Raw genomic sequence first — 56869 nt, forward strand, 5'->3', positions numbered from 1 at the left:
CGAGTGGTTTCAGGAAGACGGCCGCGAGATCGAGCCGCATCCCCTCGAGGATGGCAAGGATTTCGCCGAATCCTGCCGGCGTTTGCCGATCATCGAGAGCCGCTCCGTCTTCGCCTCGCTCGACACCGGCGCTCCGATGAAACCCTGGGGCGTGCAGGTCGCCGGCAATCCCAGCCAGTCGATCGCCATGGCAGCCTTCCGGCGCGTGCAGGCCGCCTATCCCTCCGTCATCGGCGACACCAAGCCGCTGGTCCTGCGCGAGCGGGCTCCCGGCATCGGGCGGATCTACGCCGTGCGCATCGGGGCCGATACCAGAGGCGAGGCGAACCAGCTCTGCGTCAAGCTGAAGCGCGCCGGCGGCTCCTGCATCGTGATGAAGAACCGCTGAGGTCTCGTGAGGTAGTCGGACGCGCAGCGACGATGCTCACGGACCAGGCGCATAGAGCGCCGTGCGTCCGAATGGACGCACAAAGGCCGCTCGAAGTGATCGAATCACCGCATCGGGCTTTCCGAAAATCGATTCCGATTTTCGGGTCGATGCCGTGGGCGGCGGGATCGCCTCTCACTGGGAGAGGCCGCGAAGTGGCTCCCTCTCAGTTCGGCAGGATCTGACGGATCCGTGAGGGCTCGGCGTCGGATTTCACCGAAGCTGGTCCCGGCGCGGTCCTTATCCGTCTTTCGGGATCGTCCGACCCGCGGGCGTCCCGCCCGGAAAGCACGTCGCGATAGATGCCGATGAGTTCCTCGGCCTGCTCCGACGCACGGCGCAGCGTGGCGGTCGGCGCCGGCGACTTCAGGTAGCGTTCGGGGTTGCGGTCGATCTCCTTCAGCGCCTGGAGCAGACCCTCGGAGCTGGACACGTCGACCTTGAAACCGTTGACGCCGTCGATCACGTCCTCGCCGACGGCGCCGCGATCGGACGCGACGACCCAGCAGCCGCACAAGAGCGCCTCGCGGGTGACGAGGCCGTAAGCCTCCGGCCAGACCGACGGCGCGACGAGCACGTCGAGTTCGGCGTAAAGTTCTGCGACCTTGCTCTGCTGCACCTTCGGGCGGATGTCGAGTTCGGTCGTCCCGAGCGTGTCGCGCCGATGCGTGCCGGCCGCCATGGCGTGGTCGATCAGGACGAAGCGCAGGTTCTCGAACTCGCCGTTGATAAGCGCCTGCGGGATCAGGTGGTAACCCTTGTGCCGCGCCAGCCCACCGATGAAGCCGAGGCGCACCTTGCCGTCGGGAGACGGCACCCGCGGCAGCGGCTGCATCTCCGAACCGCCGTTCGGAACCGCAATGACGTTCGGAACGCCGACATCGCGGTGGATCTTCGCGAAGGATTCCGACACCGCCATTACCTTTTCCGCACCGAACAGGCACTCGCGCAGCTGCATTCGCGCAGCGAACTGCTCGGCCGGGACGCGGCCGAGCTGCGACGCCGGATTGGCATGGTCATAGAGGACGATCTTGCCATCCTTGCCGAGCAGGAACTGCTCGTCGGAAATCCACCAGCCGTCATGAACGGTGAGCACATAGGGAATTCTGCGCCGCCGAGCCTCGAGCACCACCGCTGCCGTCAGCCTCTGGACGCAGTGGAAGTGGATGATGTCCGGCTTCACGACATCGAGATAGTCGGCAAAGACCTTACCCATCTTCTCATCGTGGACGATCTGGTCGAGGTCCGGCTGGTGCGGCGTCGTCACGCCGACAACGCGGACACTATCGGCCGCATGGGCCGACGTCTTGTAGGGCTCGCTGCCGCCCTCGATCGAGCAGAACACCTCGAAGCTGAACTCGTCCCGGTGATGGGCGGCATAGTGCCTGACATTGTCGTGGACGACGCGGGTCGCGCCGCCGATCGCCTGCGGTGGATAGAAGACGTTGACGATCAGGACGCGCTTGCGGGTGTCCGGTACCGGCCGACTGGCCGAGCGGATGATGCTGGTGATATTCTCCGCCATGGCGGGAACGCTGTAATTGCGCAGCGCCTTTTCCCGCGCGCTGGAGCCGATCCGTCGGCGCAGTTCCGCGTCGCCGATCAGCCGGTCGAGCGCATCGGTCCATTCGTCAGGGCTGCGCGCCAGAATGCCGTCGACGCCATCCTCGATCAGGTCGGCGTAAAGCGCCGTCTCGCTGATCACCGATGGAATGCCGAGCATCGCCGCCTCGAGCCACTTGATCTCGCTCTTGACGTCGGTCGCCGGCGAGGGATGCAGCACGGCAAGGTTGATGTCGGCGGCAGCAAGCGTCGACCAGTATTCGTGGACGTCCCAGACCGGCGGCAGCATGACCAACCGATCCTCGAACTGACGCAGCACCGGGCCGGGCGTCATGTAACCGGCGAGCACGATGGAGATGCGGTCGCCGTATTTGTCGGCCATCGCCGCCAGCGCCGGCTCGACGAGCTCCTGGAAGTCCTGCTTGTGGGCCTTGGTGCCGGAACCGTAGAAGATCGTCACCCGATCCTTGTCACCTTTAGACGGCTCGGTGCCGAAGTGCTTTTCGTGCGGGCTGTGCAGGGCATTGGCGTGGACGAAGGTCGGCTTGCCAGGATCGAGACGCTTAACGTGCTCCACCAGCGGCCTGGTCGAGACAAGGGCATTTTCGCTGTATTTCAGGGCCGAACGGAACAGCGGTACACCAAGCGCGAGGCCATCGTGCTCCTTCGCCGTGATCTGGCCGCCATAGGTCTCGAGCGGTGGCGGGAAGAAATCGCCGTCGAAAATCAGATCGTCGATTTCGTAAAAAGTGGCGCAGCCGGTTTCCCGCGCCTTGTCGATCGCCCGAACGACTTCGTAATAAGCCGGCACGCGAAAGAAGATCGCCGCGTCGAAGCAATGAACCTTGAGAAGGTAGGTGTCGATGTCCTTCTTGAAGTCGAAGGTCTCGACGACGAAGCCTGCTGCTTCGAGCTGCTCGATCTTCTGATCGATACGATAGAACCGGCACTGCGGCAGATCGAAATTCCCGACCAGCGCGACGGCCCGTACGAAGCGCTTTTCTGCCGCCGTGCGGGCATGCATCAGCTCGAACACGAGATCGCAGTCGTTCTGGATGCGCTGAATGGCATCTGCCAGCCTGCCTTCGGAGGCTTCGGCCCTGGCGAGAAGCCAAGACGAGGTGAGGAAACGCGGGGCGAGATCGTTGAAGCGCCTGCGGATGCCGAGATCGGCCGGGAACCTGTCGATACCCTGCTTCAGCCAGTGCAACGCGGCAGGTTGATCGCCCGTCTGGTCCGCACATTGCGCGAGATTGATGTAGGTCCAGATATTGGCGTCACCGGCGGCGACGAGCCTCTCGTAGATCGCGGCGGCCTCGCGGAAGCATTTGCGGCGAACCAGGGCGTCGGCGTAGTGGCGCTGCGCCTGGGCGAAGTCGGGCGCGACCCGGAGCACCTTCTGGTAGACGATCACCGCCGGTGCGTCCTTGCCTTCGAGGACCAGCCGGTCCGCGATCATCGTCATCAGGCGCACATGCTGCGGTTCGATGACGACTGGCGTCACATTCTTCGATGCCAGTTCGGTCATCAGCAGCATGAAGCGATCGGTGAAGCTTTCCTGGCTTTCCGCGCCGGCGAAGACCGGCAGGTCGAGCGTCGCCAGGCTACGCACACCATGGCCGAGCAGGCTTTCCAGCCAGATGCGTCGGTTGGGCCACTGGTGACTGTCGATGCCGGTGCGCAGGTAGTGGCGATAGGCGTCAACGGGGCTGGAGGATTCGAGATCCCGCCCGTAGGTATCAACGTAGAAGTCCGCGTCGAATTCGTAGCCGGCGCGGATCGGAGCAAGCTCCTCGATCCCCGTCGACACGAAGTGCCGGAACGCAGCCTCCCGGTCGAAGGTCGGCTGCTGCGAACGCAGCGATCTGGTTGAGAAATAATAGTATTCGGCGTCGAATTTTTCCGCGAGACTCAGGCTGATGCCCTGCTCGGAGAGAAATCTCTCGAGAGCGTTGCCCGGAAGGCGTTTTTCCGCCGACGAGAGGGCAGTCATCGCCCGCGCATCGATGTCGGGATTGTCGTCGTAGAAATCCGCAATCTCGGTCTCGGTCGGCACCGGTGCAGCCATGCCCTTGAGCTCGGTGACGGCATGGGACAACGTCGGATCGAGAATATAGGCCCGGCGATACGCAGTGATCGCGTCGCTGCGCTTGCCCTGCAACTTCAGGGCGTGGCCGAGCTGGAGATGGGTGTCGGCGATGTCGCCACGCAGCTTGATCGCTTGGCGGTAGGCATCTTCGGCGCGGCCGGTGAAGCCCTGCTCCTTGAGCGCGTGGCCGTATTGCACCCAAACGGTGGCGAGCTTCGGGCTGCGACGCAGCGCCTCAGAATAGGCATCCTGCGCGTCGTTCCAGCGCCGCTCGGCATTGGCCTTGTCACCCGCCTTGATGAGCGAGCGCGTGCCGTTGAGGAGGGCCGTCGTGCGTGAGAAGGCCTTTGCCAAAGTATCCTTGCCCTCCTCGCGGTCCCGAAACGAACGGAACAGACGCTCGATCGACGATGACGAGATCTTAGACATCGGGAGGATACTCGCATGATACTGTCGTCTCACCGGCCCGCCGGACGCGTCCGATCGTCGCGCTACAGTGCAAGAATTGAACGCCGCGCTCCGGAGAGGGGAAAGAGATCAAACGAAACGGCAGCGTCGCGTCGACCCATAGCGGGCTGAGCGTGAAATCGCGGGAGAACAGCGCACGGCCCCAACGAGTTTCGATGACACGCCGTTCGGCCCTGCTTCGGGCCGCCCTTTCCGCGTCGAGGTGGTCGAGACCGCGCGACTTCGACTCATGGTGATGAAGGGCGATGTCGGGCGTGAACAGGATTGCCCGGCCGGCTTCGCGAAGCTTCAGGCAGAAATCGACATCGCTGTAGCCGATCGGCAATTGCGCTGCGTCGAAACCGCCGAGCGCCGCGAAATCCTGCCTGCGGATCGCCAGGAACGCGCCGGTCACCGCGCTCACCTGCCGGGTCTTCTGCCAGCGATCCGATGGTCCGCCAGCATCCGCCGGCTCATAGAGCCCGTCATGGATGACCGAGCCCTTCCACCCGAACAGGATGCCGGCATGCTGGACGGTGTCGTCAGGGTAAAGAAGCTTCGCACCGACCGCCCCGACATGGTCGCGCGCCAGAAGACCGCGCAGGGTCTCGTCCCAGCCGGCAGTCAGCATCGCCATGTCGTCATTGGCAAAGACGAGGATCGCAGCGTCGCTCGCGCGCGCTCCGGCATTGTTGATATGCGACCAGTTGAAGGGCCCGTCGTCGCGCTTCACCCGCACGCGCGGCCGGGCCGCCAGCGCCTCGAGGCGATCGAGATCCGGTTGTGAACGCGTGCCGTTGTCGATGATCAGGCAATCAACAGTTTCCGGCCGCGAGGCCTTCTCGAACAGGCTTTCGACGAAGGCCTGACAGTCACCGGCATTATCCCTGGTCGGCACGATTACGGTGATCGATCGACCGGTACTATCCGGCAGCCACCGCAGCCGCAGCCGCTCCTCAAGCGTGCCGCCCGAGAGTTCGACACGCTCCGTCAGCCCCAGCTCGCGAAGATGCCGCTCGACCGCCCGTCGGTGACCGGACCGTGCGGCCCGACCTTTGTCGTCGCGGGTGGCGTCGTCCGCTTCGAAGGAAACGAGCGGAAACGGCACATGGCCGAGCGAAAGCTGCGCACGAGTGGCCGTCAGCAGCAGGTCCGAGATGGCGAAGGAGCCATCGGCGAGAGCGGGGTCGGTGCGATTGCTCGAAGACGTTGTGCCGCCGTCCGCGAGATCGAGGGACGCGAGCGCCGATCCCCGGATTGCGACGGTGTCTCCCCAGACATTACCCTGAAGAAGCATCTCGGGGTCGTGGCAGCCGCGGGCATCGAAGCCGGTGGGATCACGCTCGCCGGCCTGCCGCCATTCCTCGTCGCAGGTGAGGATCGCCGCTTCGCTGGCGGCAAAACCGGCCGCAAACCAAGCAAGACAATGCGGATGCAGCCGGGCTCCGGGCGCTGGCAGCACGGCGAAATCCGCCGCTGCCTCACGCGCCAGCCTGATTGCTGCGCCCCCCCCGCCGGCTGCGGACGAAGCGAGCTGGAGCCGCGGATCGGCGCGCGCGACCCTCTCGACGGCAATGGCGAGACCTGCGTCGACGCCGATGACGATGGCGCGCCAGTTCTTGAACGACTGCCCGAGGATAGACGAGAGAAGCCCGTGCAGGCCCTCGGCATCCAGACCGGACGCATCGGCGACGATGAGCATCGGACGCCCGTCTACGATGGAGTCCGCAGGCGGCGGAGGCACGTCGTAGATCTGCCGGAACAAGGAGTAGGCCGCCTTCGGGAACGCGGTGAAACTCGCGACGTCGGGCAGTTCCGCGGCGATCTCGGCAAGCTTGCGGCGCATCGCCTCGACTTCCGCCGCCATGGTCAGCATGGTTTCAAGCCCATGGCCCGCGGCCTGGGCGACGATGCCCCGGGCCTGCTCGTCCGCTTCGCCGGCCTGGATCATCTCCCAGCTGGCGTGACGATTGGTCGGGTCGATGGCGAGCACCCGGCGATAGGCCGCAAGCGCTCCGGTCCGACGCCCTGCGAGCTTCAGCGCATGACCCTTCTGGAGATGGATTTCCGCGTCCTCCGGCCGATCGGCGATCGCCGCCTCGTACCATTTCAGCGCGTCGTCGATGCGGCCGATATCTTTCAGCATGTTGCCACACTGGACCTTCAGCCCGGCATGCCAGGGCGCAACGCGCAAGGCCTGCTCGTAGGCGTCGGCAGCTTCCCGGTGGCGGCCGGCATCGCGCAGCGCGTCGGCACGGGAGATCATCGGCCGCAGGCGCAGCCCCACCTTGAGCCAGCGGATGGCCTGCGCGGAATCGAGCTTGCGGCGTCGCAGGACGCGGTCGAACATCAACGGCAGAACCCCACGCAACCCGGCTTACGGATCGAGACTTGCACACCCCTCCCGGTGATCGTGGTTGGCCGACAAACGTGTCGGAATAGCGATGGCGGCGCCGTGATCATTCCGAGGGTACGGGGCCTGCCGGCACATGGGACGTCAGGGCCCTCGCCCCGGCCCGACCTGTCAGCCCCGACAGCTATGCGCAAGGACGCGCTGTGGGGCAGGGCGTTGGGCTTTTCGGCATGGGACATGAGGTCTCGCTGATGGAAGGAGCGCCACTTCCCCGGCTAGCCGACGAGGCGACCGTCCGCAAGTCGGCCATTCCCGACGCAGCGATTTTACGCCGCCGGCCGGCTACGGCATCGGCCTGACAATCGAAATTGATTTTGTGACGAGCACGATGCGTTGTTTCAATAAGTTATAGCGTCCTTTGTGCGTCCCTTCGGACGCACGGCGCTCTCAGAGAACGCTCAGGCCGTCTGTGCGTCGAGGGCGTCAAGGCAACGCGCGATGCCGCTCTGCCACTCCGGCAAACGATAACCGAAGGTCATCGCAAAGCGGCTGGCATCGAGCCTGGAATTTGCCGGCCGTGCTGCCGGCGTCGGATAGTCGGCCGTGGTGATCGCCTCGACAGTCGCGCCCGGCCCGCCCCGTCTCGACGATGCGGCAAAGATCGCCTCGGCAAAGCCGGCCCAACTCGTCTCGCCACCGGCGACCATGTGGTAGATGCCGGGCCAGTCGCCATCCGGCTCGGCCTCCATCCGCTCGCAGACGGCGACAATACCGGCCGCGATGTCGGGGGCGTAGGTCGGCGTGCCGTGCTGGTCGGCGACGACCCTCAGGACATCGCGATCCCTGGCGACACGCAGCATGGTCTTCAGGAAATTGTTGCCATAGGGGCTGTAGACCCAGGCGGTGCGCAGAATGACCGCCTTCGGATTGGCGGCGGCGACGCGCCGTTCGCCTTCGAGCTTGCTGGCGCCGTAGACCCCCGTCGGTCCTGTCTCGTCGGTCTCGAGATACGGGCCGTTCTTCAAGCCGGAGAAGACGTAGTCGGTCGAAACCTGGATCACCGGAACGCCTGCCGCCGCGGCGGCCGCCGCGACCGTCTCAGCGCCTTGCGCATTCACCGCAAAGGCGGCGTCAGGCTCGCTCTCGGCCTTGTCAACGGCCGTATAGGCGGCCGGATTGACCACCACGTCGGGCCTGACGTCGGCGATCGCCGCCTTGACCGTGGTCGGATCGGTCAGATCGAGCTGAGGGCGCCCCAGGGCGACGATCTCGCGACCTTCGAGGGAAAGATCTGCGAGGCAGCGCGCCACCTGGCCGTCACGGCCCGTCACGAGGATCCGCATCAAGGTTTCTCCTTCGCTGCGCGTCAGGATCTGCCGAGGCGCTCGCCGGAATAGCGCTCGCGCAAGGGGCGCCACCAGTCCTCATTGTCGAGGAACCAGGCGACGGTCTTTTGAAGGCCGGTCGCGAAGGTCTCCTCGGCCTTCCAGCCGAGTTCGTCCTCCAGCCGCGTCGCATCGATGGCATAGCGCAGATCGTGGCCCGGCCGGTCGGTGACGAAGGCGATCTGCTCGCGCCGGCTCTTGCCGTCCTTACGCGGAGCGAGCTTGTCGAGCGCGTCGCAGATGGTGTGGACGACGTCGAGATTGGAGCGCTCGTTGCGCCCGCCGACATTGTAGGAGCGACCCGGCTCGCCGGCAGTCGCGATCATTTCCAGCGCCCGCGCATGATCCTCGACATAGAGCCAGTCGCGGACATTCTCGCCCTTGCCATAGACCGGCAGCGGCTTGCCCTCGAGGCCGTTGAGGATCATCAGCGGGATCAGCTTCTCCGGAAAATGATACGGCCCGTAATTGTTCGAACAGTTGGAAAGCACCACCGGCAGGCCGTAGGTGTGGTGCCAGGCCATGGCGAGATGGTCGGAGGCGGCCTTCGAAGCCGAATAAGGCGAGGACGGCGCATAGGGCGTCGCCTCGGTGAACAGCCCCCCATCCAGCGGCAGATCGCCATAGACCTCGTCGGTCGAGACGTGATGGAAACGGAAGCCGTCGCGACGCTCGCCCGAAAGTTCCGACCAGTAGCTGCGGACGGTCTCGAGCAAATCGAAGGTGCCGACGACATTTGTCTGGATGAATTCGCCCGGGCCGTCGATCGAGCGATCGACATGGCTCTCGGCCGCCAGATGCATGACGACGTCGATCTCGTTCTCGCGCAAGAGCCGGCCGATCGCCTCGCGATCACGGATGTCGACCTTGGCGAACTGGTAGCGCGGATCGTTCGAGATCGGCTCCAGCGAGGCGCGATTGGCCGCGTAGGTCAGCTTGTCGACATTGACGACGCTGTGCGGCGTGTTGCGGATGAGATGGCGACACACTGCCGAACCGATGAAGCCGGCTCCGCCCGTCACGAGAAACTTCATGGCAGGTGCCCCTCAGGCGTCGAAGGTGAAGATGACCGGCGTGTCGGCAAGGCTCGACGCTACCTTGTCCTTGTCGGACAGGACCGGCGCCTCGCCGCCGAGCGGCCAGTCGACGCCGATCTCGCCGTCGTTCCAGGCAATGCCGCGGTCATGCTCGCCGGAATAGGGCGCTGAAACCTTGTAGAAGACTTCGGTGTCCGGCTCGAGGGTCAGGAAGCCGTGGGCAAAGCCCTTCGGCACGAGGATCTGGTTGAAGGCCCTGGCCGAAACCTCGAGCGCCACCCACTGTCCGAAGCTCGGCGAGCCGTGCCGGATATCGACTGCGACATCGAGAATGGCGCCCTTCAGGACCCGGACGAGCTTGTCCTGGGCAAAGGGCGGCGCCTGGAAATGCAGGCCGCGCAGTGTGAACTTCGCCGCCGAGAAGGACTGGTTGTCCTGCACCCAGGGCATCGACACGCCGGCTTCCGCGAAACGCTGGGCGTTGAAGGTCTCGCTGAAGAAACCGCGATCGTCGCCGAACTTTCGTGGCCTGATTTCGAGAACATCGGGGATGGCAAGAGGAATGACTTCCAGCATGTCGATCCTTCTACAGGTCGGCTTGAAGCGTCTGCCCGGTGCCCCGGGTCAGATCGGACGCGACGTCACCATGGCGCCCGACGCCCGGATATAATAAGCGGACGCTATCGGCAATCGCGAATGGAGACCATCGTGAAAGGCATCATTCTGGCAGGAGGCAGCGGAACGCGGCTCCACCCCATGACGCTCACCGCCTCGAAGCAGCTGCTTCCGGTCTACGACAAGCCGATGATCTACTATCCCCTTTCCACCCTGATGCTGGCGGGCATCCGCGAAATCCTGCTGATCTCGACGCCGCACGACCTGCCGCGCTTCAAGGCGCTGCTCGGCGACGGCAGCCGCATCGGCCTGAAGCTCGAATATGCCGAGCAGCCGAGCCCGGACGGCCTCGCCCAGGCCTATCTGATCGGCGAGGAATTCGTGGAGCGGCAGCCCTCCGCCCTGATCCTCGGCGACAATCTCTTCTACGGCCACGGCATGCCGACGCTGATGCAGAGGAGCATCAAGCGGGAGGACGGGGCGACGGTCTTCGCCTATCACGTCCAGGATCCCGAGCGTTACGGCGTCGTCTCCTTCGATGGCGAGTTCCGCGCGACGTCGATCGAGGAGAAGCCGCAGGATCCCCGGTCGAACTGGGCGGTGACCGGGCTCTATTTCTACGACGGCCGGGCGAGCGAGTTCGCCAACCGGCTGAAGCCCTCGCCTCGCGGCGAGCTGGAGATTACCGATCTCAACCGGATCTATCTCGAGGAAGGCACGCTGGAAGTTTCGCGGATGGGGCGGGGCTATGCCTGGCTCGACACCGGCACGCCGGACTCTCTGCTCGAGGCCGCCGAATTCGTCCGCACGCTGGAGCATCGCCAGGGCTTCAAGATCGCCTGTATCGAGGAGATCGCCTACGAGATGGGCCTGATCGACGGCGACCATCTGATGAGCCTCGGCAAGGAGCTCGGCAAGAGCAATTACGGTAAATATATCCAGCGGATCGCGCAGGGCAGGCTGCCTGCCAACTGAGGCCTGCGCAAGAGATCCCGCACGGTCGGCAATGTCTCGGCGTTGCCGCACCGTTCACAGCATCGGCCCGAAAATCGGAATCGATTTGCTGAAACGCGCGATGCGGTGATTCAACGACTTGGAGCGCCCCCGGCGCGTCCAATCGGACGCGCGGCGCTCAAGCGGCTTGCGACTCACACCGCCTCGCATCACATCTCGGTCATCTCAACCGTTTTTGCACGGCAATGGCGGCAGGCGGCCCTGCGGCCGTTATATGGGATTGACCTCGCTGGCATTTCGCCGCGGACGATACTCGACACTCTCCTTTCACGGCAAGGCCACGCGCATGGACGCACCGAATACCGATCTCCACAACGGCAGGAACACCCAGGAGCGACGCCATTCCAACGATGTCACCGAGAGGCGCATCGAGGAGGAAGGCTCGACCCTGACGGACACCGAGCTGCGCGAGATCGAACGCCGGCTGAGCCTCAGGCCGCTGGCGATCTACGAGCTGGTGCGCCAGGAAGGCGAGGACGAGCTGACGCGGCCGGTGTCGAGCCTCTGGTGGTCGGGCCTTGCGGCGGGCCTCTCCATCGGCTTTTCGGTCTTCACCCAGGCAGCCTTGCGCGCCTATCTGCCGGACATGCCGTGGCGCCCGCTGCTCGAAAGCTGGGGCTATTCGGTGGGCTTCCTGATCGTCATTCTCGGTCGCCAGCAGCTCTTCACCGAAATTACCCTCACCGCGGTCCTGCCGGTGCTGGCGCGGCCGAAATGGGCGGGAGTGAGGGCGATCGCCAGGCTGTGGGGAGTCGTCTTCATCGCCAACATGATCGGCACGGCCATCTACGGCGCCGGCATCGCCTATGACGTCCTCGGCACACCGGAAATCACCTACGCGGCGCTCGCCGTCTCGCGCGAGGCGATGGAGCCGGGCCCCTGGTCGACGCTGCTTCGCGGCATCGTCGCCGGCTGGCTGATCGCCACGGTGGTGTGGCTGCTGCCCTCGGCGCAGAATGCCGGCTTCTTCGTCATCGCGCTTCTGACGTTCCTGATCTCGCTGTTCCACCTGTCGCATATCGTCGCCGGCTCGGTGGAGGCGATGACGCTGATGTTCTCGGGCGAGCTTCTGCCCCACCACGCGATCTGGAGCTTCTATCTGCCGGCCCTGGTGGGCAACATCCTCGGCGGCTCGACGCTGTTCGCGCTGATCAGCTACGGCCAGGTGGCGCCGGAACTCGACCCGAAGGGCAATTGACGCCGGCCGCAGCAGAAAATCCTGCATCGTATCCAACGCCCTCACCCTGAGGTGCCGCCACAGGCGGCCTCGAAGGGCGAGGGTGTCGTTCGACCGGGTCCGGCAGCATCATGGCGCGCCTGCCCGCAAGGGCCCCTCGCCCTTCGAGGCTCGCTCCGCGAGCACCTCAGGATGAGGGGCGCTACGGCTGACCCGCGGTTGCAAGGTTTGCGGCGCTCGCAATCCACCTTGCGCCCGGGCGCGAAACGCCTCGCGCGCCGGCGCCTGGACCGCCGTGCGTCCGAGCGGACACACAAAGGACGCTCCAAGTTATTGAATCACCGCATCGTGCTTTTTAGAAAATCGATTCCGGTTTTCGGGCCGATGCGGCAGGCGCGATGAGACTTGCGCCATTACCCCCGGAGGATCGAACGGCCCGCGAACACCGCCTGGTCCCCGAGCTCTTCCTCGATGCGCAGCAGCTGGTTGTACTTCGCCAGCCGGTCGGAGCGGGCGAGCGAGCCGGTCTTGATCTGCCCGCAATTGGTCGCGACGGCGAGGTCGGCGATGGTCGAATCCTCGGTCTCGCCCGATCGGTGCGACATCACCGCCGTGTAGCCGGCCCTATGCGCGACCGAGACGGCGTCGAGGGTCTCCGACAGGGTGCCGATCTGGTTGACCTTGACGAGGATCGAATTGGCGACGCCCTTCGAAATGCCCTCGCGCAGGCGCTCAGAATTGGTGACGAAGAGGTCGTCGCCGACGAGCTGCACCTTTGCGCCGATCTGGTCGGTCAGCGCCTTCCAGCCGTCCCAGTCGTCCTCGGCCATGCCGTCCTCGATCGAGATGATCGGATAGGCGGCGGCAAGCTCACCGTAATAGGCGGCCATGTCGGCGGGCGAGAGCTTCCGCCCCTCGCCTTCGAGATCGTACTCGCCGCCCTTGAAGAATTCCGTCGAGGCCGGATCGAGGGCGATGAAGATGTCCTCGCCCGGCTTGTAGCCGGCCTTCTCGATCGCCTTGACGACGAAGTCGAGGGCTTCCTTGGCCGAGCCGATATTCGGCGCGAAGCCGCCCTCGTCGCCGACATTGGTGTTGTGACCGGCATCCTTCAGCATCTTCTTCAGCGTGTGGAAGGTCTCGGCCCCCCAGCGCAGCGCCTCGGAAAACCGATCCGCTCCGACCGGCATGATCATGAATTCCTGGAAGTCGATCGGATTGTCTGCATGGGCGCCGCCATTGATGATGTTCATCATCGGCACCGGCAGGACATGCGCCGAAGCGCCGCCGACGTAACGATACAGCGGCAGGCCGGCAGCCTCCGCGGCCGCCTTGGCGACGGCGAGCGAGACGCCGAGAATGGCGTTGGCACCGAGGCGGGCCTTGTTCTTCGTCCCGTCGAGCTGGCGCAGCGCCGTGTCGATGCGGATCTGGTCCTCGGCCTCGAAGCCGCCGATCTCCTCGAGGATCTCGCCATTGACATAGGCGACGGCCTTTTCGACGCCCTTGCCCATGTAGCGCGACCCGCCGTCGCGCAGCTCGACCGCCTCGTGGGCCCCGGTGGAGGCGCCCGACGGCACCGCCGCGCGGCCCATCGAGCCGTCTTCGAGGATGACGTCGACCTCGACGGTCGGATTGCCGCGGCTGTCGAGAATTTCGCGGCCGATGATGTCGATGATGGCGGTCATGGGTTGCCCCTGTCGTGGTGAGGGATGGTTCGGGGGCGTTTTAGACCAAGCGGCGAGGGATGGGTAGCGGGGGATGGATGGGTCGAGCAGACCGGATTGCAGACATGAAAGTCTGGCGTTGCCGGCAGCCGTCGACGACTGCGGGGAGGCCGGTTTCAGTCGCGACCAGCGCAAGCCCCCCAGGCGCCTACGCGTAGCGCCGGGCCGTCATCCTCGCCCTTGTGGCGAGGATGACGGCCAGCCGGAGTGGGCAGGAAGCGAAGTTCCCGCCTGTCCTTTGGCAACGATGGCGCCGCAATGTCTTGAAGTGATCCGAAGCGGCGGAGCACGGTAGATCTCCCTCCTTGCGGAGGAGATGCCGCTCTTCGACAGGCTCAGAAGGCAGAGGGGGGCGCGACACGCTCGGCGGCGCAGGCGGGGCGCCCGGCGCAAACTTGGATCGACGACCGTCGAGAGACCGGCTTCGGCCATGATTAGCGCAGACCTCAGGCGCGTTCGCAGAGCGCCGCGCCGTCATCCTCGCCCTTGTGGCGAGGATCTACCGCGATTGAAGCGATGGAGCGGCGCAGTTGGCGCGCTTCCGCCGACGGAGCGGCGACGTCTGACGACAGGAGATCCTCGCCACAAGGGCGAGGATGACGGCGGCACAGAGGATGACGCCGCACCGGAAACTGCGGCGGCGACGGCCAGCCAAAGACGGCAGACGACGAGGCGACGCTCACCCCTTCGTCAGCTGATCCAACGCCTGCAGCCGCTTGAGCATCTCGGCCATCTGGTCGAGCGGCACCATGTTCGGCCCGTCGGACGGCGCGTTGTCCGGGTCCTCGTGGGTCTCGACGAACAGCCCCGCGACGCCGACGGCGACCGCCGCGCGGGCCAGCGTCTCGACGAAGCGGCGCTCGCCTCCGCTAGAGCCGCCCTGGCCACCCGGCTGCTGCACCGAATGGGTAGCATCGAAGACGACGGGCAATCCTGTCTCGGCCATGATCGGCAGGGCGCGGAAGTCTGAGACCAGCGTGTTGTAGCCGAAGGAGACGCCGCGCTCGGTGAGGAGGACGTTGGGGTTGCCGCTCTCGGTCACCTTGGCGGCGACGTTCTTCATGTCCCAGGGAGCGAGGAACTGGCCCTTCTTGATGTTGATCACCCGGCCCGTCTTCGCCGCGGCGATCAGAAGGTCGGTCTGCCGGCAGAGAAAGGCGGGGATCTGCAGGATGTCGCAGACGGCGCCGACCTCGCGGCACTGCTCTTCGTTATGGATGTCCGTCAGGACGGGAAGGTCGAAGGTCTCGGCGACCTCCTGGAACACCGGCAGTGCGCCGGACAGGCCGATGCCGCGCTTGCCGGAAAGGCTGGTGCGGTTCGCCTTGTCGAAGCTCGCCTTGAAAACATAGGGGATGCCGAGATCGCCGGTGATCCGCTTCATCGTCTCGGCGATCATCATCGCATGGTCGCGGCTCTCCATCTGGCAGGGGCCGGCGATCAGCGCGAAGGGCGCGGCGTTGGAGAAGCTGGCCGACTTTGCGGAGACGGTGGTGGCGGTCATGATCTCTCCTCGATGAAGCGGATGCGGCCTCGGCCGTTGGGGCAATCGACGGCGACACCGTCGCTTTCTTCAGCACAGGCAATGCCCTGCCCTTGCCAGAACTTGCGGGCGAAAGCGAGGTCGGCGACGGTTATCGTGACGCTTTCGATGGCGAAGGAACCGACGTCACGGGGGACGATGTCGAGCCTCCCGCATTCCAGAGCGAATGTCAGCGAACCGTCGGGATTGTTCTCCGCAGGGCTGCCGCAGACGGCGGAGAGATAGTCGCGAAACACCTGCGGGTCCGGCGCCGTCAGGGTGACGCCTGTGACACCCGTTGCGCCATTCGGATGGGTCGTCAGAGCCGAGCGATCCGGTCGCACGCTGTGCCGCGCCTCGCAACAAAAGAAGCTCGGCGCATCGGCGGCGTGGATCGCGGCGAAGGCGAGGCGGAAGGAGAGCTCGGCCGCGCCGCCGTCCGGCAGGCGCATGGTCCGGCCGAACTCGACGAGCCCGTCTTCGCCGGCCTCTTCCTCGAGCAGTTGCTCCCGGTCGGCCAGCGCATCGGATGAGCTAAAAGCGAGACCTGAAATCGCCGGTCGGTCAGCCAGGTTTCGCACGTCCGCATCGCGCTCGACGAAGAGATGCCCTTCGGCCTTCGCCGCGTCATAGGCTGCCGGATCGACAATCGACAGCGGCTCCAGATAGCGACCGTCCGCGAAGAAGACGCAGGCATTGCCCGTGCCGAAGGGATGCGCGGCCTCCGGCGCGACGACGAAGCCTATACGTTCGAACCAATCGCACGCCTCTGGGAGCGTGTTGAACGGCATCACCAGATGATCAACCGCGCGCATCACGACAGACAGATGCAGAGAGCGCGCGATGCAGCACGCATTTCGGTTGCCGGACAAGATCTTTCGGTTGTATATATTCTCATTTCATCAACCTTAGATTGTTCGCTAATTCAGTCGAGGAGGACGACATGAACGTTTCCGCTCAGTGGCAGTTCGATCTGCCTGGCCATGCCAGGCCCGGTGACGGCGACCTCGCCGAAAGATGGTATCCCGATATCCAGTCCGCATGGCCCAAATGCACCTCGCCGCGTGTGTACGATCCGATCGACGGGATCCGGGCCGTGGTCATTCACGGCACGCAGGGCTCGTCCTCGTCCGGCGCCGTCTCGGTCATGCATGCCGGAAAAGCCAGCTTCCACTGGCTCGTCCCCGACGAGAACGAGGACGCGCACGGCAAGTTCGCCTGGGCCTGCGTGCCGGAGGCCCGCGCCGCGTGGCATGTCCGCAACTCGGCCTCGCATCCCGAGGTCTGGAACGGCGAGAACAGGATCAATCATTTCTCGCTCGGAATCGAGATCGTCAACGCACAGGACAAAAAAGATCCGTTCTCGGACTGGCAGGTCGAGATGACCGCCCGCATCGTGCGCTATTGCTGGCTCAAATACCCCAATCTGAAGCATGTCGTCGCCCATGCCCGGCTCGATCCAGATCGCAGGAAGGATCCGACCGAACTCTTTCCGTGGGAGCGGTTCCGCAGCCTCGTCCTCACCGGCAGCGACGCCCGCCTAGTGGCCGCACAGACCGACGGAGACGATGACGCCGGCGGCTATGCCGTCTACGGATAGGCTGGAACGCGAGGATCGCGCTTCAGAACACCATCGCGACGCGATCCTCTTTACGCTCCGTGTCTCCCAGCAAAACCGCATACCAGCGTCACCGGCCTCTAGACGAGCCGCGACTGCTCCAGCGCTGCCGCGACGAAGCTCGCGAACAGGGGATGCGGTTCGAACGGGCGGGACTTCAGCTCGGGGTGGTACTGCACGCCGATGAACCAGGGATGCTCGGCGAGCTCGACGGTCTCCGGCAGGAGGCCGTCCGGCGACATGCCGGAAAACACCAGCCCCGCCTCTTCCAGCACCGGCCGGTAGTCGCGATTGACCTCGTAGCGGTGGCGGTGGCGCTCCTCGATGTCGGTGTCGCCGTAGATCGCCGCGATCTTCGAGCCCTCGCGCAGCTTCGCCTTGTAGGCGCCAAGCCGCATCGTGCCGCCGAGATCGCCTTCCTGCGCCCGCTTCTCGAGCTCGTTGCCCTTCAGCCATTCGGTCATGAGGCCGACCAGCGGCTCGGGCGTCTCGCCGAACTCGGTCGAGCCGGCCTTTTCGATACCGGCGAGCGAGCGCGCCGCCTCGATCACCGCCATCTGCATGCCGAAGCAGATGCCGAAATAGGGAACGTTGCGCTCTCTGGCGAAGCGCGCCGCGTGGATCTTGCCCTCCGAGCCGCGCTCGCCGAAGCCGCCGGGGACGAGAATGCCGTTCACCCGTTCCAGATAAGGAGACGGGTCCTCCTGCTCGAAGACCTCCGATTCGATCCAGTCGAGCCGGACCTTCACCTTGTTGGCGATGCCGCCATGATGCAGCGCCTCGATCAGCGATTTATAGGCATCCTTGAGGCCGGTATATTTGCCGACGATGGCGATGGTCACCTCGCCCTCGGGGTTGCGGATGCCATCGACGACCTGGTGCCATCTCTGGAGCTGCGGCTTCGGCGCCGGGTCGATGCCGAAGGCGGCGAGCACCTCGGTATCGAGGCCCTCGTGATGATAGGCGATCGGCACGTCATAGATCGTCGCGACGTCGAGGGCCTGGATGACGGCGGTCTCGCGGACATTGCAGAACAGGCTGAGCTTGCGCCGCTCTTCGGCCGGGATCGGCCGGTCGGCGCGAACGAGGAGGATGTCAGGCTGGATGCCGATGGCGCGCAGCTCGCGGACCGAGTGCTGGGTCGGCTTGGTCTTCAACTCGCCCGCGGTCGGGATGTAGGGCATCAGCGTCAGATGGACGTAGATCGCTCCCCCTCGGGGAAGATCGTTGCCGAGCTGGCGGATCGCCTCGAAGAAGGGCAGACCCTCGATGTCGCCGACCGTCCCGCCGATCTCGCAGAGAACGAAGTCGTAGTCCTCGTTGCCCTCGAGGACGAATTCCTTGATCGCGTCGGTGACGTGGGGGATCACCTGCACCGTGGCGCCGAGATAGTCGCCCCGCCGCTCCTTGGCGATGATCTCCTGATAGATCCGCCCGGTGGTGATGTTGTCCATCTTGTTGGCCGAGCGCCCGGTAAACCGCTCGTAATGGCCGAGATCAAGATCGGTCTCGGCGCCGTCGTCGGTGACGAAGACCTCGCCGTGCTGGGTCGGGCTCATCGTGCCCGGATCGACGTTGAGATAGGGATCGAGCTTTCTCAGCCGCACCCGATAGCCGCGGGCCTGCAGGAGAGCCCCCAGGGCCGACGATGCGACGCCTTTTCCAAGAGAGGAAACCACGCCGCCGGTGATGAAGATGTAACGCGCCATGGGCCTTCCCGATAACCGCGCCGCGGCGATTCTACCAGTCACAATTCGCAACGTGCCGGCGATTGGCCGCAGCTGTTGCGAAACGCCAGTCGATCCGGTGGGCCCGACAGAAGCCGTCCGCACCTGCGGTGCAACGCCCGGCCCATCAGAGCCGGCGCCGTCAGCGATATTTCAAAAAGCCTGCGGGGCGCCCTCTGGCGCCCCGCAGGCATGGCTCGCATCGAGCGATGACGCTCCTACTGCGTGTTCGTTCCACTCGGCGGGACCTGCCCGGCCGGGGCATCGGCGTCGTCGGCCGGCGCCTGATCCGTGCCGGCCGGAGCCGAATCCTCGCCGGTGGTGGGCGAAGCGCCGGTCGCCGCCGGCGGCGTGGTGATCGACTGGGCCGGCTCGGCCGGAGCCGACGTGCCGTCGCCCTCCGCGGGCGCCGTCGTCTCTGCAGGCGACGTGCTCTGGCTGGCGCCGTCGGCCGGGGCGGCGTCGGAGGCCGGAGCGCTTTCCTCCTCGGGCCGGGTGGTACCGGCGGGCGGCGCCTCGACCGGCGGAACGGTGGTCTCGTCGGCGCCTTCCGGCGTATTTCCTGCCGGATTGGCGGGGATCGTGCCGGCATCGGGCGCCGGCGCGGCGCTGTCGGACGCGCCGGCCGCCGGTGCATCCGCCGCGCCGTTAGCGGCCGGAGCCGGCGTCTCGGCGTCCGGCTGCGACGACTGGTCGATCAGCGACGGGCTCGACGCGCCACCTGACGACGCAGCCCCCGACTGTCCGGCCGGAGCCCCGCCCGCGGCGTTGCCGCCGTTCGAGCCGTCCTGCGAGCCCGGCAGGCCGCCGAGTTGATCGAGCAGGCTCTTGTCCTCGCCGCTGGTCTCGCCGTTCTGGGCCGGCAGCGTGTCGAGGATGTCGGTGGGCTTGGCGCCGTAGCGCGCCAGAAGGCCGAGGGACAGCGAGGTGATGAAGAAGCCGGCCGCCAGGATGGCGGTCGTGCGGGTCAGGGCATTCGCCGCGCCGCGAGCCGACATCAGGCCGCCACCGCCGCCGATACCGAGCGCTCCGCCTTCCGAACGCTGCAGGAGCACCACGATGACGAGCGCGACGACGATCATCAAGTGGATGATGATGAGAATGGTTTCCATCGAACTTTCGTTGAGGGTCTTTCTAGGGAATTGGGCGCCTTCTACAGAAGGAGGCGCCGCATTCCAACCAGATTCCGCGTCATTCTGCCGGCAAGGGGCATGCGCGGCATATCGCGATGAAGTCCTCGGCCTTCAAGCTGGCCCCGCCGATCAGCGCGCCGTCGACATTTTCGACCGCCAGAAGCTCGGCGGCGTTGTCGGGTTTCACCGAGCCGCCATAGAGAAGCCGGATGCCGCCGGCGACCTCTGCGCCGAAGCGTTCCGAGAGCGCCTCTCGCAGAAAACCGTGCACCTCCGCCACATCCGCTGTCGTCGGCGTGCGGCCGGAACCGATCGCCCAGATCGGCTCGTAGGCGACGACGGTGTTGGCCGCCGAGACGCCGTCCGGCAGCGAGCCCGATAGCTGGCGACCGAGCACGTCGAGCTTGCCGCCCGCCTCGTGATCTTCTTCGGATTCGCCGATGCAGACGATGGCGACGAGCCCGGCGCGCCAGGCGGCCTCGACTTTCGCCCTGACCTTCGCATCGGTCTCCTGATGCTCGCCGCGCCGCTCCGAATGGCCGACGATGACATAGGTCGCGCCGAGATCGGCGATCATCTCCGCGGCGATGTCACCGGTATGGGCGCCGCATTTCTCGGCGTGGCAGTCCTGGCCGCCGATCGCGGTCTTGCCGGCGAGCAGGCCGACGCTCGCCGAAAGGATCGTCGCCGGCGGACAGATCAGGAGATCCTTGCCCGCACCGGCCTCCGCCGCGCCAGCGGCGATCGCCTCGAGTTCGGTCAGCTCCCGCAGGCGGCCGTTCATCTTCCAGTTGCCGGCGATCAAGGGTTTTGGCGCCATCGTCGGTCTTGTCTCCTCCCATTGTTTTCCGCAGGTCGTTCGCACCGCCGGATCGTCACGGATCCGAATGGTTTCGATCGCCTGCGTTTCGGGTCGCGACAATCAGCGATCGATGTGGGAAAATCAATCGCGGCCCATCGCTTGCGCCGCTTGCCGCCTTTTCACTAATAAGGCGGCAGGCGGCAGGCGGCATGGCCGCCGCTTCACTGGTGCGAACAAGGCTTGGCGACGACGAAACGCCTGCCGCAAGGGAGAGACGATGCTCGAGACGATGCGCCGAAGCGTGTCCGGCTGGACGGCGAAGATCCTTCTCGGCCTTCTGGTGCTGAGCTTCGCGATCTGGGGTATCGGCACCTCCTTCACCGGCGGCCTGTCGCGTACGGTGATTTCCGCCGGCGATACCGAGGTGACGCCGTCCGAATACGCCTTTGCCTATTCCCAGGCGATCAATCGCATCTCCCGCCAGATCGGCCGCCAGATCACCTCCCAGGAAGCCGCCACCTACGGCGTCGACCAGGGCGTGACCAGCCAGCTGATCGCCGGCGCGGTGCTCGACGAGCAGAGCCGCAATCTCGGCCTCGGCGTCTCCGACGAGCGGCTGGCGCGGGTGATCGCCGAGGATCCGACCTTCCGCGACGCCAACGGCAACTTCTCCCGCTCGAACTTCCGCTCGATCCTCGCCAATGCCGGGATCAACGAGAGCGACTATGTCGCGCAGCAGATGAACGTCGCCCGGCGCGGCCAGCTGATCGATGCCGTCGCGCGGGATGCCGGCACGCCTGAGGTCTTCCTCACCGCCCTCGGCCTCTACAACGGCGAGCGGCGCAGCATCGACTATGTCAGCCTGTCGGCGCCCGATGCTTCGAGCATCGCCGATCCGACCGACGAGCAGCTGTCGAGCTATTTCGACCAGAACAAGGCCCGCTACGCCGCGCCGGAATTCCGCTCCATCGCCTTTGCCGAGGTGACGCCGCAGGCACTCGCCGACGAGAAATCGGTGACCGACGCCGAGGTGAAGGCCGACTACGAGGCCCGCAAGCAGACCTATTCGACCCCCGAGCGCCGCGACGTCCAGCAGATCGTCTTTTCCGACAAGGAAGCCGCGGAAGCGGCCAAGGCGAAGCTCGACTCAGGGACAGGCTTCGAGGAAGTCGCCAAGGAGGCCGGCCGCTCCCCCGCAGACATCGCGCTCGGCACCGTCAGCAAGGCGGCGATCCCGGATCAGAAGATCGCCGACGCGGCATTCTCGCTGAAGGAAGGCGATGTCTCGGCCATCGTCGACGGTGTCTTCGGCCCGGTGATCCTGAGGGTCACCCGCATCGAGCCGGAAAGCGTCAAGCCGCTCGCCGAGGTCGAGGGCGAGATCCGCAAGGCGCTGGCCCTGTCGAAGGCGGCCGACGCAGTCGACGCGGCCTATACCGCCTATGAGGATGCCAGAGGCGGCGGCGCGACCTTCGACGAGGCGGCCAAGCAGGCGGCGATCCCGGTCAAGACCGTCAAGGCCGTCGACCGCAACGGCAACGGCCCCGACGGCAAGCCGGTCGACCTGCCGCAGAAGTCCGATCTTCTCGCCGCTGCCTTCGACAGCGAGCCCGGCGTCGACGCCCTGCCCGTCAATGTCGATCCGAACGGCTACGTCTTCTACGATGTCGCCAGCATCGACCCGGCCCATGACCGGCCGCTCGACGAAGTGCGCGATGAGGTCGTCGCGGACTGGAAGAAGGAGCGGGCGAACGAGCAGCTCGACGAGCAGGCAAAGAAGCTCGCCAAGGAAGTCGAGGATGGCAAGAGCATTGCCGACATCGCGAAGGAAGCGGGCGTCGAGCCGCAAAAGGCGAGCGCCATCACCCGCCAGTCCGGCGCGGCGCAGCTCGGGCGATCGGGCGTCGAGGCCGCCTTCGCCGGCCCCTTCGGCGCAGTCGAGACCTCGCCCGGCCCCGCGCCCGACACGCGGCTGGTGCTGAAGGTCGCCGAGATCGCGCCGCCGGCAGACCCTGCCGCCAATGTCAGCGCCCAGCAGCGCAGGCAGATGGCCGGCATGCTCGAAAACGACCTCTACGAGAGCTACGTCACCCTGCTCCAGAACGAATATCCGGTCAGGATCAATCCCGGTGCCATGGAGCAGGCGAAGGCCATGGTCCGATGAGCCAGACGCTGAAGCCCTTTCTCGCCAAGGTGGCCGACGGCCGATCGCTGACACGCGAGGAGGCCACCGCGGCCTTCCAGGTGATGATGAGCGGCGAGGCGACGCCGTCGCAGATCGGCGGCCTGTTGATGGCGCTGAGGGTTCGCGGCGAGAGCGTCGACGAGATCACCGGCGCGGTATCGGTGATGCGGGCCAACATGGCGCGCGTCACCGCCCCCGAGGGCGCCGTCGACATCGTCGGCACCGGCGGCGACCATGCCGGCACCTACAACATCTCCACCTGCTCCGCCTTCGTCCTGGCGGGCTGCGGCCTCGTGGTCGCCAAGCACGGCAACCGCGCGCTCTCCTCCAAATCCGGCGCCGCCGATGTTTTGACCGCGCTCGGCATCGACGTCGAGCTGAAGCCGGAGCAGATCGGCCGGGCGATTGCCGAGGCCGGCCTCGGCTTCATGTTCGCCCCCACCCACCACGCGGCGATGCGCTTCGTCGGCCCGAGCCGGGTCGAGCTCGGCACACGCACGGTGTTCAACATTCTCGGGCCGCTGGCCAATCCCGCCAGCGTTTCGAAGCTGCTGGTCGGCGTCTTCTCGCCGCAGTGGCTGCGGCCGATCGCCGAGACGCTGCTGGCGCTCGGCACCGAGGCAGCCTGGGTCGTCCATGGCGACGGCCTCGACGAGATGACGGTTACCGGCACGACTCATGTCGTGCAGCTGAAGGACGGCGTCATCAGCGAATTCAGCCTCGACCCGGAAGAGGTGCGGCTGAGGCGCTGGACGCTCCCCGATCTGAAGGGCGGCGACGGCGCCTACAACGCCGCGGCGCTGAAATCCGTCCTCGAAGGCGAGCCCGGTGCCTATCGCGACACGGTGCTCCTCAACGCCGCCGGGGCGCTTGTCATGGCGGGCGCCGCGCCCGATCTGTCCGACGGTATCGCAATGGCCGCCGAGGCGATCGACACCGGCCGTGCGAGGCATGCGCTGGAGCGTCTCGCCGCAACGACGCAGGCGCTCGGCAAGGAAAATCGATGACCGACATTCTCGCCCGTATCCGCGAATACAAGCTCGAGGAGATCGCCGCCGCCAAGACGAAGCGGTCGCTCGCGGATCTCGAGGCGATGATCGGCGATACCGACCACCCCCGCGGCTTCCTGCCTGCCATCGAGACGAAGCTCGCTTCCGGGGGCCTCGCGCTGGTCGCCGAGATCAAGAAGGCGAGCCCGTCGAAGGGCCTGATCCGCGAGGATTTCGATCCGCCGAGCCTTGCCGCGGCCTATGAGGCCGGCGGCGCCACCTGTCTCTCCGTCCTCACCGACACGCCGTCCTTCAAGGGCCGGCCGGAATTTCTCACCGCGGCGCGGGCGGCGACCCGGCTGCCGGCGCTGCGCAAGGACTTCCTCTACGATCCCTACCAGGTTGCCGAGGCGCGGGCGTGGGGCGCCGATGCGATCCTCGTCATCATGGCGGCGGTCAGCGACGACGTCGCGCTGGCGCTCGAAGAGGCGGCCGACCGTTACGGCCTCGACGTGCTCGTCGAGGTCCATGACGAGGCCGAGACGGAGCGGGCGCTCACCCTCTCCTCCCGCCTCATCGGCATCAACAATCGCAACCTGAAGACCTTCGAGACCAGCCTCGACACCGCCGAGCGGCTGGCGAGCCTCGTCCCGGACGACAGGATCGTCGTCGGCGAGAGCGGCATCTTCACCCATGCCGACTGCCTCGAACTCGCCGATCACGGCATCCGCACCTTCCTCGTCGGCGAGAGCCTGATGCGCCAAGCCGACGTTACGGCCGCGACACGCGTCCTCCTCGGCAGCCCGCGCGAAGGGGTGAGCCTGACCGGAGCCGGCGGATGAGCGGCGGCGATCCAGGCGGCGCACGCCTCACCCACATCGATCAGAGCGGCAAGGCGGCGATGGTCGATGTTGGCGACAAGGCCGAGACCGAGCGCCTCGCCGAAGCCGAGGGCCTGGTGCGGATGAAGCCGGAGACGCTGGCACTGATCGAAGCCGGCGAGGCCAAGAAGGGCGACGTCGTCGGCGTCGCGCGGATCGCCGGCATCATGGCCGCCAAGCGCACTCACGAGCTGATCCCCCTCTGCCACGCACTGCTGCTTTCCAAGATCGGCGTCGAGATCGAACCGGAGCCGGCCCTGCCAGGGCTGCGCGTCACCGCGACGGCGAAGCTCGCCGGTCGCACCGGCGTCGAGATGGAGGCGCTCACCGCCGTCTCCGTCGCCTGCCTCACCATCTATGACATGGCGAAGGCCGTGGACCGGACGATGGAGATCACCGGCATCCGCCTTCTCGCCAAATCCGGCGGCCGCTCCGGCGATTTCCGGGCGGAGGTCTCCCGAAAATGAGCCTGATCCCGGTCGAGGACGCCCAGTCGCGGCTCGTCGCTGCGGCAACGCCGATCCGCCGCACCGTCTCGGTCCCCTTGCGGGAAGCGGCCGGCCGGGTGCTGGCCGAGGATGTTGTGGCGACGCGCACCCAGCCGGGCTTCGACGCCTCGGCGATGGACGGCTACGCGCTGCGGGCAGAGGATGCCGCGGCGCCGTTCCGCCCTCTCGCGGTGATCGGCGAATCGGCCGCCGGCAGAGCCTTTGCCGGCCGAATCGGCCCCGGCGAGGCGGTGCGGATCTTCACCGGCGCGCCGCTGCCGGAGGGCGCCGACGCGGTGCTCATCCAGGAAGACGCAACGCGCATCGACGACGGGTCGCTGCTGCCGACAGAGGCGGTCGGCGCAGGCCAGCACGTTCGCCCGGCGGGGGTCGACTTTGCCGCCGGCCAGACGCTGCTTACCGCCGGAACGCTGCTGACGCCGGGCAGCGTCGCCCTTGCGGCGAGTGGCGGCCATCCGTTTCTCACCGTCATCGACCGGCCGAAGGTGGCGGTGCTCGCCACCGGCGACGAGCTCGTTCCGCCGGGCGCAGAGGTCGGCCCTTCGCAGATCGTCGCCTCCAACAGCTACGGCGTCGCCGCGCTGGTCGAGGCGGCAGGCGGCACGGTGATCGACTGTGGCATCGCGCCGGACCGCGAAGACGAGATCGCCGGCCATCTCGACCGGGCGCTCGCCGAGGGCTGCGACTGCTTCGTGACGATCGGCGGCGCCTCGGTCGGCGACCACGACCTGATCGGCAAGGTGTTCGAGAAGAGCCGGGTCGAGATCGCTTTCCTCAAGGTGGCGATGCGGCCCGGAAAGCCGCTGATGGCAGGGCGCATCGGCGACATGCGGCTGGTCGGCCTGCCAGGCAATCCGGCTTCCTCGATGGTCGCCGCGACGCTGTTCCTCGGCCCCCTGGTGCGGCGGCTCGCGGGCCTGCCGGACCGGCCGCTCACCCGGCCGGCGATCCTCGGCGCGGACGTTCCCGAAAACGGCATGCGCGCCGATTTCATGCGTTCGACCGCGCGTCTCGACGAGGGTGGCTCGACCGTCGCGACGCCCTTGTCGCGCCAGGATTCGTCGCTCCTCTCGATCTATGCTGCCGCCGACGTCCTGGTGATGCGCCCGCCCCACGCCCCGGCGGCTTCCGCAGGGTGCCCCTGCCTCGTCGTCGATCTCGCCTGAGGCAGGTCTGGAGGGGTCTGCGCAATTTGAGCGGCAGGCCGGTGTCCCGGCAGCGAGCGTCCAGCGGGCCGCACTCGGGCCGACCCGGTGAAGCCGTCGCCCGCCGCCACACGGCCGTCGACGTTGTCTCGTCAGGAAGGACAGCGCGCACTGGCTGTGAGGCGCGACTGTGCGCAGACGCAGCCGCTCTCGGCTCATCGACCGGGCAAGTCCCGCAGGACGAAGGGCCCATGCATCTCCGATAATAACTTACTGAGCAAATACCTGCGGCCATCGATGAAATTCTGAATGGTCATTGCCAAGGCGTGACCAACGTCACAGTCGTCGGCGATCCACCATGGTCTAAGCGAGGGAGGCGGCGCTGCCGTTTTGCGAATGTTTGTGTAAAACCTTGCTGGCAGCGCCATCGGCAGCTGCGTACGATCGGAGTCCGACGAGATGGATGGGAGCCATATTGTGCAGCCGGAACTAGAGATCTCGCTGCTCGGGGAGCCGCGTGTGTTCTCGAATGGCGTTCTCGTTCCGCTGCCGACATCCCGCAAGACCCGAGCCCTCCTCGCTTATCTCGTGAGGACGCGGCGCACGCATCGGCGCGATCGGCTCTGCACCATGTTCTGGAACATCCCAGACGATCCGAAGGCCTCACTGCGCTGGTCGCTCAGCAAGCTGCGCCGGGTGCTGAACACGCCGGACCACATGCGGATCAGCGCCGATCGCGAACGTGTCCGCTACGATGGCCGCGGCTCCGTCCTCGACATCGACGCCATCCAGACCGCGCTGCGCGTTTCCGGGCCGTCGCTGCAGGTCGAGGATCTGGAACAGATGGCGCGCCGCCTCGACGGCGTCTTCCTCGACGGGCTCGACGGCGCCGGCGACGAAGGCTTCGAGTGCTGGCTGGAGGCCGAGCGAGACGACGCACGGGCGATGCGCGTCACCGTGCTGCGGCAACTCGTCTCCCACCCCGATATCTCCCAGGCGACCGCGGAAAAGTGGTTGCGCTTCTGGCGCGGCATCGATCCTGACGGCGCCGACGCCCATATGGAGACCGTCGCCGCAGACGCCCAGGGTCTCCGCGACCGGGTTCCGGGCCTCGACCTCCTGATGGCGCGACGAAGCACCAGCGTAACGGTGGTCGAGCCCGTCACCGACGCTGCGGCGAAACCGGCGCCAGCGCCGGCCAGGGAGCATCACCCGCGGCGCCAGCAGCAGCGCATCGGCTTCTGCGCCGCGCGGGACGGAACCAAGATCGCCTATGCGACCGTCGGCTCCGGTGCGCCGATCCTGAGGGCGGGCAACTGGTTCAACCATCTGGAACTCGACCGCGAGAGCCCGATCTGGGGCCGCGCCTTCAGCAAGCTGGCGCAGCGCCGCACCCTGGTGCGCTACGACGAGCGCGGCTGCGGCCTGTCCGACTGGGACGTCGCCAAGCTCAGCCTGGAGACCTTCGTCGAGGATCTGACCACCGTCGCCGACAAGCTGGGGCTTGAGCGCTTTCCGCTGATCGGCCTTTCCCATGGCTGTGCGGTGGCGATCGAATATGCCGTGCGCAATCCCGAGCGGGTGTCCGGCCTCGTCCTGATCGGCGGCTTTGCTGCCGGCTGGCACCATGCCGCCTGCTCGGAGGAAAGAGCGCGGCGCGAGGCCGTCCGCCGTTTAACCGAGGTCGGCTGGGCGTCCGACAATCCGGCCTATCGCCACATCTTTTCGCTGACCTTCATGCCGGATGCGAACACCGATGTTCTCACCTGGTTCGACGAATATCAGCTGCAGGCAACTTCGGCGCGGAACGCCGCAAGGTTTCAGGACGCCTTCGGCAACATCGACGTGCGGCAAAAGCTTGCCGCGGTCACCGCGCCTACCGTCGTCCTGCATTCCAAATACGACCAGCGGGTTCCAATCGCCCAGGGCCTGGAGCTGGCGCGGGAGATTCCCAACGCCCATTTCGTCCCGCTGGAAAGCCGCAACCACATCCTCGTCGAGGACGAGCCGGCATGGGACGTCTGCTCCAGCGCGATCAACGCCTTCCTTTCGGAACACGGCATCTGAGCGCGGGCTGGCCGGGCTGATGGCGGGCTGACACGGCCGATCTGAAATCGGATCCGATTTTCGGATCAAACCATCGATTCAATGACTTGCAGCATCCTCGGCACGTCCCATCGAACGCGCTGAGGATGCCGGCGTTTTCGTCCGGCCGCGGCGAAAATACTGGCGAGGCGGCGTAACAGGCTGGTGCGACAAGGCGAAACCCGGCTTCGGGGGCCTTGCGCTCCCGCCTCGTCTTCGGGTCTTTCCGCCAGAGTCTGCATCTCCGGCTTCGTCGCAACACGCGGCAGCGATGATCCGACGGACAGGCACACTGCCCTCCCGGGCCGCTTGCGACCCGCCTGCCCTGACCGGAGTTCCCTCATGTCCCGCACCGCGATCAACCGGCGCGTCTTTCTCGCCGGCGCCTCGGCCGCCTTCGGCCTTGCTGCCTCCGCGCCCGCCCATGCCGCCGGCATGCCGCCGGATCCGACGCCGCAACAGGTGTTCGAAGATCCGGGCGCGCCGCTCCTCGGCAATCCGAAGGGCGACGCCAATCTCGTCGAATATTTCGACTTCCAGTGCCCCTACTGCAAGAAGTCCTATCCCGAGGTCATGGCGCTCGTCCGCAAAGACGGAAACATCCGCTACATCATGAAGGACTGGCCGATCTTCGGCGACGAATCGCTGCGCGCATCGCAGCTGACGCTGGCGGCCGGCAAGTACCGGCCGCAGGCGCTCGACGCCCTGATGAAGACCAAGGGCCGGCTGACGATGCAGATGATCGACGATACGCTGGCGAAAGCCGGCTTCGACGTCGCCGCCCTGAAGCGCAACTACCAGCGCAGCAAGGACGAGATCGACGGGCTCCTCAAACGCAACTACGCCCAGGCGGACGGTTTCGGGTTCAGCGGAACGCCCGCTTTCGTCGCCGGGACCGTCCTCTTCCCGGGCGTGCCGCGGATGGAGGATGTGAAGGCGGCGCTCGCACAGGCGCGAGCCCGCAACGGCTGACGCCCCGCCGAGAAGGCGGGGCGCTGCGGCTACCAGCGTACGCCACCGACCCGGGTGCGGGTGCCGCCATTCGGGCCGACGATCCTGTGGCCGCCGACGCAGCCCCGCGGGCCGCAGGCATGACCACCCGTCACCGAGCCGCCGTTCGGACCCGTGACCCTGCCGCCGCCGGCGCAGCCGCGCGGGCCGCAGCCATGCGCTCCCGAGGCGGTGCCGCCGTGAGGTCCGGTGACCGTGCCGGCACAGCCGCGCGGACCGCACTGTCCATGGCCGTTGCCGCCGTGATGCGGCGGAGGCGGCGGCCCGTGCGGCGGCGGCGGTCCGTAGTGGCCGGGACCGTAGTGATACCAGCCGTAGCTGGTGTAGTAGCGGTCCCAATAGGCGGTGTTGAAGACGACGATCGGCAGTCCGACACGCGGCCCGACGACCACGGTGGTCCCGGAGACGACGGTGTTGAGATAGTGGGCCGAGACCCATCCGCGCCCGCCGGCATAGCTGGTGTCGCACCAGGAATAGTCGGCAAGACAGCCATAGGTGGTTACCGGCGCACCGCGGGGCACGGTACGGATGACCGGGTAGCCGGTGCCGGGGCCGGCCCGCATGTTGACGTCCGCCGTGGCCACGGCCGAAGCTGCGGCCGAAGCAGCGCCCGGAGCGACGATGACGGCCGCCACCAGGGCCGCTGCACGCAATATGTTACGCATGAACATTCTCCCGAAGGGAACGAACGCTTCGGACCAGCATCCGGTGATGCATGGGGCCGCGACGTTCCAGATCGGCAACCGGTCTAGACTGGCGCCGTCTTCGGGGTTTGACCGCCGGGTCTTCGATGGTCGAGCTTTGTCACCGCTTGTAACAGCAGTCCTCCGCCCATCACACCGGGTGCCGACGCGCGATCCGCGTCAGCGCGCCGGGCTGCCGGGATCGAAGCCGAGTTCGGCAAGGCGCCTCTGCTGGCGTTCGACCAGGAAGTCGACGTCGCGGCGGGCGGCGGCATCGAGCCCGGCACCGGGCGCCCGCAGCGCCGCGGAAGCGATGGCGCCCCGGCTGGCGAGAACGTGCTTGCGCACGGCAAGGCCGAGGCCCGGCTGCAGCTCGTAGCGAAGCACGGGCAGATAGGCATCGAACAGGTCATGGGCGCGATCCCTGTCGCCCTTTGCCATCAGCGCGCAGACGCTGACCATCATCTCCGGAAACGCAAAGCCGGTCATCGCCCCGTCGGCACCGCGGGTGATCTCCTCCGGCAGGAAACTGCCGCCGTTGCCACAGAGGATCGAGATATGCCGCCGGCCGCCGGCTTCGGCGGCGCGAATCTTCGAGATCTTCGACAGGCCCGGCCAGTCCTCGTGTTTCAGCATCCTGATCGAGGGATAGTCGTCGATGATCCGGCCCATCACCTCGTCGCTGATCTGAACGCCGGTGGTCAGGGGATAGTCCTGGAGGCAGACCGGGATCTCCTCGCCGAGCGCCCGCGTCACGTGCCCGTAATAGCCATGGATCTGCGGATCGGTCTTCAGGCTGCCCGGCGGCGCGACCATGACGCCGGCCGCGCCGAGATCCATCACCGCCTTGCCGAGGTCGGCGATCGCCGCGAGCCCCGGGGCGGACACGCCGACGATCACCGGCTTGCCCGACGCGCGGCCGATTACCCGCCTGGCGATCTCGGCCGCCTCGGCCTGCGTCATCTTCGGCGCTTCGCCCATGATGCCGAGGATGGTGAGACCGTCCGCTCCGGACTCGAGATAGAAGTCGGTGACGCGGTCGAGGCTCGCCCAGTCGATGGCGCCGCTGTCGTCGAACGGCGTCACCGAGATGACGAAGACGCCCCTGGTCGTTTCGCTGATCCGGCTCATCGCTTTTCCTCCCGCTTGCCTGCCGCCCCGGCGATTACCCGCCTCGCCTTTGCGGCCATCCGACATCGCCCCTACCCGTCACCGACGGATAGGGCAATGCGGGCCGGCCGCAGTTTTGGTGGCAGCAACGTATGCCCGAGGGTCGCGAGCGCGGCGAGCCGGGGTGCCGACGGTCTCAGCGGCAAAGCGGCGCCGAGGCGATCGCGAGGGTCAACTGCCAGGACTTGTGCTGGCCCGGCCGGGCGCTGCCCGGCAACAGCGTCTTGCCAGCCTTCGTATAGCCGATGGACTTCGGATAGGCCTTGTAGTGGGTACGGACATTCCCGCAGGCACGGGGCGCCACGCCGTCGGAAGTCCACAACCGCGCATCGACCGGCGGGGCGGCGAGCGCGCAGCCGAACAGGAGAGCGCCGGCAAGCATCGCCGCGCGCGGTATGACGATCGTCATTGCGACACTCCATCGCGTTCGAAACCAACCCTGATGAACGAAAGCGGGGATCTCGCCAGTAGGCGGGCATCGCGACGCTCGGCCGATCCATCCCCAACGCCATGCGACACGTTCCGCGGAGGGTTCATCGGTGGTCCGACAGCCTTCCGTGCGGATACGCCCATCACATAGCGCCTGCGAGTAGCACGGCGATGACAGCGCAGCTGCAAGTTTTGCGTGTCAGTCAATGCAGGCGTTCCGGCCGGACGCGCGATCGGTCGCGGCCTTGTGGTCGGCCGGACATTCCCGTACTCATCGAAGCGATGGTTCCGCCAAGCGAGTCGTGCGGCGGATGAAAAGGGAACACGGTGAGGCGTACCCATCAGGGACCGAGACCGTGGCTGCCCCCGCAACTGTGAGCGGCGAGCGCTGCCCGATATGCCACTGGCCGAAAGGCCGGGAAGGCGGGCAGAGCGAGGACCCGCAAGCCAGGAGACCTGCCATCGGAGCCCGCGCCCGCAAGCGGCGCATTTCAAAACGATCCTCGCACGGTGGGTGCGAAAGGAGACAATCATGCATATCGAACCCGGCGTCGTCGACGGCGCCAAGATCGTCCTGTCCTATGCGACGGGTGTCGCTTCCTTTGGCCTGATCGGCAAGATGGCCCTCGACACGCTGCGCAAGGACGGCGGCGTTTCGGCTCTCGCCATCCGCTCGGTCGCGACGACCGCCCTCGTCTTCTGCTTCTTCCAGGTGCTGCCGCATTATCCGGTGGGCGTCTCGGAGGTTCACCTGATCCTCGGCTCGACGCTGCTCCTGCTGTTCGGCGGCGGCGCGGCGGGCATCGGCCTCGCCCTCGGCCTGCTCCTGCAGGGGCTGTTCTTCGCGCCCTTCGACCTGCCGCAATACGGCATCAACGTCACCACGCTGATCGTGCCGCTGTTTGCGATCTCCGCTCTTGCCCGACGGATCGTCCCGTCGAAGACCGCCTATGTCGACCTGAACTACGGCCAGGCGCTCAAGCTCTCCACCGCCTATCAGGGCGGCATCGTCTGCTGGGTCGCCTTCTGGGCCTTTTACGGTCAGGGCTTTGGCGCGGAGAACCTTGCCAACGTCGCGAGCTTCGGCGGCGCCTACATGCTGGTCGTGATCATCGAGCCGCTGGCCGATCTCGCCGTGCTGGCGGGTGCCAAGACGCTGCACGGCCTTGCGGGCTCGTCGCTGATCCAGCGCCGGGTCCATTACGCCGCGGCCTGACGACAGGCGGACACGGCTTCGGGGTCGATGACTCCGGAGCCGGTTCGGTGCGGCTTCTTCAGACGAAAGCGTTCAGCGGATTGGCAGCGGCAGCCCAGAGGGGGGCGGCGACGGACCTGCAGGCCTGACCGGCCATGCCAGCGCTGACGCCTCGAAGCCCTATCCCTACCGCTCTGCTACTCCTTCTTCGCCAGAGCCGCGTCGCGCATCTGGCTCAGCGTCTGGCGCGGCGTCAGCGCCTCCGGCGAAATGACGAGATCGAGGACGGCGCCCGTCGGCGAGGCCAGCGCCCGCTCGAAGGCGGCGGCGAAATCTACCGTCCGCTCCACCCGCTCGCCATGAAAGCCGTAAGACCGAGCCAGCATGGCGAAGTCGGGGCTGACCATGTCGGTGCCCGAAACACGGGCCGGGTAGTTCCGCTCCTGATGCGCCCGAATGGTGCCGTAAATGCCGTTGTTGAGGATCAGGATGATCGGTTCGGCGCCGGCCTGGCGCGCCGTGGCGAGTTCCTGGCTGGTCATCTGGAAGTCGCCGTCGCCGGCAAAGCAGACGACGGTGCGTCCCGGATGCGCGACCTTGGCGGCGATCGCAGCCGGCACGCCGTAGCCCATGGCGCCGGCCTGCGGCGCCAGCAGCCGCGCCTTGGGACCATAGCGGAAGAACTTGTTCGGCCAGACGGCGAAGTTGCCGGCGCCGTTGGTGACGATGACATTAGCCGGCAGCGTCTCGCGCAGATGCGCCGTCACCTTGCCCATGTCGACCGGCGACGGCAGGTCCGGAAGGTCGAAGCCGACCTCATAGGCCGCGCGTCCCTTGACCCGCCAGTCGGCCCAGCCGCCGCTCACCGGTTCCAGCGCGCCGAGCGCCTCGGCAAAGGCGTTCGGCCCGGCCTGGATGCCGAGCGCCGGCCGATAGACCTTGCCGATCTCGAGATCCGAGCCGTGGACATGGATGATCGCCTGCCTGGCTTGCGGAACGTCGAACAGCCGGTAGCCGTCGGTGGAATTCTCGCCGAAGCGGTTGTTGATGGCGAGGACGACGTCGGCCTCGGCCAAAAGCGACTTCACCGGCGGGGTCATACCGACGCCGGCCTCGCCGCAGAAGCAGGCCGAGCCGTTGTCGAACTGGTCCTGATAGCGGAAGACCGAGACGACAGGGATGTCGGAGGCTTCGGCAAAGCGCTGGACCGCCACCATCGAACCGTCTTGCCAGTTGCAGCCGCCATAGAGGATCAGCGGCCGCTCGGCGCCGGCCAGCATTGCGCGCAGCCGGCTCATGGCGGCAGCGGCAGGCGCCGGCTCGGCGATCTCGGCCGGGCCTGAAAGCGGCGCAACCTCGGTCAGGCTGGTGAGCATGGCTTCCGGCAAAGCAACGACCACCGGCCCGGGCCGGCCGGTGACGGCGAGCGTCCAGGCCCGCATGACGATCTCCGGGATGCGCTCCACCCGGTCGATCTCGACGGCCCATTTCGCCATGGTGCCGAAGACCGCCCGATAGTCGAGTTCCTGGAACGCCTCGCGGCCCTTCATGTCGGTGCCGACCTGGCCGACGAAGAGCAGCATCGGCGCCGAATCCTGCATCGCCGTGTGAACGCCGATCGCCGCATTGGTGGCGCCCGGGCCGCGGGTGACGAAGGCGATGCCGGGCGAGCCGGTGAGCTTGCCGTAGGCGGCAGCCATGAAGGCGGCGCCGCCCTCCTGACGGCAGAGCACATAGTCGAGGCGCCCGCGGGTGTCGTGGAGGGCGTCCAGCACCGCGAGGTAGCTCTCGCCGGGGACGCCGAAGCTCTTCGTCGCACCGAGGGCGATGAGGCATTCGACGAGGAGTTGGCCGCCATTCAGCATTGTTTCGTCATCCCGTTTTCCAGCCCCATCTGCCGGATGTCCCGCCGGCAAGGCAAGGACCGAGCGGCCTTGCGGGCGCGCCGGCCGTGGGCGGTCGCCTTCATCGCAGCATTTCGGGGGCGTTTTTTGGGCCCGCCTCACTGCCCTGTCGCGGTCAGCAGGCTTCCGCGAAACGCCTGTTCGGTCTTGCCGAGCTGTGTTCGCAGCCGCTTTCGCGCCGCCGGGCTGATCACCGCCACCGGCGCTGCCACTCCTGCCCCGATCGCCGAACCGACGCCCTGGGCCGCGCCGAGGGCCGTTGCCCCGACCGTGTCGGTGAATCCCGGCCGCGAGCCGGAGATGTTGTCGCCGGCGACCAGCCGCCGGCCGATCGCCTTCACCATCTCCGGGCTGTCGGCGAAATTCATGTGGTTGAGGCCGTCGCTGCTGTTGCCGTTGCTGAGATCGATCGCCGTAATTCCCCGGCTGAGCAGCGCCTGACGAACCGAGGGTCGGGTGATGTCGATCGCGCCGAGCCGCTGGGTGTCGCCGGCAATCCGCCTGGAGACCCGGAGAGCGACGTCGTCGGTAGCGGTGAAGATGGTGATGCGGCGGGAGGCATCGCCGATCTGATTCAGCTGGGTGAAGAAGACGTCGAAATCGATGTCCGGCGAGGCGAGGACGATGTTGGAGAGCTTCTTCGGCACATGGCCGTGGCGGATGGCGAGCTGGCGCACCGCCTCCATTGCCAGCCAGCCCCCCATCGAATGGGCGAGCAGCGTGACGTCCTCGACATTCGGATTGGCGCTCACGCTCTCGATGATCGCTTCCAGCGCGTCGCGGGAATAGTTGGCGCTGTCGCGGTCGTAGAGATAGTCGAAGACCGAGCCGCCGGACGGCCAGGTGAACAGCACCGGCGCCGCATTCACCGTCAGGTCGGTGCGGATCTGCGCGAAGCGCAGCACCGCGTCCTCGTAGCTGTTGTTGAAGCCGTGGACGAAGATGATCACCCGCTTCTGCGGACTGGCGACCCGCTGATACCAGCGCCGCACCCCCGCCCGGTCGAGCGGCTCGATCTTCGTTGCGACAAATTCCCTCGCCGGATCGCCCGGATTCTCTTTCGGATAGATCACCTCGCCGGGCTTGCGGACGCTGTCCGGCGGCACCGAGACGACGATGTTCTCGACCGAAAGACTGCTGCCGCGCCCGTCGCCGAAGACCTCGCCCGGCACGTCGGAGGGCGTGCGGGTGGTGGCGACCAGCATATCCACCTCGTGGGTGCCGGGTGCAGTCGCCTCTACCGGCTGCAGCGTCGTGCGCGGCACGCCGGCGCAACCGGCAACGAGCAGGACGACGAAGGCGAGAAGCGGGAGCTCGAGACGCATCGTGGGTCTTCGCATCGTCAGGGGGAAAGGCAGGACGAGGCCGCTCAGGGCCGGTGCCCGGTCCGATCGGCCTGCGGGCCAGCCGGCACCTCGTCAGGCGCCGAGCCAGCCGGCGCGAGCTTGTAGTCCACGGCCTTCAGGAACAGCTCGATCGCCGCGCTCCGCCGACGTTCGGCCGGCTCGTCCTCCTCGTCCGCCGGCAGCAGCGGCATGCCGGCATAAGGCCCGGTGACCATCGCGAGAAAGAGATCGGCGGCCATCTCAGTGTCGGTGACGGCGATCTCGCCCCGCGCCACGTGATGGTCGAGCAGCGCGGCGACGGCGCTGATCACCTTGTGGCGCCCCTCCGTCTCGGCGAGTCTTGCCAGTTCGGGGAACTCCGGTGCCGTGGCGATCAGGCTGCGGCGCAGCGAGACCGTCTCCGGCTCGCGCAGAACGGCGAGGACGTAGCGGCTGACGACGTCCAGCTTGTCGGGCAGCGGCTTGGCGCGGCACTCGCCGCCACATTCGGACTTCGCCGCCCGCGACAGCGGCCCCAGCCAGTGATCGATTCGCCCACGCAGCACCTCGGCAAAGAGGCTCCGCTTGTCGGTGTAGTGGGCGTAGACCGTCGCCTTGGAGACGCCGGCCTCGTCCGCCACGGCCTCCAGCGAGGTCGCGGCGAAGCCCCGGTCGAGAAACAGCCTTGTCGCCGCTTCCATGATGTTGCGCTGGCGCCGCAGGCCCTCCTCGCGGGTTGGCCGGCCGCCCTTGGCTTTCTGGCCACAGGCGGCGCCCAGGCGCGCGAATGCCGGCACTGGCAACGTCATCGTTCCTCCGATCCGGGCAACAAGCCCACAGACCGGAACTAGACGATCTCGTTCAGTATTGGCAGCAATCGTTCGCAAGCATTGCGGTTATCCTCGCCGCCGTTGCATTTCGGCCAGCATCGGCCGTCCGGCGAAGAAGACGCTCAAGCCTCGGCAAGGACGCCGCGGGCATGGACGGAGGCGATCGCCTTAGCAAGATGGCGGCTGTCCTCGTCGATGGCGAGGAATCGCCCGGAGCCCCAGGTGTTCAGCCAGCCGAGGCCGACGAAATAAAAGCCCGCGACGTCGCAGATGCCGCGGTCGAAGACCGGCTTGCCGCGCTCGTCGAAGACCGGAACTTCGATCCAGGCATAATCCGGCCGAAAGCCGATCGACCAGACGATCGAGGTGATGCCCTCGGCCGCCGCGTCGATCTCGGTGATCTCGCGCTTGGGGCGCCAGACCTTTTCGAAGGGCGGCTCGACGGGCGCGTCGATGTCGTGCCTTTCGATATAGGCGTCGATCTGGTTGCGAATGCCGACATAGCTCCTGTCGGCGTCGTCGAGGTTCTTTTCAAGGTCCGGTTCGAAACGGATCGTCTGGCCGTCCATGCCGGCGACGGAGCCGTAGAGGCAGACGCCGTCCTCCAGCGCGAAGCGGCGCAGGTCGATCTCGTGCCCACCGTCGCGGCCGGACATGTAGTGGTTGGTCTGGGTGACGGCCTTCACCGGGTCCGGATGATCGCGGATCGTCATCGAATAGTGCCCGGCATCGTAGAGCCAGTCGGTCGAATCCCGGCCGCGATACTTGCGCGGGCTGCGCGGCGCCGGACCGACCGCCAGATGCACCTTGCGCCCGTCGCGCACCAGATCCTCCATGATCTGGACGCCCGACTGGCCGGTGCCGACGACGAGGGTCGCGCCCTCCGGCAACTGAGAGGGCCGGCGATAGTCGCGCGAATGAATCTGGAGGATCGCTGGATCCAAGGACCCGGCATAGGGCGGAACGATCGGCGTGTCGTAGCCGCCGGTCGCGATCACCACCTGCTCGGCGACGAAGAGCCCGGCCGTCGTCTCCACCCGGTAGCCCTCGCCCGTCCGGGCGATGCGGGTGACGGTGACGTTCTCTTCGAGCGGCGGCGAGAAGCTGTCCGCAAAGCCCTCAAGATAGTCGACGATCTCGTCCTTCGGCATGAAGCCGTCGGGATCGTCGCCGGCATAGGGAAAATCCGGCAGGCGGCACTGCCAGTTCGGCGTCACCAGGCAGAAGGTGTCCCAGCGATTTTCCCGCCAGGAATGAAAGCGCCGGTAGCGCTCGAAGACGATATGCCCGATCCCGCGTTTTTGCAGATGCCGGCTGACCGACAGGCCGGCCTGGCCACCGCCGACGATGACGACGGGAACATGTCTCGGCTTTGCCGGGCTCTGGGTCATCGGTGTCATCCTCTTCATTCCTCAACGGCGAGGCAGGCGACTGAAGCGCCTTCGCTGCCGAGGAAGGGTTTCGCCCGCGTCTCGATATGGGCGAGTTCGGCCATCGCCGAGGTGCAGGCAAAGCCGTATTTCGCAGCCACCCTGTCGGAGGCGGCGTTGAGGCCGGCCCGGGCGCGGGCCAGGAAGTCGTCGAGCGGGTAGGTCTGGCCGGCCTCGACGAAGGCCTTGATGGCGGTGGAGGGCGAATAGCAGCGCTCCTCGCCGCCATCCGGCCAGCGAATGGTGAAATGGACTTCAGGCATCGGACCCCTCCGAGGGCGAGACGGCGGCGCGAAGATAGGGCGTCTCCTGCCAGTCCCAGAAAACCGCCGAGCGATCGCGGGAATGGAACGTCACCTTCGACGACCGCTCGACCTTGCCGATGATGCCGGCATAGATCCCCCGCTCGTGGAACGCCTCTGCGGCCCGCTGGACCTTGTCCTGCTTCATCGCGAAGAGAAATCCGAAGCTCGGAAAGGTCCGCAACCAGCGCTCGAGCGGAATTCGCCCGGGTGGAAACGGGGTCAAAACGTAATCGAGATCGAGCGCGATCCCGACGCCCGAAGCTTCGGCCAGCATCAGCGCCGTACCGGCGATGCCACCCTGGCTGATGTCCTTGCCCGCCCTGAAGAACCGGCGCTCGGCGAAGTCCGAGACGAGGGCGAGGTCGCCCCGCAACTGATCAGGCGTCGATTCGGTCGCGGCGAAGAAATTGTCGAAATTCCGGTATTCCCCGCGCATGTCGACCACGATCATCAGGGCGTCGCCGGGTTTGGCGTCAAAGCTCGTGACGAGCGCCCGCGAGCGGCCGAGGGCGGTGACGGCAAGGCCGAGTTCCGGCGCGCCGAAATTCGTGTGGCCGCCGACGATCGGCACGCCATAGGCCTGCGATGCGGCTTTCAGCCCCTCGAGCAGCGGCCGTGCGGCCTCCGGCGACGGCGCCCAGACCTGATCGACGAGAGCGACGGCCCATCCGCCCATCGCGGCGATGTCGGAGAGATTGACCATCACTCCGCACCAGCCGGCGAACCACGGATCGTCGGCGACGAAGGCCGGGATGAAGCCTTCACCGGCCAGGAGATCCCAGCCGCCGGCGGCGTTTTCCAGCGCCGCGGCGTCGTCGCCCGGCCGCCCGGCGCTACCAAAGGAGAGACCAAGCGCGCCCGTCGCCCGTCCGATGGCAAGCTTGCCGCGGATCGAGGGATGCGCCCGGAGGCTATCCGCGAGCGCTTGCGGGTCGATCGTCAAAGAGCCCTCGGTCATTTAGCCTTCACCAGGAAATTTCCGGTGGCGGCGCACTGCGCTTGGCCAGCGCCAGGAAGCCGGTCTCGGGATCGGCGATCGGCGGATAGGCGGCAAGCTCCGCCCGCATGCGCGCATGGGGCATGCCGTGCAGCGTCAGTTCGTCCTCGACCTGCCAGTGAAGATGCCGGAACATCTCGACGTTCTGGGCCTGAACATGGGCGAGAAAGGTGTGGCAGCCGCGGCCGTTGGCGGTGGAGACGGCAAGCCGGATCAGCTCGCGGCCGAGCCGCCCGACATGGCGGAAGCGACTGTCGACGGCGAGGCGCGAGCCCCACCAGAGGCCCGGCTCCGGCTCGTGGATGCGCACCGTGCCGACAACCTCGTCCGCCTCATGGGCATAGGTGGAGAGCGCGACGAGGCTGGTGCAGTCGGCATCGATCGCGTCGCGGTCGTCGGCCTGAAAGAGCCCCTGCTCCTCGACGAAGACCCGGCGGCGCAGCCGCGCCGCACCCGCCTTTTCCCAGGGCGCGGCGGCCGCCCTGATGAAATAGCCGGGTGACAGGAAGACCGAATGATCGACGGCGTTCATCAGGCGCTCCGCTTCTGGATATCCGTCAGCTTTTCATAAGTCGACAGGGCCGAACAGGCACCGCAGCGCCCGCAGCCGGCCTTGATCTCTTCGGCCGACATGCCTGCCGCCCGGATCATCGCGGCGAGCGGCGCCAGCACCCGCGCCATGAAATCTGCGCCCGGCGCCGGATGACTCTCCAGCGGCGTGCCGGAGATCGGCACGAATGGCACGACGAAGGGATAGACGCCGAGGGCGCAGAGTTTCTCGGAGATCGCGAGGATCGCCTCCGGCGTGTCGCCGAGGCCTGCGAGGATGTAGGTCGAGACCTGGCCCCGTCCGAAGACCTTCACTGCCGCCTCGAAGCTCGAGAAATACTTCTCCAGCGGCACCTGGGCCTTACCCGGCATGATCCTCGCCCGCACCTCCGGGGTGACAGCTTCGAGATGCATGCCGAGGGCATCTACGCCGGCGTCCCGCATCCGCTGGTGCCAGGCATCGTCCTCCGGCGGCTCGCACTGGGCCTGGATCGGCAGGTCGACCGCCGCCTTCACCGCCGCAGCGCTTTCGGCGAGGATCGCCGCGCCGCGATCCTTGCCCGGCGGGGTACCGGTGGTCATCACCATGTGCTTGACGCCGTCGAGTTCGACGGCGGCCTTCGCCACCTCGGCGAGCTGCTCCGGCGTCTTGCGGGCGATGGTGCGGCCGGCGGCGAGCGACTGGCCGATCGAACAGAACTGGCAGGTCTTCTTGCGGCTCTCGTAGCGGATGCAGGTCTGCAGGATCGTCGTTGCCAGGACGTCGCGCGAATGGAGGACGGCGATCTTGTTGTAGGCAATGCCGTCGGCGGTGGTGAGGTCGTAGAAACGCGGGCGGGAGGGGAAGCGCACCTTCGCCACCTCGACCCGGTCGCGGGTGACCCGCGAGAGGCCGGCAGCGTCCGGCGCATCGACGAGATAGGGGCTGTCGAAGGCCGGCGCGGTGTGTACCGGCACCATCACCGTGGTGCCGCCGATGGTCACCGCCTTGTGGTCCGACGGGCCGGCGCCGCCGCGGCGGCTGTCATTGCCGGCTCGCGGGTCGACGAGGCGCATGCCGCGGGTCTGCAGGTCGTTGATGAGTTCGGCGTCAGACATGGTCCTTCTCCGCCGCGAAATCCCGCGCAGCCTCGGACGGGAGCGCCTGTGCGCCCATCGGGTCGGGGATCTGATGGATTGGACGTGCCGGCTGGGCGTCGTGGACGAGGGACAGAAGCTCCGGCCGGGCATAGTGGCCGACCGAATCCATCATCCGCTTGCGCTTGGTGACGAGGCGCATGTCGAGATCGGCGATCAGGATCCCCTCGCCCGCGGTCAGCGGCGGAGCGAGATGGCGCCCCTCGGGCGAGACGATGCAGGTCATGCAGCCGTCGCGAAGCCCCTTCTGAAGCTTCGGATCGGGATGGATCTCGGCGATCTGCTCCTCGGTGAGCCAGCCGGTGGCATTGACGACGAAGCAGCCGGATTCCAGCGCATGGTGGCGCATGGTCACCTCGATCTGCTCGCCGAAGACCGGGCCGACGAGGCTGCCCGGGAAGTGGCTCGCATGGATCTCCTCGTGCTGAGCCATCAGCGCGTAGCGGGCGAGCGGATTGTAGTGCTCCCAGCAGGCGAGCGCGCCGACCCTGCCGACGGCGGTCTCAGCCACCTTGAGCCCGGCACCGTCACCCTGCCCCCAGATCATCCGCTCGTGATAGGTCGGGGTGATCTTGCGGCGCTTCAGAACCAGCGAACCGTCGGCGTCGAAGATCAGCTGGGTGTTGTAGAGCGAGCCGTGATCGCGCTCGTTGACGCCGAGGACGATCACCATGCGGCGCCGGCGCGCGGCATCGGCCACCGCCTCGGTTTCCGCCGAAGGGACGACGACGGCCTCTTCGTAGAGCTTCAGATGCGGCGGGCCCTGCAGCACCGGCGGCAGGACGAAGGAGAAATAGGGATAGTAGGGAACGAAGGTCTCGGGAAAGACGATCAGCTGGGCGCCCTTTTCGGCCGCCTCGGCGATGGCGTTCAGCACCCGGTCCATCGTGCCCTGGCGGCCCGAGAGGTCCGGCGCGATCTGGACGGCGGCCGCCCTGATGGTGTCGTTTCGCATCCTCGCCTCCCGGCTTCGATGAACTCGCGGCAGGCGGCGACCGCCGGACGCACCGGGGCCGCCACATGCATCCGGGCGTTTCGTCTCAGACGGTCCAGGTGTCGAGGATGACGGCATTCGCCTTCTTGTGCAGAAGGATGCAGTCGAGCACGTCCTGCGGCGCGATCGGCGTGATGCCCGGCAGGAGCGACGGCTCGCCATGGCCGTAGAGCGCCTGAAGAGCGAAGCGGCAGGCGAAGACCTTGCCGCCCTCGCTCATGAACTTCTTGAGGTTGACCGCGAAGTTCTGGTGGCCCGGAAAAGCCTCGTCGCCGAGCTTCGGGAAGCCTCGCTGGATGCCGAGGGTCACGCCCGGGCCGTAGAGCAGGATCGAGGTCTCGAAGCCCTTCCGGTTCAGCCGGATGGCGTTGAGGATGTTGACGAGGCCGATCGAGCCCTCGAAGGCGACGGTGTGGAAGGTGACAAGGGCCTTCTCACCAGGCGCCGCCTTGACGTCCTCGAAGACCTTCTCCTCGTAATCGACGAAATAGTCGCCGTCCTTGTGGGCTTCTGCGCTGACTGCCGGCATCCTTGCTCTCCTCTTCGAAGCCGTGAACCGGAGCGGAGAGTGCTCCCAGCGAGAATATCCAGTCAATCGTCATTCTATTTTCCATACAATTAATTTCGCGCTGCTGGCTCTGTTTGCTTATAAACGCATCCGTTGCCACTGTTTTAGGCGACATCTGCCGCGAAAACTGGCTGAACTCTCGCCAATTCGGCTTGCATTGATCGACAACAATATCCATACAATTCCCGACAATCGGCACGCTGCCGTCACGACTTTGCAGGATATCCATCAGTGATCGACTGGATCCCCGAGCTGCCGAGAAGCGGCAAGCCGCTCTATCTCGAAATCGCCGAGGCGATCGCCAGCGACGTCAAGGCCGGCCGGCTGAAATCGGGGGACAGGCTGCCGCCGCAGCGCCGCCTCGCCAAGCGGCTGGCGATCGACTTCACCACCGTCTCCCGTGCCTATGCCGAGGCGCGCACCCGCGGCCTCGTCGACAGCCATGTCGGCCGCGGCACCTTCGTCGACGGCGGCGAAGCGCTCGGTGCCGGCCCGGACGAGGTTCGCGGCGAGGCCGAGGACCTGACGATGAACATGCCGCCGGAGCCGACGGATCCGGCGCTGCTTGCCAAGATGCGGGAGGGGCTCGCCTATGTCGGCGCCAATCTGGTGCCGCTGTTGCGCTACCAGTCGACCACCGGCAGCGAGAAGGACAAGGTGGCGGCGTCTTCCTGGCTGTCGATGCGCGGCATGGTGCCGAAGCTCGAGCGCATCGCGGTGACGCCGGGCGGCCATCCGACCATCACGGCGATCCTCTCGCTCCTCGCCAGCGCCGGCGACACCGTGCTCTGCGAAGAGATCACTTATCCGGGGCTCCGGGCGATCGCCCGGCTCCTCGATCTGCGGCTGGTCGGGCTGAAGATGGACCGCGACGGCATCCTGCCCGACGCGCTGGAGGCGGCGATCCGGCAGACGTCGCCGAAGGCGCTCTACCTCAATCCGACGCTGCAGAACCCGACGACGGTGACGATGCCGACGGCGCGGCGGCTGGCGGTCGCGGAGATCCTCACCCGACACGGCCTGCCGGCGATCGAGGACGACGCCTATGGCTTCATCCCGCAGAAGGCGCCGGCGCCCCTCGCCGTCAGCGCGCCGGATCTCATCTGGCATATCGGCGGCCTGGCGAAATGCATCGGCGCCGGGCTTCGCCTCGCCTATACGGTGGCGCCGAGCGGCAAGGACGCGCTGCAGCTGACCCAGGCGCTGAAGGCGATCAGCGGCATGGCCTCGCCGATCTCCGTGGCGCTCGCCACCCAGTGGATCGAGGACGGCACCGCCGACGGCATCCGCCGCTTCATCCGCGCCGAAAGCGAGGCGCGGCAGGAGATCGCCGCGCAGGCGCTGGAGGGTTTCGACTACGACACCAACCAGTATGCGTTCAACATCTGGCTGCGCCTGCCTGAAGGCTCCGGCCGGGCCGACCTGATGGGCCGGATGGCCGGCCGGCATGTCGGCATCATGCCGTCCGACGCCTTCACCGTCACCGGCACGCCGGAAGAGACCGTGCGCGTCTGTCTCGGCGGCCAGATCTCGCGCGAGCGGCTGCGGGCGGAGCTGATGGTGATGGCGAGCGCGCTTGCCAGCCATGCCTGGGGCGGCTGATCCGGCAAGAAAGAATTAGCCCTAGATCGGACTATCGACCCCCGGCGAGAGCCGGAAGCAGCGATGGTTACAATTCAAAATAGTCTGGTAAACGGATCAAAATCCGCCTCGCGCATTGCTTCCCGCGAACACAACTGCAGGCGGGGGCCTCTCATGCTGAAAGTCCTGGCAAGATTCAGCGCCGTCACGGCGCTTTGCGCAATGGCGCTGACCGAAGCCCATGCCGGCGGCATTGCCGGCCTGACGCGCTCGCTGGACAATCTCGACGCGGTCAGGCGGATATCCCTCGACCGCCCGACCCTCGCGCCGTTCTCCTATGTGATGTTCTGCGAGGCAAATCCCGGCGACTGCCATGGTGGCGCCGCGGCGGCCATCGCGATGACGCCGCGCGCGCGACAGCTGATCGCCCTGGTCAACCGGCGGGTGAACCGCGCCATCGCACCGCGCTTCGAATCCGGCGACACCTGGAGCGCCGGAACCGCGAGCGGCGACTGCGAGGACTATGCGCTGACCAAGCGACGGGCACTGATCGAGGCGGGCTTTCCGGCCGCCTCTCTGCTGATGGCCGTTGCGCGAACCTTTCGCGGCGAGGGCCACGCGGTGCTGATCGCCCGCACCAGCCTCGGCGACCTCGTCCTCGACAACCGCACCGACCTGATGCGCGCCTGGGACAGGACCGACCTCTCCTTCGTCAAGATCGCCTCGAGCGAAGACCCCCATCTGTGGTACGCCGTCCGCTGAACAGCGACCGCCGGCGATGATGGCCCGGGAACCGCTGCGCTTGCAGCGGCTCCCGTCATGCACTGGCGGGAGCAGCGACCCGGCGGGCGGAAAAGATGCCCGGCAGGAGCGCCAGGCCGGCGAAGGTCGCAGCAACTACCCCTGGCCCGACACCATCGAGCAGCAGCCCAAAGAGTGGGGCGCCGGCAGTCTGGCCGATGGCGATGGTGAGGAAGCCGATCATCAGCCCGGTCGCCGGGCGATCGGAAACCGCGCGGACGCCCCAGACGAGATAGACCCCGGTCAGCATCACATAGGCGCCGCCGAACAGCCCGCCGCCGACAAGCGCCAGGACGGGGCTCGTAAAGGCCGAGCCGACTGCGAGGATTCCCGCCGCCATCAGTGCAAGGGAGGTCCAGTGCACCCGGTCGACGCCGAAGCGGGCGATGAGGGTGCCGGCAAGGGCCCCAGCGATACCGCCGGCGCCGAGGAAGCTCCAGAGAAGGCCGGCTCCGGCGCTCTCCCAGCCGAGGCGCAGCGCCGCGAGCTGACCGCCGAAGGACCAGAGAGCGGTGCTCGCGGCGCCCATCAGGAAGGAGGCACCGACGAGCCGGACCACCGGACCGGTGATTGGCGGGAGCCCGCCGGCACCATCGCCGCCCCGCGCGGCCGGAATGGTCCGCATCGCCGCGACCGCCAAAAGCATCCCCATGGCGGTGAAGGCGCCAAAGGCGAGCCGCCACTCGCCGGCAAGGGTCAGGGCGACCGCGCCCGAAAGCGCGACACCGGCGCTCGTTCCGGCATTGATGGCGGTGTTGGTCGCGTCCTGCCGCGCCGGTCTGACGGCTGCAGCGACCGCCGCAGCCATCGGTGGCGACGCAAGGCCGGTGCTCGACCCGGCAAGCAAAACCGCCGCTGCAAGCCAGGCGGACGACGGCGAAAGGGCGATGCCGGCCATGCCAACCGCAGCAACGACGGCCGCTGCGATGGCGACGCTGCGCGCCCCGAAGCGCTCCGTCGCCCAGGCCGAAACAACGATGGCGATGCAATAGCCGAAGAAGGAACCGCCCGAGATCACGCCGCTGAGACCAGCGCCAAGGCCGAGATCGGCGTCGATCTGCGGGAGGAACAGGCCGAAGGCAAAGCGGGCGAATCCGTAGCAGACGGCGATTAGGCCGAAGCCCGTCGCACCGATGCGCAGCGCCGGGCTCCCCAGCAGGGTCATCGACGCGCTCCCGCGACCAGGGTCGCTGCCGCAGCCCGTGCCGCGGCCACCGCCGCCGGCCCGCGATAGACCGCTGCGGCCGTGGCGCCCTCGAAAAGGACGAGGATCTGTTCGGCGAGCGACGCGTCGCCGGAACCGCCGAGTTCGGCCGCGACGATCTCGGCGATCCTCGCGCGAAAGGCTTGCTTGTGGGCGGTGACCACAGCGGCGATCTCCGGCGTGTCGCCGCCGGTCTCGCCTTGCGTCCTCAGGAACAGGCAGCCGCGGCTCCCCTCCTCGCGCACCCAGTCATCCAGCGCGGCGAAGAGCGCATCGACACTTGCGACTTCGATGCGCTGCATGAACCGGCCCTCGCGTTCGGCCAGAACGGCAGCCATCAGCGCGGCCTTGCTGCCGGCGTGCTTGTAGAGCGTGCGGCTCGAAAGGCCCGCGGCCGCCGTCAGTCGGTCCATGCCGGTAGCGGTGTAGCCGTGCCGGTCGAAGAGCGGCTCGGCGGCGGCGAGGATGGTCGATCGCGTGTCCATGTGCCCAATGTAAAACGATCGTTTTACATTTCAAGCAAGACGTTGCGAGATCGGACGACCGGCGTCGGAATGCCCGGTGTCGTCGGACTATTGCGCGTCCGAAAGGGCAGCGGCCGAGCGGACCCGCTCGAGCAGCGGCGCGATCTTCGGGCCGAGCACGGCGACGATCGCCTTCCTGTCCGAGAGAGAGCCGGCTTCGGCGAGGACCGTGAGATCGTCGACGATCAGATCGCCGAGCGGATCGCGCGGCCCGTTAATCTCGGCAGACCAGAGCCGGCCGGCAAAGCGCAGTCGCTGCTTCAGGACGAAGGCGGCGTTGGGAGCAAAGCGCCTGGACAGCTGAAGCGAATGCAGGATTTCGGCCCGCCTTTCGCCCGAAGCCTGCTGCAGCATGGCGAGATAGAGCCAGGAGCCGCCGTCCTGCGGCGCGCAGGCGAGCGCATGCCTTGCTCTGGCCAGCGCGCCGGACCGCAGCTGCTCCAGCCGCAACGGGCTTACCGACTTATCTGCGGCAAGAAGGTCGAGCCGGGTCAGTTCGAGAATGACGAGGCTACGCTCGCCGTCCCGGTTGCAGCGGCCGGGCAGCGGCTGTTCGGAAAGATAGCGGTCGAGCGTGTCGCCGGAGCCCCGCCAGGACTGCGGATCGGCGACGACGCTCGCGGCCGCGGCGATTGCCGGGCGGGATCTGAGGCTGTCGGCAAAGAGCATCGCCGAGACCAGCGAGAACGAGATCCCAAGCGCAGCAGCCGCGAGACGCAGCATCATGGGGCGGCGCGCCTCAGCGTTTCAATGGCGGCAGGCCGAACGGCGATCGCGCGCGCTGCTGCCTGCCCGGCCGGCGAGGTGCCAGCCGTCACGACCGGTAGTATTTCGCATAGGACGGGTCGTAATAGCTGACATGCCCGTAGCTCTCATAGAGCTTGATCTTCTGGGCATCGACCTTGTTGAACAGGACGCCGACGCACCTGTCGTGCAGGCCGGGATCGTTCCTGAAGGCGTCGCGCAGCAGCTTGCGGTCGGTCTTGCCCCACTCCACCACGAAGATCAGGCCGTCGAGGAGCCGCGCCGCCGCCCGCGCATCGACGACAGCGCCGATCGGCGGCAGGTCGACGAAGATGTAGTCGTAATGCGCGCCTGCCTCGGCAAGCATCGCCTGCATGCGGGGCGAGGAGACGAGGTCGCCGGTATGGGTGACCGCGCGTGAATGGAAGGTCGGGAGGATGTGAAGACCCGTCTCCCGCTCTTCGACGAGGGTCTCGTGCCAGTCCGCACGGCCCGAGAGCACGTCGATCAGCCCGATGCCGTTGCCCTTGACCGTCTCGCGGGTCAGACCGGGATTGCGCAGATCCGCATCGATCAGCAGCACCCTCTGCTCGGCGCTGGCGACGAGGGAGGCAAGGTTTTTCGAGACCGTCGTCTTGCCCTCGTCCGGCATGATCGAGACGATCCCGACGAGTTTCGGCAGCTTGCCGCCGATGACGAGGTCGCAGGCGATCTTGGTGGTCCGCAGCGTCTCGGCAAAGCCGGAAAGCGGCGCGTCGATGGTCTGGCGCAGCATCGGATCGCCGGCCTCGACGATGCTCGGCGCCTCGCTCTCGCCGCCTGCCTGCCTGCGCTTGCGGCGCAACACCGGCCGCTTCGGCTGCAGCAGATGCAGCATGCCGATGAACTCGACGCCGAGTTCGTCGCGCACCTGGTCGCCGGTCCGGAACACCCGGTCGCGATATTCGGCGAAGGCCGCCAGCCCGCCGCCGAGCGCGGTTCCGCAGAACAGCGCCACGGCGAGGACGAGCGTTGCCCGCGGATGGCTCTTGGCGCCCGGCCCCGCCGGCGTCAGGACGCGCGCCTCGGTGATCGGGAAGGAATTGCGTTCGGAGGTCTCCTCGTGGCGGGAGACGAGTTCGTCATGGAGCTTGCGGTAGATCGAGGCCTGCCGCTCGAGCTCGCGCAGCCGGCTCTGGGTCTCGGTCGCCGCGGCCGTCGTTCCCGCCAGCTTGCGGACCTCGCCCTCGAGCGAATCGACCCGGGACTTCGCCACCTCGACATTGCTGCGATAGACCTCGGCGATTCGCTTCAGCTCCTCGAAGATCAGCCGCTCGTACTGGCGCATGTCGCCGGCAAGCTTGATCGCCTGTGAGTGCTTGCGGCCGACCTGCGCCACCACGTCCTGATACTGCTTGGAGGCCTGCAGATAGCGCGAACGCAGATCGGAGATGATCGAGCTGTTCAGCGCCTCGGTGACGGCGGCGTCGGTCTCCTTGTTGTCGATGATCTCGCGGATGCGGCGATAGCGCGCTTCGGCCTGGCCGACATCGGCGCGGGCGGCGATCAGCTGGCCGTTGAGGCCGGTCAGCTGCTGGTCGGAAAGGAGTTCGCCGCTCGCCGACATCAGGTCGTGCTCGCCGCGGAAGTTCTGCACCGCGAGCTCGGCGGTCTTTGCCCGCTCCTCGGTATCGGCGATGCGCTCCTGCAGCCAGACACCGGCGCGCCGCGTCGCCTCGTATTTGGCGTTGAGCTTGTCGTCGATATAGGCCTCGCCATAAGCGTTGGCGATCTCGGCCGAAAGGCCCGGATCGACGGAGGTATAGGCGATGTCGAGGACGTGGGTGTGGCCGACGCGATCGACGGCGAGGTTTTGGCGGAGCTTGGCGACGGCCTCGCGCCGCGCATCGCCGCCGCGGATCGGATCGACGAGGGCTGCGCGGGGATCACCGCCGCCAGCCATGTCGAACAGCCCGCCAATCGCCCGCGTGGCAATGGCAAGGAGATTGCCACCGGTATTCTCGAAGCGCTTGTCGTCGAGGAGATCGAGCTTGTCGATCACCGCGCCGGCTATCCGCTCGGAGCGCAGGATCTCGACCTGGCTGTCGACGGTGGCGTCGTCGAAGACGACGTCCGGCATCACCGCCGCTTCCTGGGCGCTCTGGCTGTCGCGGGTATCAATGAGAAGCTGCGTCGAGGCCGTGTAGAGCGGCACAGCCGCCAGCAGATACACAAGGCCGAAGAGACCGCCGACGAGGGCGAAGAGGGCCACCAGCCAGGCCCGGCGCCTGACCGCTCCAAGGATCGTCTCGAGATCGGGGCCGTCATCGACCGGCTGCCGGCGGTAGTCGGCGATCTTCAGCGGATGAGGGGTTTGAAGCATCTCAGCGAAATCCGTTGCGACGGCGATGCTCCCGGCCCGCAAGGCGGGGCCGGGACCGGTGGAAGGTCAGCGGGTCGGGCTCGAGGGCGAGGTGTCGTCCTTGTTGTTGTCGACGAGGCCCGCCAGAAAGCCGAGCGAGTCGCCACCGCCGAAGCTTCCGCCGCCGCTCGGCGGGGCCGTGGTACTGGTCGGGGCAGCCGATGCGGAAACGCTGGTCGAGGGCTCCGATCCCGCCGTGACAGTGCCGCCCGCGTTCGGGATGCGGATGACGTCCGAAGCCGTGGTCCGGCCGGCAGGCGGGGCATCGCCGCCACCGGTCAGGCGCGGGCGGACCACTGCGGTCTCGACGTCGTTCTGCTCGACGCGAAACGCCGTCTGCAGCGTGTCGATGCCGGAGGCCGCCACCCGCTGCTGCATCCGCGCCGCCCGCTTCGGATCCTTCGCCGCGAGGGCGACGGCAGCCTTGGCAAGCCCCCGGCCGATCGCCGCCTGCAGGCGTGGATCGGCGGTCTTGGCGAGGGAGAGAATGCCGTCGAGCGTCCGCTCGTCGGCGACGGCGAGGCGGCGGACCGCCTCGGTTAACGCCGCGCCGCCTTCCGGGTAGAGGTCCAGCAGCGCTCCTGGATCTTCGAGGAAGCGCTCCGCCGCCTGACTGTCGACGGCCGCCTCGTCCTGCCCAGCGGTAGCGTCATTGGTTGGCGTCGATGCAGCGTCCGCCGCGCTGGCGGGAGGCGTCTCCGGCTTGTCGGGCGAATCGTTGCCGAGACGATCGCTCTTCTCCGCGACCGGAGCTGGCGGCGCCTCGCCTGCCGGCTCCTGGATCGCCGGTCGCTGGGCTGCGGGTTGCTGGGCCGCGCCGGGCAAGGTCACCGCCATTGCCAGCAGAAACGCGGAAAAAACGCTCGGATAAGGGAGCCATTTCATGGACGTCTGTTCCTTGGCATGAAGTCGTTGCGATCGAATTTTCCCGGCGCGATCCGCGCGCGGTCGATGCCGCGCTCGCTGGGCGCCTCGACGGAGAGAGCCGAGCCCGGGCGGCGGCGATTGACGAGCATCGCCAGGTAGGTCATCGCCGGATACTGCAGCAGGAGATCGATGCTGAAGACGGCGGCCTGGTTCTCAGGCACGCTTCTGAGCGTCGAGAACACCAGGATGCCGCTGGTGATCATCAGCATCTCGCGATCTTCTTGCGACAGGTCGCCGTAGCGCAGATTGGCCCGCAAGAGGTTCGCCCAGGCCGCGAGCATGGCGAGGACGAAGCCGGAGGCGCCGACGAGACCGCTGCACATCAGGGCGTAGAGCAGCGCGTTCTGGGCATTGCCGACCTCGGAGAACAGGCGGTCGGCCTGCGGTCCGTAGCCGAAGAGCGGCGAATCCAGCCAGCGATGCACGCCGTTGTCGAAGATCACGTCGCGCCCGCTCATGGTCGAGAATCCCTCGGCGCCCTGGCCGCGGGTGACATGCATCCAGAACTCCGCAAAGCCGTCCTGCCGCGTGCCGACCACGGCGACGAAGACGATGGCGATGGCGCACGCGAAAGCGATCTTCTTCACCTTGTTCGGGCCGAACAGCATGACGAAGGCCATTGCGCCGATCAGCGCGAAGATCGATCCCCGCGCCTGCATGATCCAGAGGACGGACAGCGATGCGCCGAGGGCGACAAGGCTTAGCGCCCGCTGCCACGACCTGCGGGTGAAGACGAAGACGATGGCGATGATCGCCGGCACGGCGGCCATCCGCGCCATTCCCGTCGAGCGGGAGATGGCGTAGCCATGGGCCTCCTGAAACCGCACGATCGAGCCATAGGCCGAGCCGCTGGCATCGAGGAGCACGTCGCGGGCGAGAAACAGCAGCGCGACGAGGACGAGGACGGTCGTCACGTAGGACAGCCAGTTGAGCCGCCGCGCAAAGGCGATCGGGTCTGGGCCCCGCAGGCCCTTCTCGACGACGGCGAGGGCGGCCAGAAAGGCAAAGCCCCAATAGGCCTGGGAGAACCAGTTGGCAGCGCCAGTTGCCGCGAGCAGCATGACCAGGCCGTAGATCCAGAAGCCGTATTCGACGAGGCTTCTTCTCGCCCGCCGCCGGCCGGCGAGAAGCGACAGGAATGCCAAGACGAGCACGATCAGCGGGAAGGCGGCGCGCAGGGCGTTGACGCTGGCGCTGGCCCCGTTGCCGAATTCCGGCAGGTTCCAGGGCCCGGAATTGATCGACAGCCAAAGCGCCAGCCAGAGCGCCAGCGGCAGGCTGAGCCAAGCCTTGATGCCGGCGCGTCCAAGGGGCTCGTACCCGGCGGTATCGGGTTCGAAGCCGAAGCGCACCGCGGGGCCCGTCATGTAGGTCTCGCCGGCCTGGCTCATCGGGCCACCGAGGCTTTCGCATCGGCCATGACGGCCGCATAGACCGCGGCGAGCCGCTCGCGGTTGCGCGCAAGGCTATAGTCCGCAGCCCTCCTCAGCGCCCCGTCTGCGAGTTCCTGGCGCCGGGCCTCGTCCGCGGCGAGCGCGACGACGCCCGCCCTGAGGCCGGCGACAAGACCGGCAAGGTCTTCGGTCGCGACCTTGATGCCGCAGTCCGGGGTCACGACTTCGGCAAAGCCGCAATGGTCGGGGCAAAGGACCGGCAGGCCGAGGGCAAGACCTTCGAGAAGCACGGTGGAGGTCAGGTCCTTCAGGCTGGTGATCGCCAAAAGATGGGCGTCCGCCATGACCCTCAGTGCCCGCTCGCGGGGCAGCATGCCGTGCCAGATGCAGTGTCCGGCGATGCCGCGCTCCTCGGCCATCTGCTGCCAGTCGCCGCGCTTCGGGCCGTCGCCGAGGATGTGAAGTTCGAAACAGGCGGCGCCGCCGATCGAGCCGAGCGCGTCGATGAGGAGGTTCAGCGCCTTGCCCGGAAGATGCTGCCCGCTCCAGACGATCCGCAGCGGCTCGTGCGGCTCCCGGCTTCGCGGCGATGCCGGCGCGAGCTCGAGCGGCGCGACCACCTCGCTGATCACCGTGCTCGGCGCGCCGTAGAGCTTGTCGATCTCTTCGGCGATGCTGCCGATCGCAGCGACGAGGCCGGGGCCGGCCGCGGCGACGGCGCGGCGCGGCGAGCGCAGCCAGCGGCGCTGGGCCGAATTGATCAGATTGCGGCCGGCATAATAGGCCGCGCCGGCCGTTCCCATCGCCTTCAGCAGCCGCCAGGGGGTGTTTTCCAGGCCGCCGATCGGCCCCCAGACGAAGGGCAGGCCGAACCGCCAGAGATGGCCGGGAAAGCGAAAGCCCACGTAAGTGAGTTGATGGACGAGATCGAACCGCTCTTTTTCCGCGAGGGCTTTCGCGACGGCATGGGCATCGCGCTGCCAGGCCGCGTAGGCGAGATTCATGAGGGGCTTGGCGATCGACGCCTCGATCCACCGCCACAGCGGTGTGGGCCGGTAGTGCCACGGCCGATGCGGTACGTAGACGAAGCGCAGATTGCTGGGGCGTAGAGCCGCCGCCTCGATGTCGGCGCGGTGGAATTCGGCGGTGATGACCGTCACGCGGCTGGCAATCGCCGCGATCGAGAGCACCCAGTTCCAGCCGACGGCCTCTTCGGAGCCGTGCAGCGGATTGCAGGCATAGGCCGCGACGAGGACGTGATCCGGTCGCAACGGCTCGCGACGCGGCGTCGCTTGGCCGCCGGGCGGGCGCATCGCTACCTCCGCCGCGATCGGTGCGTCTGACGAAAGGGTCACCTGGACGGCGCGCCTCCCAGCCGGCGGACCACCGCCGCGATCTCGGCGACGTTGCCGACCAGACGATCGAACTCCTCCCGCTTGCCGGAGACCGTCTCGGCGCCGGTCATGGCGGCGCGGATCGCCGTGCCGAGCCAGAACCGCCACCGCGACAGGCCGTGCTTGCAGACGATGTAGTGGCGGTTGCGAACCTCGATGCGGCCGAACCAGAAGCGCGACTTGCGTCCGCCCTTCGCCGGAACATGCAGATAGGTGGCGTCGGGCAGGATGACGAAGCGTCCGCGCCGGCAGGCTTGAAGGCTGAAGTCGAGGTCCTCGAGATAGCTGTAGGCCTCGAAATATTCGTCGAAGCGCAGGTCGCTGATCGCCTCCGCCCGCCAGACGACGGCGCAGGAGGTCAGCCATCGCGCCTCAGTCTCTTCTGCGACATGCAGGATCCGGGTGTGCCAGCCGGAGGGCGAGACAGCGGCGGCCTCGTCCGAATAAAGCCCCAGCCGCTTCGTCAGCCAGGAGGTCTTCCAGGATCCGTGGCCGATCTGCGCATCGACATCGAGCGGATTGAGGCCGAAGCCGATGATCGCGGGATCCAGCACGGCAGCCTTGCGGCAGACGACGTCGAGCGCCTCGGGATCGAGGGTCACGTCGTCGTCGATCAGCGCCACGAGATCCGCCTCGCCGATGACGGCGTCGATCCCAGCATTGCGCTGGGCGGCGGCCGAGGGCGGCCAGTGCCGAAGATAGCGGCAGGAAGGGCCCGCCGCCGCAACGATGTCGGCGATCTCAGCGGCAAGGCAGTCATCCGAGCCATCGACGACGACGATTTTCGCCGGGCGATGCGCCTGGGCCGAAAGGTTTGTAAGTAGGGCCGCCAGTTCGCGCGGCCGGTTGCGGGTCGGCACGACGACGCAGAGCCTCATCGCGCGGCCTCCAGGGTCCGGCGCGATGGAAGCGTCTCTTCGATGATCGCAAGGGCGGCGGCGCGGAACGCCTCGGTCGAGAACACCCTGCCCCGCTCCGCCAGCCCGGCCTTGACGGCAGCGACGTCCGCCGGTTGGCGAAGCAGCGCGTCGATCTGTTCGACGGCGTGATCTTCGTCCGCAAATGTGAGACGCTCGTCGCCGACGATTTCCGCCGGCGCACTTTGCGACGGCACGAAGGGCGCGAGCCCCATCTTCACCATCTCGGCGACAGCGATCCCAAAAGCCTCCCGCCGGCGCACATGCAGCGCGAAACTGTGCCGGCCGAGGAAGGCGAATTTTTCCGCGCCCCAAAGGCCGCCTGTCAGCCGAACCCAGTCGGCATGCTCACCGGCCTTGGCCTGGACAATGCGCCCATAGGCGTCGTTCGGTGCATCACCGACGATATGAAAATCGAACCGATGCCCGCGTGCCCGGACCTTCGAAAGAATGTCGATCGCCTCGAGCACCCGCTTGTCCGGCGCAATCCGCCCCAGCATGACGAAGTCGCCGCTGCGCTCGCCTGGCTCGACAGGCGCGGCATGGACCGGCGGATAGACGACGCGGCTGACGATCCCGTGCCGCACCTTCAAGAGATCGGCCGTCCAGCGGGAATTGGCGACGACGACGTCGCCTGGCGCCGGCCGCGGCAGGCCCGCCACGCCGGAGATCCGGCCGCAGAGCGAGAGATAGAGGGCACGCGCCGGACCCTCTCTCTGCAGGGCGCCGCGCAGACCGTGCGAAACCCCGTCAAAGGCGTGCCGCACCTGATCGTCGAAGGAAAAATCGGCGACGAACTGGATCCCCGGCCGCCCAAAGCTCGTGAAGTTGTAGGCCCCGATGCAGAGGTCGAAGCTGCCTGCGAGCTTCTGCGCGGCGCGATCGAGAAAGGCACCCCGCAGGGCATCGCCGCCGCGGGAGAAGCGCAGCCGCTCCGGCATCGGTGCCAGCCTTACGCTGAGCCGGCTGTCGTCCACGAAAGTGTGATAGGCGGCGTTGAGCCTGCCGCAGTCGAAGGGCGCGCCGGTGAGAAGCGTCACGTCATGGTGCTTCTGCAGGGCCTCGATCAACACCATCGCCCGCGCTTCGGAACCGCCGGCGCGAAGGCCGGGATGGGCGATCAGGATGCGCATGTCGGCCGCTCAGCCCGCATCCGGCGCAACACTGCCTGGAGCCGATCCGGGCACCGCCCGGTCGAAGAAATGGAAGTCGGCAAAACTCTCTTCGGCGGTGTCGTCCTTGAAGGGAAAGCGGTTCGCGACGACGTCGCGGAGCGTCCATTCCGGCCGGTTCGCCGCGATCCAGTCGGTGAACCTGCGGTGGCGCACATGGACCGAAGGCCCCGGCGCGTCGTGGTTGGAGGCGTAGACGACGACGAAGCGTGTCGCCGCGTCGAACAGCGCCCGCATATAGGCGTCGAAGACGGCGTCCTCGACGAGGTGGTAGACGACGTCGAGAGAGAGCGTCATGTCCGCCGTCTCACTGGCATAATCGGCCACCAGGCAAAAGGCCTTGCCGTCGTCGCCGGCAAAACGCCTGCGGCATGCCTCGACGGCGGTCACGGAGACGTCAACGCCGAGATAGTCGCCGCAATCGAGAAGCGCCAGCTGGCTGCCATCGCCACAGCCGAATTCGATGACGCTCGTCACCGCCTCGCGCCGGATGAAGTCGTTGAGGATCTCGGCCTTGAATTCGGCGAGCCGGCCGTAGGAGCCGGGGCCGGAATTGCCGCCGTTCTGGTAGCGCTCCTCCCAGTAGGAGGCGGAGCCGGCAAAGCCTGCCCGCAGCTGCCCGGTCCGCGCAAAGCGCCTGGCGACTCGGACGACGTCCTGAAGCGATCTCACCGATCGGTCTCCTGATGGCCCGGAAAGCCGTAGACCTCGATCATTTGGCGGATCTGGCGGTCGTTGCCGCCGGCCGTCCCGACATTGCCGTGGGAAAGCGAGGGGATGCCCGCCGCCGGCCAGCCGTAAAAGGCCCGCCCCTGCCCGACCCGGCGGGCCTGCACGCCGCGCCGGCGCATCA

At 67.1% G+C, this 56869-nt stretch carries 48 protein-coding genes, 2 pseudogenes and 1 riboswitch (2 of these 51 running past the window's edge); of the genes and pseudogenes, 14 read left to right on the plus strand and 36 right to left on the minus strand.

Going from position 1 to position 56869, the window contains the following annotated elements; genetic code table 11:
- Positions 1–388: the end of a lytic transglycosylase domain-containing protein gene (locus E3C22_RS06695; RefSeq protein ID WP_134761235.1), read on the plus strand. It extends 521 nt beyond the left edge of the window; 388 of the gene's 909 nt are visible here — the last part of the coding sequence; its start codon lies off the left edge, out of view; it ends in the stop codon at positions 386–388.
- A 205-nt stretch (positions 389–593) separates the two neighbouring features.
- On the opposite strand, the gene E3C22_RS06700 is transcribed toward E3C22_RS06695, so the two are convergent.
- The 6 genes and pseudogenes from E3C22_RS06700 to rfbC form a co-directional block, all read right to left on the minus strand.
- Positions 594–4508 carry a glycosyltransferase gene (locus tag E3C22_RS06700; protein WP_134761236.1) on the minus strand — a complete coding sequence of 1305 codons (3915 nt, stop codon included), beginning with the start codon at positions 4506–4508 and terminating at the stop codon, positions 594–596.
- Positions 4501–6519, minus strand: a complete 2019-nt coding sequence (locus E3C22_RS06705) for a glycosyltransferase family 2 protein (protein ID WP_245514819.1) — start codon at positions 6517–6519, stop codon at positions 4501–4503. Before E3C22_RS06705 ends, E3C22_RS06700 begins: the two co-directional genes overlap by 8 nt.
- Before the next feature lie 96 nt (positions 6520–6615).
- Positions 6616–6876 (minus strand): annotated as a pseudogene (locus E3C22_RS24955) (tetratricopeptide repeat protein); the annotation flags it as partial.
- A gap of 461 nt (positions 6877–7337) precedes the next feature.
- The gene (rfbD, locus tag E3C22_RS06710) at positions 7338–8222 is read right to left on the minus strand and encodes a dTDP-4-dehydrorhamnose reductase (RefSeq protein ID WP_134761238.1); all 885 of its coding nucleotides are present in this window, start codon (positions 8220–8222) and stop codon (positions 7338–7340) included.
- A 23-nt stretch (positions 8223–8245) separates the two neighbouring features.
- Positions 8246–9298, minus strand: coding sequence for a dTDP-glucose 4,6-dehydratase (gene rfbB, locus E3C22_RS06715; protein WP_134761239.1), 1053 nt, complete (start codon positions 9296–9298; stop codon positions 8246–8248).
- A gap of 12 nt (positions 9299–9310) precedes the next feature.
- Positions 9311–9877 carry a dTDP-4-dehydrorhamnose 3,5-epimerase gene (rfbC, locus tag E3C22_RS06720; protein ID WP_206026915.1) on the minus strand — a complete coding sequence of 189 codons (567 nt, stop codon included), beginning with the start codon at positions 9875–9877 and terminating at the stop codon, positions 9311–9313.
- Positions 9878–10009: 132 nt separating this feature from the next.
- Here rfbC and rfbA point away from each other — a divergent pair, with 132 nt between their 5' ends.
- Positions 10010–10891 (plus strand): glucose-1-phosphate thymidylyltransferase RfbA, encoded by an 882-nt coding sequence (rfbA, locus tag E3C22_RS06725; RefSeq protein WP_134761240.1) that lies wholly within the window; start codon positions 10010–10012, stop codon positions 10889–10891.
- Positions 10892–11216: 325 nt separating this feature from the next.
- Complete coding sequence (locus E3C22_RS06730) at positions 11217–12128, plus strand: formate/nitrite transporter family protein (protein WP_134761241.1); 912 nt, start codon at positions 11217–11219, stop codon at positions 12126–12128.
- 392 nt (positions 12129–12520) lie between these two features.
- On the opposite strand, the gene eno is transcribed toward E3C22_RS06730, so the two are convergent.
- The 3 genes from eno to E3C22_RS06745 all read right to left on the minus strand — a co-directional run bounded on the left by eno (position 12521) and on the right by E3C22_RS06745 (position 16171).
- Positions 12521–13795 carry a phosphopyruvate hydratase gene (gene eno / locus E3C22_RS06735; RefSeq protein ID WP_134761242.1) on the minus strand — a complete coding sequence of 425 codons (1275 nt, stop codon included), beginning with the start codon at positions 13793–13795 and terminating at the stop codon, positions 12521–12523.
- A gap of 718 nt (positions 13796–14513) precedes the next feature.
- The gene (gene kdsA / locus E3C22_RS06740; protein ID WP_134761838.1) at positions 14514–15341 is read right to left on the minus strand and encodes a 3-deoxy-8-phosphooctulonate synthase; all 828 of its coding nucleotides are present in this window, start codon (positions 15339–15341) and stop codon (positions 14514–14516) included.
- A complete protein-coding gene (locus E3C22_RS06745) occupies positions 15335–16171 on the minus strand; it encodes a VOC family protein (protein ID WP_245514877.1) in 837 nt (278 codons plus the stop codon). The genes kdsA and E3C22_RS06745 overlap by 7 nt, the downstream gene beginning before the upstream one ends.
- Before the next feature lie 128 nt (positions 16172–16299).
- On the opposite strand from E3C22_RS06745, the gene E3C22_RS06750 reads away from it, so the two are divergent.
- Positions 16300–16956 (plus strand): N-acetylmuramoyl-L-alanine amidase, encoded by a 657-nt coding sequence (locus tag E3C22_RS06750; RefSeq protein WP_134761244.1) that lies wholly within the window; start codon positions 16300–16302, stop codon positions 16954–16956.
- Positions 16957–17054: 98 nt separating this feature from the next.
- Here the strand turns inward: E3C22_RS06750 and E3C22_RS06755 are convergent, their stop codons facing one another.
- The 3 genes and pseudogenes from E3C22_RS06755 to tpiA form a co-directional block, all read right to left on the minus strand.
- Entirely contained in the window at positions 17055–18683 is a 1629-nt protein-coding gene (locus E3C22_RS06755) for a CTP synthase (protein WP_134761245.1), read from the minus strand.
- 542 nt (positions 18684–19225) lie between these two features.
- Positions 19226–19813, minus strand: a pseudogene (secG, locus tag E3C22_RS24750) (preprotein translocase subunit SecG); the annotation flags it as partial.
- A gap of 79 nt (positions 19814–19892) precedes the next feature.
- Positions 19893–20654, minus strand: coding sequence for a triose-phosphate isomerase (tpiA, locus tag E3C22_RS06765; protein WP_134761247.1), 762 nt, complete (start codon positions 20652–20654; stop codon positions 19893–19895).
- Between the two features lie 259 nt (positions 20655–20913).
- Here tpiA and E3C22_RS06770 point away from each other — a divergent pair, with 259 nt between their 5' ends.
- The 7 genes from E3C22_RS06770 to E3C22_RS06800 all read left to right on the plus strand — a co-directional run bounded on the left by E3C22_RS06770 (position 20914) and on the right by E3C22_RS06800 (position 29402).
- Positions 20914–22800, plus strand: coding sequence for a peptidyl-prolyl cis-trans isomerase (locus tag E3C22_RS06770; RefSeq protein WP_134761248.1), 1887 nt, complete (start codon positions 20914–20916; stop codon positions 22798–22800).
- Positions 22797–23828 (plus strand): anthranilate phosphoribosyltransferase, encoded by a 1032-nt coding sequence (gene trpD / locus E3C22_RS06775; protein ID WP_134761249.1) that lies wholly within the window; start codon positions 22797–22799, stop codon positions 23826–23828. Before E3C22_RS06770 ends, trpD begins: the two co-directional genes overlap by 4 nt.
- On the plus strand, positions 23825–24652 hold the full coding sequence (gene trpC / locus E3C22_RS06780; protein ID WP_134761250.1) for an indole-3-glycerol phosphate synthase TrpC: 828 nt from the start codon (positions 23825–23827) through the stop codon (positions 24650–24652). The genes trpD and trpC overlap by 4 nt, the downstream gene beginning before the upstream one ends.
- Entirely contained in the window at positions 24649–25158 is a 510-nt protein-coding gene (gene moaC / locus E3C22_RS06785) for a cyclic pyranopterin monophosphate synthase MoaC (protein WP_134761251.1), read from the plus strand. Before trpC ends, moaC begins: the two co-directional genes overlap by 4 nt.
- Complete coding sequence (locus E3C22_RS06790; protein WP_134761252.1) at positions 25155–26366, plus strand: molybdopterin molybdotransferase MoeA; 1212 nt, start codon at positions 25155–25157, stop codon at positions 26364–26366. Before moaC ends, E3C22_RS06790 begins: the two co-directional genes overlap by 4 nt.
- 456 nt (positions 26367–26822) lie before the next feature.
- Positions 26823–28412 (plus strand): bifunctional AfsR/SARP family transcriptional regulator/alpha/beta hydrolase, encoded by a 1590-nt coding sequence (locus E3C22_RS06795; protein ID WP_206026916.1) that lies wholly within the window; start codon positions 26823–26825, stop codon positions 28410–28412.
- Positions 28413–28772: 360 nt separating this feature from the next.
- Positions 28773–29402: a DsbA family protein gene (locus E3C22_RS06800; RefSeq protein ID WP_134761254.1), complete on the plus strand. Its 630-nt coding sequence runs from the start codon at positions 28773–28775 to the stop codon at positions 29400–29402.
- Positions 29403–29431: 29 nt separating this feature from the next.
- On the opposite strand, the gene E3C22_RS06805 is transcribed toward E3C22_RS06800, so the two are convergent.
- From E3C22_RS06805 to E3C22_RS06815, 3 genes are all read right to left on the minus strand, one after another.
- Positions 29432–30106, minus strand: coding sequence for an SH3 domain-containing protein (locus E3C22_RS06805; protein WP_167591671.1), 675 nt, complete (start codon positions 30104–30106; stop codon positions 29432–29434).
- 198 nt (positions 30107–30304) lie between these two features.
- Complete coding sequence (locus tag E3C22_RS06810; protein WP_134761256.1) at positions 30305–31255, minus strand: dihydrodipicolinate synthase family protein; 951 nt, start codon at positions 31253–31255, stop codon at positions 30305–30307.
- 175 nt (positions 31256–31430) lie between these two features.
- Positions 31431–31703 (minus strand): hypothetical protein, encoded by a 273-nt coding sequence (locus E3C22_RS06815; RefSeq protein ID WP_134761257.1) that lies wholly within the window; start codon positions 31701–31703, stop codon positions 31431–31433.
- A 286-nt stretch (positions 31704–31989) separates the two neighbouring features.
- Positions 31990–32201, plus strand: a riboswitch (cobalamin riboswitch).
- Positions 32202–32255: 54 nt separating this feature from the next.
- Here E3C22_RS06815 and E3C22_RS06820 point away from each other — a divergent pair.
- The gene (locus tag E3C22_RS06820) at positions 32256–32939 is read left to right on the plus strand and encodes an energy-coupling factor ABC transporter permease (RefSeq protein ID WP_134761258.1); all 684 of its coding nucleotides are present in this window, start codon (positions 32256–32258) and stop codon (positions 32937–32939) included.
- Positions 32940–33115: 176 nt separating this feature from the next.
- Here E3C22_RS06820 and E3C22_RS06825 read toward each other — a convergent pair whose 3' ends face one another.
- The 10 genes from E3C22_RS06825 to E3C22_RS06870 all read right to left on the minus strand — a co-directional run bounded on the left by E3C22_RS06825 (position 33116) and on the right by E3C22_RS06870 (position 42918).
- Positions 33116–34783, minus strand: a complete 1668-nt coding sequence (locus E3C22_RS06825; protein ID WP_134761259.1) for a thiamine pyrophosphate-dependent enzyme — start codon at positions 34781–34783, stop codon at positions 33116–33118.
- A gap of 137 nt (positions 34784–34920) precedes the next feature.
- The gene (locus E3C22_RS06830; RefSeq protein ID WP_134761260.1) at positions 34921–36147 is read right to left on the minus strand and encodes an alpha/beta hydrolase; all 1227 of its coding nucleotides are present in this window, start codon (positions 36145–36147) and stop codon (positions 34921–34923) included.
- A 44-nt stretch (positions 36148–36191) separates the two neighbouring features.
- Entirely contained in the window at positions 36192–36956 is a 765-nt protein-coding gene (locus E3C22_RS06835) for a TetR/AcrR family transcriptional regulator (protein WP_134761261.1), read from the minus strand.
- 143 nt (positions 36957–37099) lie between these two features.
- Positions 37100–38377: an MSMEG_0569 family flavin-dependent oxidoreductase gene (locus tag E3C22_RS06840; protein WP_134761262.1), complete on the minus strand. Its 1278-nt coding sequence runs from the start codon at positions 38375–38377 to the stop codon at positions 37100–37102.
- A 5-nt stretch (positions 38378–38382) separates the two neighbouring features.
- The gene (locus E3C22_RS06845; RefSeq protein WP_134761263.1) at positions 38383–38670 is read right to left on the minus strand and encodes an MSMEG_0570 family nitrogen starvation response protein; all 288 of its coding nucleotides are present in this window, start codon (positions 38668–38670) and stop codon (positions 38383–38385) included.
- Positions 38663–39670 (minus strand): sll0787 family AIR synthase-like protein, encoded by a 1008-nt coding sequence (locus E3C22_RS06850; RefSeq protein WP_134761264.1) that lies wholly within the window; start codon positions 39668–39670, stop codon positions 38663–38665. The genes E3C22_RS06845 and E3C22_RS06850 overlap by 8 nt, the downstream gene beginning before the upstream one ends.
- A gap of 7 nt (positions 39671–39677) precedes the next feature.
- Positions 39678–40241 carry an MSMEG_0567/Sll0786 family nitrogen starvation N-acetyltransferase gene (locus tag E3C22_RS06855; RefSeq protein ID WP_134761265.1) on the minus strand — a complete coding sequence of 188 codons (564 nt, stop codon included), beginning with the start codon at positions 40239–40241 and terminating at the stop codon, positions 39678–39680.
- Positions 40241–41356, minus strand: a complete 1116-nt coding sequence (locus tag E3C22_RS06860; RefSeq protein WP_134761266.1) for an MSMEG_0568 family radical SAM protein — start codon at positions 41354–41356, stop codon at positions 40241–40243. Before E3C22_RS06860 ends, E3C22_RS06855 begins: the two co-directional genes overlap by 1 nt.
- Positions 41349–42350: a Nit6803 family nitrilase gene (locus E3C22_RS06865; RefSeq protein WP_134761267.1), complete on the minus strand. Its 1002-nt coding sequence runs from the start codon at positions 42348–42350 to the stop codon at positions 41349–41351. Before E3C22_RS06865 ends, E3C22_RS06860 begins: the two co-directional genes overlap by 8 nt.
- Before the next feature lie 85 nt (positions 42351–42435).
- Complete coding sequence (locus E3C22_RS06870; RefSeq protein ID WP_134761268.1) at positions 42436–42918, minus strand: MSMEG_0572/Sll0783 family nitrogen starvation response protein; 483 nt, start codon at positions 42916–42918, stop codon at positions 42436–42438.
- A gap of 270 nt (positions 42919–43188) precedes the next feature.
- On the opposite strand from E3C22_RS06870, the gene E3C22_RS06875 reads away from it, so the two are divergent.
- Together E3C22_RS06875 and E3C22_RS06880 are read left to right on the plus strand one after the other, a co-directional pair.
- On the plus strand, positions 43189–44559 hold the full coding sequence (locus E3C22_RS06875) for an aminotransferase-like domain-containing protein (RefSeq protein ID WP_134761269.1): 1371 nt from the start codon (positions 43189–43191) through the stop codon (positions 44557–44559).
- 201 nt (positions 44560–44760) lie between these two features.
- Positions 44761–45300 carry a transglutaminase-like cysteine peptidase gene (locus E3C22_RS06880; RefSeq protein ID WP_167591672.1) on the plus strand — a complete coding sequence of 180 codons (540 nt, stop codon included), beginning with the start codon at positions 44761–44763 and terminating at the stop codon, positions 45298–45300.
- A gap of 55 nt (positions 45301–45355) precedes the next feature.
- On the opposite strand, the gene E3C22_RS06885 is transcribed toward E3C22_RS06880, so the two are convergent.
- From E3C22_RS06885 to E3C22_RS24645, 11 genes are all read right to left on the minus strand, one after another.
- Positions 45356–46504, minus strand: coding sequence for an MFS transporter (locus E3C22_RS06885; protein ID WP_134761271.1), 1149 nt, complete (start codon positions 46502–46504; stop codon positions 45356–45358).
- Positions 46501–47028, minus strand: a complete 528-nt coding sequence (locus E3C22_RS06890; RefSeq protein WP_134761272.1) for a TetR/AcrR family transcriptional regulator — start codon at positions 47026–47028, stop codon at positions 46501–46503. The genes E3C22_RS06885 and E3C22_RS06890 overlap by 4 nt, the downstream gene beginning before the upstream one ends.
- A gap of 87 nt (positions 47029–47115) precedes the next feature.
- Positions 47116–47793 (minus strand): hypothetical protein, encoded by a 678-nt coding sequence (locus tag E3C22_RS06895; protein WP_134761273.1) that lies wholly within the window; start codon positions 47791–47793, stop codon positions 47116–47118.
- A gap of 88 nt (positions 47794–47881) precedes the next feature.
- The gene (locus E3C22_RS06900; RefSeq protein ID WP_134761274.1) at positions 47882–50173 is read right to left on the minus strand and encodes a polysaccharide biosynthesis tyrosine autokinase; all 2292 of its coding nucleotides are present in this window, start codon (positions 50171–50173) and stop codon (positions 47882–47884) included.
- A gap of 66 nt (positions 50174–50239) precedes the next feature.
- Positions 50240–51097, minus strand: coding sequence for a hypothetical protein (locus E3C22_RS06905; protein ID WP_134761275.1), 858 nt, complete (start codon positions 51095–51097; stop codon positions 50240–50242).
- A complete protein-coding gene (locus E3C22_RS06910; RefSeq protein WP_134761276.1) occupies positions 51094–52530 on the minus strand; it encodes an O-antigen ligase family protein in 1437 nt (478 codons plus the stop codon). The genes E3C22_RS06905 and E3C22_RS06910 overlap by 4 nt, the downstream gene beginning before the upstream one ends.
- Positions 52527–53846, minus strand: a complete 1320-nt coding sequence (locus E3C22_RS06915; RefSeq protein WP_134761277.1) for a glycosyltransferase family 4 protein — start codon at positions 53844–53846, stop codon at positions 52527–52529. The genes E3C22_RS06910 and E3C22_RS06915 overlap by 4 nt, the downstream gene beginning before the upstream one ends.
- Positions 53847–53884: 38 nt before the next feature.
- Entirely contained in the window at positions 53885–54805 is a 921-nt protein-coding gene (locus tag E3C22_RS06920) for a glycosyltransferase family 2 protein (RefSeq protein WP_134761278.1), read from the minus strand.
- Positions 54802–55977 (minus strand): glycosyltransferase family 4 protein, encoded by a 1176-nt coding sequence (locus tag E3C22_RS06925; RefSeq protein WP_134761279.1) that lies wholly within the window; start codon positions 55975–55977, stop codon positions 54802–54804. Before E3C22_RS06925 ends, E3C22_RS06920 begins: the two co-directional genes overlap by 4 nt.
- A 9-nt stretch (positions 55978–55986) precedes the next feature.
- Entirely contained in the window at positions 55987–56688 is a 702-nt protein-coding gene (locus tag E3C22_RS06930; RefSeq protein ID WP_206026917.1) for a methyltransferase domain-containing protein, read from the minus strand.
- A protein-coding gene (locus E3C22_RS24645; RefSeq protein ID WP_206026918.1) for a hypothetical protein crosses the window boundary here: on the minus strand, positions 56685–56869 show its final stretch. It continues 739 nt past the right edge of the window; the window shows 185 of its 924 coding nt (coding positions 740–924); its start codon lies beyond the right edge, outside the window; the stop codon is at positions 56685–56687. Before E3C22_RS24645 ends, E3C22_RS06930 begins: the two co-directional genes overlap by 4 nt.

It is taken from the genome of Jiella endophytica (assembly GCF_004519335.1).
In the GTDB taxonomy this organism is placed as follows: domain Bacteria; phylum Pseudomonadota; class Alphaproteobacteria; order Rhizobiales; family Rhizobiaceae; genus Jiella; species Jiella endophytica.

Coding starts and splice junctions, on each gene's coding strand:
- E3C22_RS06700 (WP_134761236.1), bottom strand. CDS start 4,508: ATGTCTAAGATCTCGTCATCGTCGATCGAGCGTCTGTTCCGTTCGTTT.
- rfbD (WP_134761238.1), bottom strand. CDS start 8,222: ATGCGGATCCTCGTGACGGGCCGTGACGGCCAGGTGGCGCGCTGCCTC.
- rfbB (WP_134761239.1), bottom strand. CDS start 9,298: ATGAAGTTTCTCGTGACGGGCGGAGCCGGCTTCATCGGTTCGGCAGTG.
- rfbC (WP_206026915.1), bottom strand. CDS start 9,877: ATGCTGGAAGTCATTCCTCTTGCCATCCCCGATGTTCTCGAAATCAGG.
- E3C22_RS06730 (WP_134761241.1), top strand. CDS start 11,217: ATGGACGCACCGAATACCGATCTCCACAACGGCAGGAACACCCAGGAG.
- eno (WP_134761242.1), bottom strand. CDS start 13,795: ATGACCGCCATCATCGACATCATCGGCCGCGAAATTCTCGACAGCCGC.
- E3C22_RS06745 (WP_245514877.1), bottom strand. CDS start 16,171: ATGCGCGCGGTTGATCATCTGGTGATGCCGTTCAACACGCTCCCAGAG.
- E3C22_RS06750 (WP_134761244.1), top strand. CDS start 16,300: ATGAACGTTTCCGCTCAGTGGCAGTTCGATCTGCCTGGCCATGCCAGG.
- E3C22_RS06755 (WP_134761245.1), bottom strand. CDS start 18,683: ATGGCGCGTTACATCTTCATCACCGGCGGCGTGGTTTCCTCTCTTGGA.
- tpiA (WP_134761247.1), bottom strand. CDS start 20,654: ATGGCGCCAAAACCCTTGATCGCCGGCAACTGGAAGATGAACGGCCGC.
- E3C22_RS06770 (WP_134761248.1), top strand. CDS start 20,914: ATGCTCGAGACGATGCGCCGAAGCGTGTCCGGCTGGACGGCGAAGATC.
- trpD (WP_134761249.1), top strand. CDS start 22,797: ATGAGCCAGACGCTGAAGCCCTTTCTCGCCAAGGTGGCCGACGGCCGA.
- trpC (WP_134761250.1), top strand. CDS start 23,825: ATGACCGACATTCTCGCCCGTATCCGCGAATACAAGCTCGAGGAGATC.
- moaC (WP_134761251.1), top strand. CDS start 24,649: ATGAGCGGCGGCGATCCAGGCGGCGCACGCCTCACCCACATCGATCAG.
- E3C22_RS06790 (WP_134761252.1), top strand. CDS start 25,155: ATGAGCCTGATCCCGGTCGAGGACGCCCAGTCGCGGCTCGTCGCTGCG.
- E3C22_RS06800 (WP_134761254.1), top strand. CDS start 28,773: ATGTCCCGCACCGCGATCAACCGGCGCGTCTTTCTCGCCGGCGCCTCG.
- E3C22_RS06805 (WP_167591671.1), bottom strand. CDS start 30,106: ATGCGTAACATATTGCGTGCAGCGGCCCTGGTGGCGGCCGTCATCGTC.
- E3C22_RS06810 (WP_134761256.1), bottom strand. CDS start 31,255: ATGAGCCGGATCAGCGAAACGACCAGGGGCGTCTTCGTCATCTCGGTG.
- E3C22_RS06815 (WP_134761257.1), bottom strand. CDS start 31,703: ATGACGATCGTCATACCGCGCGCGGCGATGCTTGCCGGCGCTCTCCTG.
- E3C22_RS06820 (WP_134761258.1), top strand. CDS start 32,256: ATGCATATCGAACCCGGCGTCGTCGACGGCGCCAAGATCGTCCTGTCC.
- E3C22_RS06825 (WP_134761259.1), bottom strand. CDS start 34,783: ATGCTGAATGGCGGCCAACTCCTCGTCGAATGCCTCATCGCCCTCGGT.
- E3C22_RS06830 (WP_134761260.1), bottom strand. CDS start 36,147: ATGCGTCTCGAGCTCCCGCTTCTCGCCTTCGTCGTCCTGCTCGTTGCC.
- E3C22_RS06835 (WP_134761261.1), bottom strand. CDS start 36,956: ATGACGTTGCCAGTGCCGGCATTCGCGCGCCTGGGCGCCGCCTGTGGC.
- E3C22_RS06840 (WP_134761262.1), bottom strand. CDS start 38,377: ATGACACCGATGACCCAGAGCCCGGCAAAGCCGAGACATGTTCCCGTC.
- E3C22_RS06845 (WP_134761263.1), bottom strand. CDS start 38,670: ATGCCTGAAGTCCATTTCACCATTCGCTGGCCGGATGGCGGCGAGGAG.
- E3C22_RS06850 (WP_134761264.1), bottom strand. CDS start 39,670: ATGACCGAGGGCTCTTTGACGATCGACCCGCAAGCGCTCGCGGATAGC.
- E3C22_RS06855 (WP_134761265.1), bottom strand. CDS start 40,241: ATGAACGCCGTCGATCATTCGGTCTTCCTGTCACCCGGCTATTTCATC.
- E3C22_RS06860 (WP_134761266.1), bottom strand. CDS start 41,356: ATGTCTGACGCCGAACTCATCAACGACCTGCAGACCCGCGGCATGCGC.
- E3C22_RS06865 (WP_134761267.1), bottom strand. CDS start 42,350: ATGCGAAACGACACCATCAGGGCGGCCGCCGTCCAGATCGCGCCGGAC.
- E3C22_RS06870 (WP_134761268.1), bottom strand. CDS start 42,918: ATGCCGGCAGTCAGCGCAGAAGCCCACAAGGACGGCGACTATTTCGTC.
- E3C22_RS06880 (WP_167591672.1), top strand. CDS start 44,761: ATGGCGCTGACCGAAGCCCATGCCGGCGGCATTGCCGGCCTGACGCGC.
- E3C22_RS06885 (WP_134761271.1), bottom strand. CDS start 46,504: ATGACCCTGCTGGGGAGCCCGGCGCTGCGCATCGGTGCGACGGGCTTC.
- E3C22_RS06890 (WP_134761272.1), bottom strand. CDS start 47,028: ATGGACACGCGATCGACCATCCTCGCCGCCGCCGAGCCGCTCTTCGAC.
- E3C22_RS06895 (WP_134761273.1), bottom strand. CDS start 47,793: ATGATGCTGCGTCTCGCGGCTGCTGCGCTTGGGATCTCGTTCTCGCTG.
- E3C22_RS06900 (WP_134761274.1), bottom strand. CDS start 50,173: ATGCTTCAAACCCCTCATCCGCTGAAGATCGCCGACTACCGCCGGCAG.
- E3C22_RS06905 (WP_134761275.1), bottom strand. CDS start 51,097: ATGAAATGGCTCCCTTATCCGAGCGTTTTTTCCGCGTTTCTGCTGGCA.
- E3C22_RS06910 (WP_134761276.1), bottom strand. CDS start 52,530: ATGAGCCAGGCCGGCGAGACCTACATGACGGGCCCCGCGGTGCGCTTC.
- E3C22_RS06915 (WP_134761277.1), bottom strand. CDS start 53,846: ATGCGCCCGCCCGGCGGCCAAGCGACGCCGCGTCGCGAGCCGTTGCGA.
- E3C22_RS06920 (WP_134761278.1), bottom strand. CDS start 54,805: ATGAGGCTCTGCGTCGTCGTGCCGACCCGCAACCGGCCGCGCGAACTG.
- E3C22_RS06925 (WP_134761279.1), bottom strand. CDS start 55,977: ATGCGCATCCTGATCGCCCATCCCGGCCTTCGCGCCGGCGGTTCCGAA.